Source organism: Streptomyces sp. NPDC058576, assembly GCF_042718715.1.
In the GTDB taxonomy this organism is placed as follows: Bacteria; Actinomycetota; Actinomycetes; order Streptomycetales; family Streptomycetaceae; genus Streptomyces.
In genome coordinates, this window is the sequence record NZ_JBHXPF010000053.1 from 1 (window position 1) to 51,111 (window position 51,111).

At 72.1% G+C, this 51,111-nt stretch carries 51 protein-coding genes and 1 riboswitch; of the genes, 14 read left to right on the top strand and 37 right to left on the bottom strand.

Going from position 1 to position 51,111, the window contains the following annotated elements:
- Positions 1-57 precede the first annotated feature (57 nt).
- From ACFWRV_RS28510 to ACFWRV_RS28550, 9 genes are all read right to left on the bottom strand, one after another.
- Positions 58-186 (bottom strand): LPFR motif small protein, encoded by a 129-nt coding sequence (locus tag ACFWRV_RS28510; protein WP_003964321.1) that lies wholly within the window; start codon positions 184-186, stop codon positions 58-60.
- A 180-nt stretch (positions 187-366) separates the two neighbouring features.
- Entirely contained in the window at positions 367-570 is a 204-nt protein-coding gene (locus tag ACFWRV_RS28515) for a cold-shock protein (protein ID WP_032791721.1), read from the bottom strand.
- Between the two features lie 233 nt (positions 571-803).
- Positions 804-1,181 (bottom strand): DoxX family protein, encoded by a 378-nt coding sequence (locus ACFWRV_RS28520; protein ID WP_384338595.1) that lies wholly within the window; start codon positions 1,179-1,181, stop codon positions 804-806.
- Between the two features lie 85 nt (positions 1,182-1,266).
- Positions 1,267-1,665 (bottom strand): DUF6221 family protein, encoded by a 399-nt coding sequence (locus ACFWRV_RS28525; RefSeq protein ID WP_384338596.1) that lies wholly within the window; start codon positions 1,663-1,665, stop codon positions 1,267-1,269.
- 94 nt (positions 1,666-1,759) lie between these two features.
- Positions 1,760-2,224, bottom strand: a complete 465-nt coding sequence (locus ACFWRV_RS28530) for a VOC family protein (RefSeq protein WP_384338597.1) — start codon at positions 2,222-2,224, stop codon at positions 1,760-1,762.
- Between the two features lie 3 nt (positions 2,225-2,227).
- Positions 2,228-3,886, bottom strand: a complete 1,659-nt coding sequence (locus ACFWRV_RS28535) for an MFS transporter (protein ID WP_384338598.1) — start codon at positions 3,884-3,886, stop codon at positions 2,228-2,230.
- Positions 3,887-4,042: 156 nt separating this feature from the next.
- Complete coding sequence (locus ACFWRV_RS28540) at positions 4,043-5,059, bottom strand: NAD(P)/FAD-dependent oxidoreductase (RefSeq protein WP_384338599.1); 1,017 nt, start codon at positions 5,057-5,059, stop codon at positions 4,043-4,045.
- Entirely contained in the window at positions 5,056-5,583 is a 528-nt protein-coding gene (locus ACFWRV_RS28545; RefSeq protein WP_384338600.1) for an isoprenylcysteine carboxyl methyltransferase family protein, read from the bottom strand. The genes ACFWRV_RS28540 and ACFWRV_RS28545 overlap by 4 nt, the downstream gene beginning before the upstream one ends.
- 13 nt (positions 5,584-5,596) lie before the next feature.
- Positions 5,597-6,649: a type III polyketide synthase gene (locus tag ACFWRV_RS28550; RefSeq protein WP_384338601.1), complete on the bottom strand. Its 1,053-nt coding sequence runs from the start codon at positions 6,647-6,649 to the stop codon at positions 5,597-5,599.
- 118 nt (positions 6,650-6,767) lie between these two features.
- Between ACFWRV_RS28550 and ACFWRV_RS28555 the strand changes: the two genes are divergently transcribed.
- The 4 genes from ACFWRV_RS28555 to ACFWRV_RS28570 all read left to right on the top strand — a co-directional run bounded on the left by ACFWRV_RS28555 (position 6,768) and on the right by ACFWRV_RS28570 (position 12,514).
- Entirely contained in the window at positions 6,768-7,721 is a 954-nt protein-coding gene (locus ACFWRV_RS28555) for a UbiA family prenyltransferase (protein ID WP_384338602.1), read from the top strand.
- Positions 7,722-7,885: 164 nt separating this feature from the next.
- Positions 7,886-10,837 (top strand): CARDB domain-containing protein, encoded by a 2,952-nt coding sequence (locus ACFWRV_RS28560; RefSeq protein WP_384338603.1) that lies wholly within the window; start codon positions 7,886-7,888, stop codon positions 10,835-10,837.
- A 121-nt stretch (positions 10,838-10,958) separates the two neighbouring features.
- Positions 10,959-12,038 carry a dihydrodipicolinate reductase gene (locus ACFWRV_RS28565; protein WP_384338604.1) on the top strand — a complete coding sequence of 360 codons (1,080 nt, stop codon included), beginning with the start codon at positions 10,959-10,961 and terminating at the stop codon, positions 12,036-12,038.
- Positions 12,035-12,514, top strand: coding sequence for a carboxymuconolactone decarboxylase family protein (locus ACFWRV_RS28570; RefSeq protein ID WP_384338605.1), 480 nt, complete (start codon positions 12,035-12,037; stop codon positions 12,512-12,514). The genes ACFWRV_RS28565 and ACFWRV_RS28570 overlap by 4 nt, the downstream gene beginning before the upstream one ends.
- Positions 12,515-12,577: 63 nt before the next feature.
- On the opposite strand, the gene ACFWRV_RS28575 is transcribed toward ACFWRV_RS28570, so the two are convergent.
- Both ACFWRV_RS28575 and ACFWRV_RS28580 read right to left on the bottom strand, forming a co-directional pair.
- Positions 12,578-14,221, bottom strand: a complete 1,644-nt coding sequence (locus ACFWRV_RS28575) for a GMC oxidoreductase (RefSeq protein WP_384338606.1) — start codon at positions 14,219-14,221, stop codon at positions 12,578-12,580.
- Positions 14,222-14,379: 158 nt separating this feature from the next.
- On the bottom strand, positions 14,380-15,216 hold the full coding sequence (locus ACFWRV_RS28580) for a transglycosylase SLT domain-containing protein (RefSeq protein ID WP_384338607.1): 837 nt from the start codon (positions 15,214-15,216) through the stop codon (positions 14,380-14,382).
- Between the two features lie 5 nt (positions 15,217-15,221).
- Positions 15,222-15,409: riboswitch (cyclic di-AMP (ydaO/yuaA leader) on the bottom strand.
- 452 nt (positions 15,410-15,861) lie between these two features.
- Between ACFWRV_RS28580 and ACFWRV_RS28585 the strand changes: the two genes are divergently transcribed.
- Positions 15,862-17,253 (top strand): FAD-dependent oxidoreductase, encoded by a 1,392-nt coding sequence (locus tag ACFWRV_RS28585; RefSeq protein ID WP_384338608.1) that lies wholly within the window; start codon positions 15,862-15,864, stop codon positions 17,251-17,253.
- Between the two features lie 29 nt (positions 17,254-17,282).
- Here the strand turns inward: ACFWRV_RS28585 and ACFWRV_RS28590 are convergent, their stop codons facing one another.
- The gene (locus tag ACFWRV_RS28590; RefSeq protein ID WP_384338609.1) at positions 17,283-19,805 is read right to left on the bottom strand and encodes a SpoIIE family protein phosphatase; all 2,523 of its coding nucleotides are present in this window, start codon (positions 19,803-19,805) and stop codon (positions 17,283-17,285) included.
- Positions 19,806-19,966: 161 nt separating this feature from the next.
- The gene (locus ACFWRV_RS28595; protein WP_384338610.1) at positions 19,967-20,584 is read right to left on the bottom strand and encodes a hypothetical protein; all 618 of its coding nucleotides are present in this window, start codon (positions 20,582-20,584) and stop codon (positions 19,967-19,969) included.
- A gap of 276 nt (positions 20,585-20,860) precedes the next feature.
- Between ACFWRV_RS28595 and ACFWRV_RS28600 the strand changes: the two genes are divergently transcribed.
- Both ACFWRV_RS28600 and ACFWRV_RS28605 read left to right on the top strand, forming a co-directional pair.
- Positions 20,861-22,339 carry a helix-turn-helix domain-containing protein gene (locus ACFWRV_RS28600; protein ID WP_384338611.1) on the top strand — a complete coding sequence of 493 codons (1,479 nt, stop codon included), beginning with the start codon at positions 20,861-20,863 and terminating at the stop codon, positions 22,337-22,339.
- Positions 22,340-22,451: 112 nt separating this feature from the next.
- Positions 22,452-23,459: a PHP domain-containing protein gene (locus ACFWRV_RS28605; protein WP_384338641.1), complete on the top strand. Its 1,008-nt coding sequence runs from the start codon at positions 22,452-22,454 to the stop codon at positions 23,457-23,459.
- A 137-nt stretch (positions 23,460-23,596) separates the two neighbouring features.
- Here the strand turns inward: ACFWRV_RS28605 and ACFWRV_RS28610 are convergent, their stop codons facing one another.
- Positions 23,597-23,788: a DUF6381 family protein gene (locus tag ACFWRV_RS28610; RefSeq protein ID WP_384338612.1), complete on the bottom strand. Its 192-nt coding sequence runs from the start codon at positions 23,786-23,788 to the stop codon at positions 23,597-23,599.
- Positions 23,789-23,899: 111 nt separating this feature from the next.
- On the bottom strand, positions 23,900-25,105 hold the full coding sequence (locus ACFWRV_RS28615; RefSeq protein ID WP_384338613.1) for an aromatic acid exporter family protein: 1,206 nt from the start codon (positions 25,103-25,105) through the stop codon (positions 23,900-23,902).
- Between the two features lie 127 nt (positions 25,106-25,232).
- Between ACFWRV_RS28615 and ACFWRV_RS28620 the strand changes: the two genes are divergently transcribed.
- Both ACFWRV_RS28620 and ACFWRV_RS28625 read left to right on the top strand, forming a co-directional pair.
- Positions 25,233-25,415, top strand: coding sequence for a DUF6480 family protein (locus ACFWRV_RS28620; protein WP_384338614.1), 183 nt, complete (start codon positions 25,233-25,235; stop codon positions 25,413-25,415).
- Positions 25,412-26,083: an endonuclease gene (locus tag ACFWRV_RS28625; RefSeq protein WP_384338615.1), complete on the top strand. Its 672-nt coding sequence runs from the start codon at positions 25,412-25,414 to the stop codon at positions 26,081-26,083. The genes ACFWRV_RS28620 and ACFWRV_RS28625 overlap by 4 nt, the downstream gene beginning before the upstream one ends.
- Before the next feature lie 103 nt (positions 26,084-26,186).
- Here the strand turns inward: ACFWRV_RS28625 and ACFWRV_RS28630 are convergent, their stop codons facing one another.
- Together ACFWRV_RS28630 and ACFWRV_RS28635 are read right to left on the bottom strand one after the other, a co-directional pair.
- Positions 26,187-26,366 (bottom strand): hypothetical protein, encoded by a 180-nt coding sequence (locus ACFWRV_RS28630; protein WP_384338616.1) that lies wholly within the window; start codon positions 26,364-26,366, stop codon positions 26,187-26,189.
- 90 nt (positions 26,367-26,456) lie between these two features.
- Positions 26,457-26,846: a hypothetical protein gene (locus ACFWRV_RS28635; protein ID WP_384338617.1), complete on the bottom strand. Its 390-nt coding sequence runs from the start codon at positions 26,844-26,846 to the stop codon at positions 26,457-26,459.
- A gap of 87 nt (positions 26,847-26,933) precedes the next feature.
- Between ACFWRV_RS28635 and ACFWRV_RS28640 the strand changes: the two genes are divergently transcribed.
- Positions 26,934-27,299, top strand: a complete 366-nt coding sequence (locus ACFWRV_RS28640) for a DUF779 domain-containing protein (protein ID WP_384338618.1) — start codon at positions 26,934-26,936, stop codon at positions 27,297-27,299.
- Positions 27,300-27,332: 33 nt separating this feature from the next.
- Here the strand turns inward: ACFWRV_RS28640 and ACFWRV_RS28645 are convergent, their stop codons facing one another.
- From ACFWRV_RS28645 to ACFWRV_RS28670, 6 genes are all read right to left on the bottom strand, one after another.
- Complete coding sequence (locus ACFWRV_RS28645) at positions 27,333-28,922, bottom strand: hypothetical protein (RefSeq protein ID WP_384338619.1); 1,590 nt, start codon at positions 28,920-28,922, stop codon at positions 27,333-27,335.
- A gap of 166 nt (positions 28,923-29,088) precedes the next feature.
- Positions 29,089-29,829 (bottom strand): hypothetical protein, encoded by a 741-nt coding sequence (locus tag ACFWRV_RS28650; RefSeq protein WP_384338620.1) that lies wholly within the window; start codon positions 29,827-29,829, stop codon positions 29,089-29,091.
- Positions 29,830-29,899: 70 nt separating this feature from the next.
- On the bottom strand, positions 29,900-30,094 hold the full coding sequence (locus ACFWRV_RS28655) for a hypothetical protein (RefSeq protein ID WP_384338621.1): 195 nt from the start codon (positions 30,092-30,094) through the stop codon (positions 29,900-29,902).
- Between the two features lie 117 nt (positions 30,095-30,211).
- Entirely contained in the window at positions 30,212-31,090 is an 879-nt protein-coding gene (locus ACFWRV_RS28660) for a phosphatidylinositol-specific phospholipase C/glycerophosphodiester phosphodiesterase family protein (RefSeq protein WP_384338622.1), read from the bottom strand.
- A gap of 206 nt (positions 31,091-31,296) precedes the next feature.
- Positions 31,297-32,199 carry a serine hydrolase gene (locus ACFWRV_RS28665; RefSeq protein WP_384338623.1) on the bottom strand — a complete coding sequence of 301 codons (903 nt, stop codon included), beginning with the start codon at positions 32,197-32,199 and terminating at the stop codon, positions 31,297-31,299.
- Positions 32,196-33,092: a LysR family transcriptional regulator gene (locus ACFWRV_RS28670; protein ID WP_384338624.1), complete on the bottom strand. Its 897-nt coding sequence runs from the start codon at positions 33,090-33,092 to the stop codon at positions 32,196-32,198. The genes ACFWRV_RS28665 and ACFWRV_RS28670 overlap by 4 nt, the downstream gene beginning before the upstream one ends.
- Positions 33,093-33,259: 167 nt before the next feature.
- Between ACFWRV_RS28670 and bla the strand changes: the two genes are divergently transcribed.
- Together bla and ACFWRV_RS28680 are read left to right on the top strand one after the other, a co-directional pair.
- Positions 33,260-34,198 carry a class A beta-lactamase gene (gene bla / locus ACFWRV_RS28675; RefSeq protein WP_384338625.1) on the top strand — a complete coding sequence of 313 codons (939 nt, stop codon included), beginning with the start codon at positions 33,260-33,262 and terminating at the stop codon, positions 34,196-34,198.
- Between the two features lie 81 nt (positions 34,199-34,279).
- Complete coding sequence (locus ACFWRV_RS28680; RefSeq protein WP_384338626.1) at positions 34,280-34,984, top strand: GPR1/FUN34/YaaH family transporter; 705 nt, start codon at positions 34,280-34,282, stop codon at positions 34,982-34,984.
- Between the two features lie 59 nt (positions 34,985-35,043).
- On the opposite strand, the gene ACFWRV_RS28685 is transcribed toward ACFWRV_RS28680, so the two are convergent.
- The 9 genes from ACFWRV_RS28685 to ACFWRV_RS28725 form a co-directional block, all read right to left on the bottom strand.
- Complete coding sequence (locus tag ACFWRV_RS28685) at positions 35,044-35,718, bottom strand: ABC transporter ATP-binding protein (protein ID WP_384338627.1); 675 nt, start codon at positions 35,716-35,718, stop codon at positions 35,044-35,046.
- Complete coding sequence (locus ACFWRV_RS28690; RefSeq protein ID WP_384338642.1) at positions 35,711-36,640, bottom strand: ABC transporter ATP-binding protein; 930 nt, start codon at positions 36,638-36,640, stop codon at positions 35,711-35,713. Before ACFWRV_RS28690 ends, ACFWRV_RS28685 begins: the two co-directional genes overlap by 8 nt.
- Before the next feature lie 77 nt (positions 36,641-36,717).
- On the bottom strand, positions 36,718-37,575 hold the full coding sequence (locus tag ACFWRV_RS28695; protein ID WP_384338628.1) for an ABC transporter permease: 858 nt from the start codon (positions 37,573-37,575) through the stop codon (positions 36,718-36,720).
- Positions 37,568-38,533 carry an ABC transporter permease gene (locus tag ACFWRV_RS28700; protein WP_384338643.1) on the bottom strand — a complete coding sequence of 322 codons (966 nt, stop codon included), beginning with the start codon at positions 38,531-38,533 and terminating at the stop codon, positions 37,568-37,570. Before ACFWRV_RS28700 ends, ACFWRV_RS28695 begins: the two co-directional genes overlap by 8 nt.
- Positions 38,534-38,556: 23 nt before the next feature.
- Entirely contained in the window at positions 38,557-40,173 is a 1,617-nt protein-coding gene (locus tag ACFWRV_RS28705; protein WP_384338629.1) for an ABC transporter substrate-binding protein, read from the bottom strand.
- A 117-nt stretch (positions 40,174-40,290) separates the two neighbouring features.
- The gene (locus tag ACFWRV_RS28710) at positions 40,291-41,127 is read right to left on the bottom strand and encodes a carbohydrate ABC transporter permease (RefSeq protein WP_384338630.1); all 837 of its coding nucleotides are present in this window, start codon (positions 41,125-41,127) and stop codon (positions 40,291-40,293) included.
- A complete protein-coding gene (locus tag ACFWRV_RS28715; RefSeq protein ID WP_384338631.1) occupies positions 41,124-42,104 on the bottom strand; it encodes a carbohydrate ABC transporter permease in 981 nt (326 codons plus the stop codon). Before ACFWRV_RS28715 ends, ACFWRV_RS28710 begins: the two co-directional genes overlap by 4 nt.
- Before the next feature lies 1 nt (position 42,105).
- On the bottom strand, positions 42,106-43,413 hold the full coding sequence (locus ACFWRV_RS28720; RefSeq protein WP_384338632.1) for an ABC transporter substrate-binding protein: 1,308 nt from the start codon (positions 43,411-43,413) through the stop codon (positions 42,106-42,108).
- A complete protein-coding gene (locus tag ACFWRV_RS28725) occupies positions 43,410-44,642 on the bottom strand; it encodes an aminotransferase class V-fold PLP-dependent enzyme (protein ID WP_384338633.1) in 1,233 nt (410 codons plus the stop codon). Before ACFWRV_RS28725 ends, ACFWRV_RS28720 begins: the two co-directional genes overlap by 4 nt.
- Positions 44,643-44,847: 205 nt before the next feature.
- On the opposite strand from ACFWRV_RS28725, the gene ACFWRV_RS28730 reads away from it, so the two are divergent.
- Complete coding sequence (locus ACFWRV_RS28730; protein WP_384338634.1) at positions 44,848-45,555, top strand: FadR/GntR family transcriptional regulator; 708 nt, start codon at positions 44,848-44,850, stop codon at positions 45,553-45,555.
- Between the two features lie 79 nt (positions 45,556-45,634).
- On the opposite strand, the gene ACFWRV_RS28735 is transcribed toward ACFWRV_RS28730, so the two are convergent.
- From ACFWRV_RS28735 to ACFWRV_RS28755, 5 genes are all read right to left on the bottom strand, one after another.
- Positions 45,635-46,753 carry an acyl-CoA dehydrogenase family protein gene (locus ACFWRV_RS28735; protein WP_384338635.1) on the bottom strand — a complete coding sequence of 373 codons (1,119 nt, stop codon included), beginning with the start codon at positions 46,751-46,753 and terminating at the stop codon, positions 45,635-45,637.
- Positions 46,750-47,943: an acyl-CoA dehydrogenase family protein gene (locus ACFWRV_RS28740; RefSeq protein ID WP_384338636.1), complete on the bottom strand. Its 1,194-nt coding sequence runs from the start codon at positions 47,941-47,943 to the stop codon at positions 46,750-46,752. The genes ACFWRV_RS28735 and ACFWRV_RS28740 overlap by 4 nt, the downstream gene beginning before the upstream one ends.
- Positions 47,940-48,905 carry an NADPH:quinone oxidoreductase family protein gene (locus ACFWRV_RS28745; RefSeq protein ID WP_384338637.1) on the bottom strand — a complete coding sequence of 322 codons (966 nt, stop codon included), beginning with the start codon at positions 48,903-48,905 and terminating at the stop codon, positions 47,940-47,942. The genes ACFWRV_RS28740 and ACFWRV_RS28745 overlap by 4 nt, the downstream gene beginning before the upstream one ends.
- Positions 48,906-49,035: 130 nt before the next feature.
- Complete coding sequence (locus tag ACFWRV_RS28750; RefSeq protein ID WP_384338638.1) at positions 49,036-49,635, bottom strand: helix-turn-helix domain-containing protein; 600 nt, start codon at positions 49,633-49,635, stop codon at positions 49,036-49,038.
- A gap of 57 nt (positions 49,636-49,692) precedes the next feature.
- Complete coding sequence (locus ACFWRV_RS28755) at positions 49,693-50,427, bottom strand: PIG-L deacetylase family protein (protein WP_384338639.1); 735 nt, start codon at positions 50,425-50,427, stop codon at positions 49,693-49,695.
- Positions 50,428-50,500: 73 nt separating this feature from the next.
- Here ACFWRV_RS28755 and ACFWRV_RS28760 point away from each other — a divergent pair, with 73 nt between their 5' ends.
- Complete coding sequence (locus tag ACFWRV_RS28760; protein WP_384338640.1) at positions 50,501-51,073, top strand: rhodanese-like domain-containing protein; 573 nt, start codon at positions 50,501-50,503, stop codon at positions 51,071-51,073.
- The last annotated feature ends 38 nt before the right edge of the window (positions 51,074-51,111 follow it).

Genomic DNA, 51,111 nt, shown 5'->3' on the forward strand with positions numbered 1-51,111 from the left:
CACGACATGCCGGTGCCCCGGCCCTTCGAAGGGCCGGGGCACCGGCATGTCGTGCGTTCAGTGGTGTCCGCGCGCGGAGCTCGACGCGCCCCCGAACAGCCGGGCCAGCGCCCGGAAGGGCAACGTGACCACGGTGGCGATGGCTCCGCCGATGGAGCGGAGTACGTCCGCGATGGCCTTCAGCATGAGTCCGACCTCCGTTCTCGCTCCCGGAGGCTCCAGGGGCGTTGGGTTCGAGAGCCACCGCGTACCCGCACCGCGGCACCCCAATCCCGTAACGCGGCCACCCGGTCGGATCACGGCCCGCACAGCCCTGGAGCCCCGGAGCGCGATGCGCTCCGGGGCTCCAGGGTCGGTCAACCCGGATCAGGCGGTGGTGATGTTCTCCGCCTGCGGGCCCTTCTGGCCCTGGGTGATGTCGAAGGTCACCGCCTGGCCTTCCTGGAGCTCACGGAAGCCGGAGGAGTTGATGTTGGAGTAGTGCGCGAAGACGTCGGGGCCGCCGCCGTCCTGCGCGATGAAGCCGAAGCCCTTTTCCGAGTTGAACCACTTGACGGTTCCGCTGGCCATGCCTGTACCTCTCAGCAGTAAACGGATCCGCACCGCGCGGACCCGGAGGTGATCGCCCTGGTTCTCAGGCACTGCACAGCAAAACGCCCGCGCCAGGCGCGGGCAGGTACTGCGAACCACGACATCTTCCGGCGACGCTACACGGCGGGATCACTCCTCACCAGAGAGCAACGCCATTTTGCTGTGGATCACCTTCACGGTCACCGGCTCGAACCACACCGATCACGGTCCGTTCAGGGCCCGTCGGCACCCCGGGCGACACCCCGTGCCCACAGGACCAGCGGCACCTGGAGGGGCAGCCGCGCCAGGGCCGCGAACCGCTGCGGCCGGGGCCGGTGACGCCAGTCGACGGCCATCTGCACATTGGCCGGAAACACACCGACGAAGAAACCCGCGGTCGCCCGGGCGGCGGCCGGGCGCGTCCGGGGGTGGGCGAGGCCCGCGGCCAGGGCGAGTTCGACCACTCCGCTGGCGTACGTCCAGGTGCGGGGCTTTCCGGGCAGGATCCGCGGCACGGTGGAGTCGAAGGCCCGGGGGACGGCGAAATGGAGCACTCCCGCTCCGCCCATCAGCCCGGCGAGCAGGACGGCGGAACGCGTCTGGCGGGACATGCTTCTCCTTCGACGACGGGACATGCCGGGGCCGGTACTTACTTGAGAGTAAGTTACGGGTTCCCGACGCGTACCGCACCCCCCGTCACTGGATGAATCTGGGCAGCCAGCGCGCCTGGTAGTCGGGGTGGCCCGCGTACTCGGCGGCGAGTTGCCGTACGGCGAAGCCCAGGCCCACCGCACGGCCGGAGCGGTAGTCCTCGGCCGGGCGGTCGGTGTCCAGGTCGGCCACCTCGACGTACTCGCCGAGCATCACGCGGCTCGTTTCGATGCGCTCCAGGGTCCGCGCGGGATTCTGGAGGGCGATGTGCTGGTCGAAGCCCCGGCCGCGCACCGTGAACGCCACCCCGCCCGTGCGGTCGTGGACCTCTCCCGGCACATCGGCCGGGCACCGCCATCGGTCCCCGCCGGCGGCCATGGCGACGTGTTCCTCGTCGGCGAGCCGCGCCCGGACGAAGGCCACCATCTCTGCGTTGCCGCCCATGTGGATGCCGCTCCCTTGCGCTGATGGATCTCTGCACTCGATACGGGAGCATTCTGGTGGACCGGACGCGGCGCGATCCACCTCCGCATCCGGTTCACCCCACCGTGTCCCCCGTGTCCCCCGCCTTCCCCGCTGCGCGGTCGGCGAGCAGCCGGTGCAGGGGTTCGGTCTCCCGGCGGCGGTACTCCTGGACCGCCCAGCCGTTGCCGTCCGGGTCGGTGAGGTACATGAAGGTCGCGCCGTCCTCGTCCCCGTACCTCTGCGGCGCGGAGACCTCGACGCCCCGGCCGACGAGTTCGGCGTGCGCGGCGGCGATGTCGGTGACACAGAGCTGAAGGCCGTGGTACGTGCCCGGCTGCGGGGTTCCGGTCGGGTTGGGCAGACCGTCGGTGAGGGCGATCGAACAGCCGGATCCCGGCGGCGTCAGCTGGACGACACGGGCGCCCGGCATCACCTCGGCGTCGATGTCGACGGCGAAGCCGAGCTTGTCCCGGTAGAAGTCCCGGGCCCGGTCGACGTCGGTCACGGGCAGCACGATCACTTCGAGGGTCCAGTCCATGGGTCAGCGCCCTTTCGTGGGTGGGTCGGTGCCCGGGTCGGGCCGTGGTTCGTCCGGGCCGGGCTGGGGTGTCCCGGGGGCGGGCGGTGGCTCGGCCGCCTCGTCCTCGCCCGTCCCCTCCCCGGCGAGCGGCGTAGCGCCGCCCTGGAGGCGGGCCAGGTCGGCCGGCCGGACCTGGATGATGAACAGGGCGACCAGGGCGGCCACCACGGCGAAGCAGGCCGCGACGACGAAGGCGCTGGAGACGCCCGAGGTGAGGATCTCGTCGCCCCAGGGCGGTGGCAGCTCGCCGGTCCTCTGCGCCTCCAGCTGCTGGGCGCGCGTGGCCTCCTGGCGGAAGCTCGACATCTGCTCGGTCGCCTCGTTGCGACTGGCCGTGCCGAACGTCGTGACCAGGATCGACAGCCCCAGCGAGCCGCCGACCTGCTGGGTGGCGTTGAGGATGCCGGAGGCGGCGCCCGCCTCCTTCGGGGCGACGCCCGACACCGCCATCAGGGTCAGCGAGACGAACTGCATGCCCATGCCGAGGCCGAAGACGAGCATCGGTCCCAGGATGGAGCCGAGGTAGGTGGAATGGATATCGGTCAGCGTGAGCCAGCCGAGCCCGAGCGCGGCCAGGACCGCGCCCACCACCATGAAGGGTTTGGGACCGTACCGGGGGAGCAACTGGGAGGCCAGGCCCGCGCCGACGGCGATGATGGCGCTCACCGGCAGGAAGGCGAGACCGGCCCGCAACGGGCTGAAGTCGAGCACGTCCTGCACGAACAGGGTCAGGAAGAAGAACATCCCGAACAGCGCCGCCGAGAGGCTGAGCATCATGGCGTAGCTTCCGGCGCGATTGCGGTCGCGGAACATCCACAGCGGGGTGATGGGCTGCCGGGAGCGGCGTTCGATGGCGATGAACACCGCCAGGAGGACGACGGCGGCGGCGAACGAGCCGAGCGTGAGGGAGTCGGTCCAGCCGTCCTCGGACGCGCGGATGAAGCCGTACACCAGCAGCACCATGCCCACCGTGGAACTCAGGGCGCCCGCGATGTCGAAGTGGCCGGGATGGCGCTCGGACTCGGCGATGTAGCGGGGGGTGGCGAACGCGATGAGCAGGCCGATGGGGACGTTGACGAACAGCACCCAGCGCCAGTCGAGCCACTCCACGAGCATGCCGCCCGCCAGCAGACCGATCGCGCTGCCGCCCGCCGAGACGCCGGCGAACACCCCGAACGCGCGGTTGCGTTCGGGTCCCTCGCGGAAGGTGGTGGTGATCAGGGAAAGGGCGGTGGGCGAGGCGATGGCGCCGCCGACGCCTTGCAGCGAACGGGCGGCCAGCAACTGCCAGGACTCCTGGGAGAGTCCGCCGAGCAGCGAGGCGAAGACGAAGAGCAGGACACCGAAGATGAAGACGCGGCGGCGGCCGAGGATGTCACCGAGCCGCCCGCCGAGCAGCAGCAGTCCGCCGAACGTCAGCGTGTAGGCGTTGACGACCCAGGACAGGTTCTCGGTGGAGAAGCCCAGGGACTTCTGGATGTCCGGAAGCGCGATGTTGACGATGGTGATGTCGAGGACCACCATCAGCTGGCAGGAAGCGATGACCAGCAGTGCCAGTCCGCCCCGGTGCCGGTCAGAGGTCTTTGCCGTGTCTGCGGGGTTCGCGTGGGAGCCCGTCATAGTGCGGTCGTCTCTCGTGCCGAGGGCAGTGAGCCCCGTGGGAGCAGCCGGTCTCCGCGTCGGTCGGGTGAACGCGGACGATCACCCGACCGACGTTATGCCGGAACCGGGGGCCTCGCCAATCGAGCCGTCAGAGGCCGGCCCGGGCCTCCCGGCTCAACTCAGCGCGTGGACGGCTGTGCGGAAGACGGCGGGCGCCCGGTGGGCCGCGGCGACGATCAGCCGCCCCGAGGACGGGTGGCCGGCGGCGCCCAGCAGGGCCGCGGTGAGCAGGCGGTAGCGTCGGGTGGCCCGTGCCCAGCGGCGGGGGTAGTCCTCGGGCCGCCCGGCGGTCAGGCAGTCGACCGCGGCCGTCGCGGTGGCGACGGCGAGGGCGATGCCCTCCCCGGTGAGGGCGTCCACGTAGCCCGCGGCGTCGCCGACCAGCAGGACCCGCCCGGCCCGTCGGCCCAGCGCCCGCTGCCGCAGCGGACCGGCCCCGCGTACGGGGGTGGCCCCGGGGCCGTCCGCGAGCCGGGCGGCGAGGGCGGGGAAGGCGGCCAGATGGCGGTCGTAGGGGCGGCGGTCGCGGCTCAGGACGGCCACCCCCACCAGGCGCTCGCCGACCGGGGTCACGTACGCCTCGCCGTGCCGGGACCAGTGCACCTCGACATGGTCCGTCCAGGGGGCCATCGGGTAGTGGCGGCGCAGCCCGTAGCGTCCGGGGCCGGGGACCGGGTGGTCGAGGCCCAGGGCGCGGCGCAGCGGCGAGTGGAGCCCGTCGGCGGCGATGAGCCAGCGCCCGGTGAGTCCGGCGGCGGTGACGGTGCGCTCGTCCTGCCGGATCTCCCCCACCTTGGCGGCGACGACGCGTACGCCGAGGGCGGCGGCCCGCTCGTGCAGGGCGGTGTGGAGTTCGGTGCGCCGGACGCCCGCGCCGGGGCCGCCCCGGAAGGCTGCCTCCGCGCTGCGCCGCCCGTCGGTGTAGCGGATGCCCCGCAGCTCGTGGCCGCTCACCCGGACGCCGAGGTCGCGCAGGGCGGCGACGCCCCCGGGCATGATGCCCTCGCCGCACGCCTTGTCGACGGGGGCGGTGCGCGGCTCGACCACCACCGCTTCCAGGCCCGCCGACGCGGCGCGGATCGCGGCGGCCAGTCCGGCCGGTCCGCCGCCCGCGACCAGGACGTCGATCACGCCCGTGCGTCCGCGGCCGGGAGACGGGCCAGCGCCCCGTCCTCGCACCGGATCCGTACGACCATGAGCGCGGCGTTGAGGACGGTGAAGACCAGCGCGGTCACCCACGCCCCGTGGACCAGGGGCAGCGCGAGGCCTTCGGCGGCGACGGCGACGTAGTTGGGGTGCCCCGTCCACCGGTAGGGGCCGCCGGTGACCCGGGGCAGGCCGGGGACGACGATGACGCGGGTGTTCCAGCGGGGGCCGAGGGCGCGGATGCACCACCAGCGCAGCGCTTGCGCGGCCACGACGACGGCGACCATCGCCCAGCCGAGGACCGGCTGGAAGGGACGGTCGGTGAATCCGGCCTCCGCCAGGCAGCCGGCCAGGAGGGCGGTGTGCAGGGCGACCATCGCCGGATAGTGTCCGCGGCCCGATTCGACGCCGCCCCGGGCGAGGCTCCAGCGGGTGTTGCGGCGGGCTACGACGAGTTCGGCGAGGCGTTCGGCCGCGACGGCGAGCACGAGGACGGTGTACCAGGTCATGAGCCGTTCCTTCCTACCAGCGCAGCAGCACCAGTTCGCAGCAGAATCCCGGTCCCATGGCCAGCAGCAGCCCGGGGGTGCCCGGCTCCGGCCGGCGCTGTTCGATGGTGTCGCGCAGGACGTGCAGGACAGAGGACGAGGAGAGGTTGCCGACGTCGGCCAGCGAGCGCCAGGTGACGTCGAGGGCGCCCTCGCGCAGGTCCAGGACCTCGGACACGGTCTCCAGGACCTTGGGGCCGCCCGGGTGGCAGACCCAGTGGGCGATGTCCTTCGGTTTGAGGCCGTGTTCGTCGAGGAACTCCCGTACGTCGTCGGCGAGGTACTGGCGTACGACGTCGGGCACGGCCGGATCGAGGACGACGCGGAACCCGGTGGAGCCGATGTCCCAGCCCATGACGTGCTCGGTGTCCGGGTACATCCGGCTGCGGGTGGCCACGATCTCGGGCCCGGCGACGGCCCGGCGGCCGCCGAGGGCGACCACGGCGGCCGCTCCGTCGCCGAACAGCGCGGTCGCCACCAGGTTGGCGGGCGAGGCGTCGTGGCGCTGGAAGGTGAGGGAGCAGAGCTCGATCGACAGGAGCACGGCCACGTCGTCGGGGCGGCCGAGGAGGTAGTCGTGCAGCCGGGCCGTCCCGGCAGCTCCGGCGACGCAGCCGAGGCCGAAGACGGGCAGCCGCTTCACGTCCGACCGCATCCCCAGCCGGGTCACGAGCCGGGCGTCGATCGAGGGGGCGGCGACCCCGGTGACGGAGGTGAACATCAGCAGGTCCACATCGGAGGGCCGCAGCCCTGCCGCCCGCAGAGCACCGCGTACGGCCTGGGCGCCGAGGTCGACGGCGGACCGGATGAACACGTCGTTGGAGGCGCCGAAGCCGTCGAGGTCGCGGTAGCCGTCCAGGGGCAGCACGGTGTGCCTGCTGCGGACTCGGGCGTTCTCGTGGAGCCGTTCCAGGACCCGGCGGTCGGCGCCGGGCGGCAGGCAGGTGCGGGCCACCATGTCGGTGACTTCACGCTGGGTGTGGCGGTGGGGCGGCAGTGCCCCGTGAACCGCGGCGATGCGGGTCATCCTGCCTCCTGCTTCGGTGGCGTCATGCCCCCATCCTGCCCACACGGCGTGGTGGAACGCCGCAAAAGACCCGCCCGGTCGCCGCATTGACGGGGCGACAGGCCTCTACGATCGCCCGATGGACGCCACGGACAGGGTGAGCCCGGAGGATGCGCGTCGGGCCGACGCGGATCCGGACGCACCGGAAACGGGCGGTCCGGTTCCGGCCTGCGCGGATCCCGTCGGCGCCGATCCCGTCGGCGCCGGGCGACGGGGCCGGGTCGTGGGGCTCGCGCTCGCGTGCCACCCGGGGCCGGCGCTCGCGGTGACCGCGCTCGCCTGCGCCCTCGCCCTCGGCTCCGGACTCGGCGGCCCCCGCTCCGCGCTGGTCACGGCGGCGGTGCTGGCCGGGCAGCTCTCGGTGGGCTGGTGCAACGACGCGTACGACGCGCGGCGTGACGCGCGGGCCGGCCGCCGGGGGAAGCCCGCGGCCGACGGCACGGTCGGGGCGGGTGCGGTGTGGGCGGCGGCCGGGATCGCGCTCGCCGTGTGCGTACCGCTCTCGCTGGCCTGCGGTGTCCTCGCGGGTACGGTGCACCTCGCCGCGGTCGCGGCCGCCTGGCTCTACAACCTGCGGCTCAAGGCGACCGTCCTGTCCTGGCTGCCGTACGTGGCCGGATTCGGCGCCCTGCCCGCCGCCGTCACCCTCTCCCTGCCCGGCGGGCCGGCGCCCCGGTGGTGGACGGTGGCGGCCGGGGCCCTGCTCGGATTGGCGGCGCATCTGGCCGACACGCTCCCGGACATCGCGGTGGACCGGGCGGCCGGAATCCGGGGCCTCCCGCACCGGCTGGGCGACACGGGGACCCGGCTGCTGCTGCCGCTGCCGCTCCTCGGCGCGACGGCGGTGCTGGCCCTCGGGCCGCCCGGACCGGTGGACGGCGGGGGTGCGGCGGCGCTCGTCCTGGCCGGTACGGCGTCGCTCGCGGGCCCGGCGCTCGGCCGCCGGTGGCGCAAGGCCGCACTGGCCGGAGCGGTGGCCGTGGCAGCGGTGGATCTGGCGCTGCTGCTGGCCCTGGGCACCTCCGCCTCCTGAACGGCACCTTCTCGCACCGTATCTGACGCAACGTCAAACAATGCACCCGCATGACATGACCATGCGAGGACCGTTGACAAATCCGAAACAGAGCAGAAATCTATGAACCTCTCACTGCAAAAGATTGACTTGAAGCCTCAAATATCGTGGAAGCAGAGGACACCATGAGATGGAAGCGACGTACCGGGCGGTCGATCTCCGGGCTCCTGATAGCCGGGATGGTCTCGGTCGGACTCCTGCCCGTCGCCGCGAACGCGGCTGAGCCCACCGATCTGGCCCGGGGCAAGACCGTCACCGCCAGCGGGTCGCACGGCGGTTACCCGGCCGCCAACGCCAACGACGGCAAAGTCGACAGCTACTGGGAGTCCAACGGTCACCCCGCCGACCTGACGGTGAAGCTCGGGGCGGACGCGGACATCCAGTCCGTCGTCCTCAAGCTCAACCCGGACCCGGTCTGGGCGACGCGGACGCAGGACATCCAGGTGCTCGGCCGGAAGCAGGACGCCACCGTGTTCTCCTCGCTGCGGGCCCGCGCCGGATACGTGTTCAACCCCGGCTCCAACCGGAACACCGTGACCATCCCCGTCACCGGCCGGGTCGCCGACCTCCAGCTGAAGTTCTTCTCCAACACCGAGGCGCCCGGCGCCCAGGTCGCCGAGATCCAGGTGCTCGGCACGGCCGCGCCCAACCCGGACCTGACCGTGAGCGCCCTGTCCTGGAGCCCGGCGTCACCGTCCGAGACGGACGACATCACCGTCGGGGGGACCGTCCGCAACGCCGGCTCGGCCGCCTCCCCCGCGACCACCGTCAACGTCAGCCTGGGCGGCGTGGTCGTGGGCAGCGCGCCGGTCGGCCCGCTGGCCGCGGGGGCCTCGGCCCCCATCTCGGTCAAGGCCGGCAAGCGGGCGCAGGGGTCGTACCCGGTCTCGGCGCTGGTGGACCCGACCGACACGGTCGTCGAGTCGGACAACACCAACAACAGCCGCACCACCGACTCCCCGCTGGTGGTCGGTCAGAGCCCCGGCCCGGACCTGCAGGTCCGCTCCATCTCCTCCACCCCGGCCAACCCGGCGGTCGGCGCGGCGGTCACCTTCACCGTGGCGGTGCACAACCGTGGCACCAGCGCGGTGAGCGCGGGCACGGTCACCCGGCTGACCGTCGGTTCCACCACGCTCAACGGCACCACCCCGGCCATCGCGGCGGGCGCGACCGCGAACGTCACGGTCGGCGGGAGCTGGACGGCGGCGAGCGGGGGCGCGACCCTGACCGCCACGGCCGATGCCACGAACCTGGTCGCGGAGACCAGCGAGACCAACAACACCTTCGCCCGGTCCATCGTGGTCGGACGCGGCGCCGCCGTACCGTACACCGAGCTGGAGGCGGAGAAGGCGAACTACCAGGGCACGTTGCTGCAGTCCGACGCCGAACGCACCTTCGGGCACACCAACTTCGCCACCGAGTCCTCCGGCCGCGAGTCGGTGCGGCTCAACTCCACAGGCCAGTACGTCGAGTTCACCTCGACCGCCCCGGCGAACTCGATCGTCGTGCGCAACTCCATCCCGGACGCGCCGGGTGGCGGCGGCCGTGAGGCGACCATCAGCCTGTACGCCGACGGCCAGTTCGTCCGCAAGCTCGACCTCTCCTCGAAGCACAGCTGGCTGTACGGGAACACCGACAGCCCCGAAGGGCTCACCAACACGCCCGGCGGCGACGCGCGGCGCCTGTTCGACGAGTCCCACGCCCTGCTCACCCAGACCTACCCGGTGGGAACCAAGTTCCGTCTCCAGCGGGATGCGAGCGACAACGCCTCCTTCTACGTCATCGACCTGATCGACCTGGAACAGGTGGCCGCACCCTCGTCACAGCCGTCGGGCTGCGTGTCCATCACGACGTACGGCGCGGTGGCGAACGACGGGCTCGACGACACGGCCGCGATCCAGCGCGCGGTGACGGCGAACCAGAACGGCGAGATCGACTGTGTGTGGATTCCGGCGGGCCAGTGGCGCCAGGAACAGAAGATCCTCACCGACGACCCGCTCGACCGGGGCCAGTGGAACCAGGTCGGCATCCGGGACGTGACGATCCGTGGCGCGGGCATGTGGCACTCCCAGCTCTACACGCTGACCCCGCCGCACGAGGCGGGCGGGATCAACCACCCGCACGAGGGCAACTTCGGTTTCGATATCGACGAGAACACGCAAATCTCCGACATCGCCATCTTCGGCTCCGGCACCATCCGCGGCGGCGACGGCAACCACGAGGGCGGCGTCGCGCTGAACGGCCGGTTCGGCAAGGACACGAAGATCAGCAACGTCTGGATCGAGCACGCCAACGTGGGCGTCTGGGCGGGCCGCGACTTCGACAACATCCAGGCGCTGTGGAACCCGGGTGACGGCGTCGAGTTCACCGGCATGCGGATCCGCAACACGTACGCGGACGGCATCAACTTCGCCAACGGCACCCGCAACTCCACGGTCTACAACTCCTCGTTCCGCAACACCGGCGACGACGCGCTCGCCGTCTGGTCCAGCAAGTACGTCAAGGACCAGTCCGTCGACATCGGCCACGACAACAGCTTCCGCAACAACACCATCCAGCTCCCCTGGCGCGCCAACGGCATCGCGATCTACGGCGGTTACGGCAACAAGATCGAGAACAACCTGATCTCCGACACCATGAACTACCCGGCCATCATGCTGGCGACCGACCACGACCCGCTGCCCTTCTCCGGGCAGACGCTGATCGCCAACAACGGCCTGTACCGCACCGGCGGAGCCTTCTGGAACGAGGACCAGGAGTTCGGTGCGATCACCCTCTTCCCGCAGAACCTGCCGATCCCCGGGGTCACGATCCGCGACACGGACATCGTGGACTCCACCTACGACGGCATCCAGTTCAAGACGGGCGGCGGCCTGATGCCGGACGTCAAGATCCAGAACGTGCGGATCGACAAGTCCAACAACGGATCGGGCATCCTCGCGATGGGCGGCGCCCGCGGCAACGCGACGCTCACCGACGTGACGATCACCGACTCGCGCGACGGCCATGTGCTGATCGAGCCCGGCTCGCAGTTCACCGTCTCCGGCACCCCGAACGGAGCACGCGCGAAGCGCTGAACCCCCTGCACGGTTCCCGGGCCGACCGATGACCGTCGGCCCGGGAACACCCCTTTGTACCGGCGGATCTGGTGGTGTCACGGCTCTGGGAAGTGCAAGGCGCCGGGGCTACCCTCCGCGCATGATTCCTACGGTTGTCTGGGGTACCGGCAACGTCGGCCGCGCGGCGATCCGCGCCGTCGCGGCCCATCCGGCACTGACACTCGCCGCCGTCCTCGTGCACGATCCCGCCAAGGTCGGCCGCGACGCCGGCGAACTCGGCGGTCTCGGGCGCACGCTCGGGGTCGCGGCCACCGACGACATCGCCGCCGTCCTCTCCGCCCGCCCCCGGGCGGTGTTCTACGCGGCGTCCGGCGACATCCGTCCCGATGACGCGCTGGCCGACATCGGCCGGGCGATCCGGGCCGGCGCGGTGGTCGTCACGCCCTCCCTCTATCCGCTCTACGACCAGCGCAACGCCCCGCCCGAGCTGCGGGACCCGATCGTGGCCGCCGTCGCCGAGGGCGGCGGCTCCCTCTTCGTCTCCGGCGTCGACCCCGGCTGGGGAAACGACGTCCTGCCGCTGCTCGTCAGTGGTCTCGGCACCGAGGTGGACGTCATCCGCTGCCAGGAGATCTTCGACTACTCCACGTACGAGCAGGAGGATTCGGTGCGCCATCTGATCGGGATGGGGCACCCGATGGACTACCAGCCGCTGATGCTGGCGGAGAGTGTCCCGACGATGGTGTGGGGCGGTCAGATACGTCTCATGGCGCGGGCGCTGGGCGTCGAGCTCGACGAGATCCGCGAGACGCTGGACCGCCGGGCGCTGGAGCGCGAGGTCCGCACCCGCACGATGGGCACGTTCGCCGAGGGCACCCAGGGCGCCGTGCGCTTCGAGGTGCAGGGCATCGTGGACGGCGAGCCCCGGATCGTCATCGAGCACATCACCCGGATCCACGCCTCGTGCGCCCCGGACTGGCCGTCCCCGCCCGACGGGGTGGGCGCGCACCGGGTCGTCATCGAGGGCCGGCCCCGTATCGAGGTGACGGTCGAGGCCCTGGACGAGGGCGAGAACCGGTCGGCGGGCGGGAACGCCACCGCGGTCGGGCGGCTCGTCTCGGCGATCGACTGGCTGGTGGACGCGAAGCCGGGCCTGTACGACGCACTCGACGTTCCGCTGCGGCCTGCGGTCGGCAGGCTGGGAAGGAGACCGGCATGATCATCGACATTCCGGAGGGCCAGGAGCCCATCGGTTACGTGTGGGGGGAGATGGTCCCCGGCATCGGCGTGGCCGCCGCCACGTTCTCGATGTCCGTCTACGAGCACACGACGCTGGGGCTGCGGGAGTTCGAGGCGGCCCGGCTGCGCGTCGCGCAGATCAACGGGTGTCTGTTCTGCCTGGACTGGCGGACCGAGCGGGACGGGGCGAAGGTCGAGGAGGAGTTCGCCGGGGCGGTGACCGAGTGGCGTACGACCGACGCCTTCGACGAGCGGACCAGGCTCGCGGCGGAGTACGCCGAGCGGTACACGCTCGACCATCACGGTCTGGACGACGCCTTCTGGCAGCGGATGACCGCGCACTACAGCCAGGCGGAGATCGTGGAGCTGACGATGAGCATCGGCTCGTGGCTGGCGTTCGGACGGCTCAACCATGTGCTGGGTATCGACGCGGTGTGCGTTCTGCCCGGTCACTGACGGAGTCCGGGGCCGCCGGGTTGGCACTCCCGGCCCCGGGCTCTCCGTATGCCGAAGAGCCGCCTACAGATCGGTCGCGATGATCCGTTCGATGTTGCGCTCGGCGAGCGCGGTGATGGTGACGAACGGGTTCACGCTGGTGTTCCCGGGGATCAGCGCCCCGTCGATGACGTACAGGCCCGGGTAGCCGTGCAGCCGGCCGTAGTTGTCGGTGGCCTTGTCCAGGACCGCACCGCCCAGCGGGTGGTAGGTGAGGTGGTCGCCCCAGATCTTGTGGACGCCGAAGAGGTCCGTGCGGTAGATCGTCCCCTCCTTCCGGTTGATCTTGTCGAAGATGGTCTTCGCGGCGTCGATGGACGGCTGCTTCCACGCCGTCTGCCAGTTCAGCTCCGCCTTCCCCGCCGCCGCGTTCCAGGTGAACCGGGCGCGGTGGGGGTTCTTGGTGATGGAGAGGTAGAACGAGGCCCACGTCTCGATCCCGGTGGGCAGCGGTGCGACTTCGGCGAACGCTCCCCCGGCGTCCCAGTTGTCGATGCCGCCGGTGGGGATGGAGGACTGCACCTTTCCCGTCGGGTCCCAGAGGTGGTTGGCCCGGCCGCACATGACGTTGCCGTTGTCGCCCCAGCCCTGGCCGATCTCGTCGTTGAGGAGGGGCAGCGCGCCGGTGGCCTTGAGGCCGACGAGGAGCTTGCTGGTGCCCACGCTGCCCGCGGCGAAGAACACCTTGTCCGCGGTGACGGTCTTGGTGGCGGTGGTCCGGCCGCCGGTGTCCAGCTGGTCGATGAGCACGGTGTAGCCGCCGCCGGGAGCCGGGGTGACCGTGGTGACCTTGTGCAGCGGGGAGATGGTGACCCGGCCGGTGGCTCTGATCCGGTCGATGTAGGTCTTCTGGAGCGACTTCTTGCCGTGGTTGTTGCCGTAGAGGATCTCGGCGTCCAGGGCTGACCTGGGGACGGTTCCGGCCGCCTCCTGCTTCATGTAGTCCCAGTCGTAGACGGCGGGCACGAAGAGGAAGGGGAAGCCGGAGCGCTGGGCGTGTTTCCGGCCGACCCTGGCGTACTGGTAGCAGTCGACGCTGTCGAACCAGGCGGGGTCGATGGTGGTGACGCCCAGTCCGCTGTTGGCGCGCGGGTAGTAGGTGGCGTACATCTCCGCGGCGTTGACCGTCGGGAGGATGGCGCCGAAGTTCTCCCGGCGCGGGGTGACGGCCATGCCGCCGTTGACCAGGGAGCCACCGCCGACGCCCCGGCCCTGGTAGACCGTGATGCCGCCGAACTCCTCGGCGTCGAGGATGCCGGTGTAGCGGTTGACGTTCTTGTCGATGGGGAAGCCGAGGAAGTTGCTCAGCGGCTGCTTGGTCCGGGTGCGCAGCCAGAAGGAGCGGTCGTCCGGCCTGGTGGTGTTGGCGAAGATCTTGCCGTCCGCGCCGGGGGTGTCCCAGGCCATGCCCATCTCGATCATGTGGACGTCCGTTCCGGCCTGGGCGAGCCGGAGAGCGGCCACGGAGCCGCCGTATCCGGTGCCGACGACCAGGACAGGCACCCGGGCCCCGGATCCGATCGGCGCTGCCGCCGCACGGACACGCGCCCACGCCGGCGTGGTGTGCCCGGCCATCGCCGCGGCGCCCAGAAGAGAACCTGTTCCAGTGATGAATCTTCGACGCGAGACACCCTTGGTCTCGCTGTCCTGCATGGCATTTTCGCGCATGTGACGTTCCTCACTCTCGACAGAGTGCAACAGGTTCTACTGCCGAATGCGTGGCAAGTCACGAGAAACTTGGGGGTAACTTCCCGGCGACACCCCGGGACGACACGGGAGCCCCGGACCGTGCGGTCCGGGGCTCCTGGTGTTCGGTCGCGCGAGGATCAGTAGGCGCCGAAGACGTTGTCGATCGAGCCGTACCGGTCCGCGGCGTAGTTGCAGGCGGCCGTGATGTTGGCGACCGGGTCGTAGCTGTCGGTCGAGGTGCCGGGCACGTGGTAGGCCTGGAAGGTCGGGTCGATGACCTGGAGCAGGCCCTTGGACGGGGTGCCCTTGACGGCGTTGGAGTCCCAGTTGTTGATGGCGGCCGGGTTGCCCGAGGACTCGCGCATGATGTTGCGGTGGATGCCCTCGTAGGTGCCGGGGATGCCCTGCTCGGCCATGACCGCCAGGGACTCCTTGATCCAGCCGTCGAGGTCGTTCGTGTAGGTCACGGCCTCCTTCTCGGCGGCCGGCGCGGCCTTGGCCACCGGGGCGGCCTCGATGCGCTCCGAACGGTCGGCCCGGTCCGCCGACGCGCCACGTGCGGCGGACGGGGAGGCCTTGGCGGCCTTGTCGTCCGACGGGGCGGCGGCCTTGGCTCCGAGAACCAGCTTGATACCGGGGTGAATAAGGTCGGGATTCCCTCCGACGATCTTCCGGTTGCCTTCGTACAGCTTCTCCCAGCCGCCGCTGACGGAATGCTCGCGGGCGATCTTGGAAAGAGTTTCGCCGGCCACCACGGAATGCTGGGCGGGGGCGGCCTTCGCGGCGGAATTCGCCTGCGGCGACACCGAGGCGGGAGCCACGGCCTGCGGCGCGGCGGCGGGCGCGGGGGCCGCGAAGGCGCTGGTGGCGCCGATCACCGGGAGGGCGAGTACGGCCCCACCGGTGGTCACGGCGGCGAGGCCGCGGCTCAGCGAGGTGGACTTGGGACGGCGGTGCTTACCCTGTGCGGGCATGGGGGATTTCCTCTCCGGCGCCTGCGAGGTGAGCTGTCGGGTTCAGACGGGAGATGTCTGGCCGCACGGTCGTGCGACTTCACCCCAAGCCGTTCCGGTTACGGATCGGCGGCTTACCTGGGTCCCCCGCTCCTGCCGTACGTGAGTGGGTTTCGGATTCCCGGACGGCGGCAGGATTCGGCGTTCCATCCGGATTGACGGTGACCGTAGGCGAGAAACATCGGACGGAACAAGCCCCGCATTCCGGATTCCCTTTTCCGCACATGATCGAATAACGGAATTCCCGGATCGGGCGACGCCGTCACGGCGTCAACTTTCTTCGCACAGAAGGGAACCGATGCCTCCGCTTCCGCGTCCGCCCTCGCGGACGTGACGCTCACCACTCCCTCGGCGCGATGGTGAAAACGGGCCCAGGCAAATGCCTCAACAACACCATCGGGACTGTTTATGGATGAGAAGCGCAAAAGAAACAAATCGACCATATAGGCATAATAAAGCGGACTAATCGGTCACCCTGCGCAGGGGCGGTCGAGGGTCCCGCGCGGCGATCGCTTACGGTGTGGGGTGGAGACTAGTAAGCCAACCCTTACCTCCGACGTACGCTGTACCTGCCCGCGTTCGCCCGCCCCGAAGGATCACCACGCCATGACACGCCCCGTCCGCGTCGCCATTGTCGGAGCCGGCCCCGCCGGTATCTACGCTGCGGACGCGCTGCTCAAATCCGAGGTCTGCCAGGACCCGGGGGTCTCCATCGACCTCTTCGAGCGCATGCCCGCGCCCTTCGGCCTGATCCGTTACGGCGTGGCCCCCGACCACCCGCGGATCAAGGGCATCGTCAAGGCCCTGCACCAGGTGCTGGACAAGCCCCAGATCCGGCTCTTCGGCAACGTGAGCTACCCGCACGACATCGGCCTGGACGACCTGCGGTCGTTCTACGACGCGGTGATCTTCTCCACCGGCGCCGAGGCCGACCGCGCGCTCGACACCCCCGGCATCGAGCTGGACGGCTCCTACGGCGCGGCCGAGTTCGTCTCCTGGTACGACGGGCACCCCGAGGTGCCCCGCACCTGGCCGCTCACCGCGGAGAAGGTCGCCGTGCTCGGCGTCGGGAACGTGGCCCTGGACGTGGCCCGCATCCTGGCCAAGACGGCCGACGAGCTGCTGCCCACCGAGATCCCGGACAACGTGTACCAGGGCCTCCAGCAGAACAAGGCGCTGGAGGTGCATGTGTTCGGGCGGCGTGGCCCGGCGCAGGCCAAGTTCAGCCCCATGGAGCTGCGGGAGCTGGACCACTCCCCCAACATCGAGGTCATCGTCAACCCCGAGGACATCGAGTACGACGAGGGCTCCATCGCGACCCGCCGGGAGAACAAGCAGGCCAACATGGTCGCGCAGACCCTGGAGAACTGGGCGATCCGCGATGTCGGCGACCGCCCGCACAAGCTGTTCCTGCACTTCTTCGAGTCCCCGGTCGAGATCCTCGGCGAGGACGGCAAGGTCGTGGCGCTGCGCACCGAGCGCACCGAGCTGGACGGCACCGGCAACGTCCGGGGCACCGGTCAGTTCACCGACTGGGACATCCAGAGCGTCTACCGTGCCGTCGGCTACTACTCGGAGGAGCTGCCCAAGCTCCCCTTCGACGTGACCTCCGGCACCGTCCCGCACGAGGCGGGACGTGTCATCGCCGGTGAGGAGCACATGAGCTCCGTCTACGTCACGGGCTGGATCAAGCGCGGTCCGATCGGTCTGATCGGGCACACCAAGGGCGACGCCAACGAGACGGTCGCCTGCCTCCTGGAGGACCGTGCCGCCGGCCGTCTGCCCGAGCCGGCCACGCCCGCCCCGGAGGCCGTCGAGGCCTTCCTGGAAGGCCGGGGCGTCCGCTACACGACCTGGGAGGGCTGGCACCAGCTGGACGCCCACGAGCAGGCGCTCGGTGCGGCCCAGGGCCGCGAGCGGATCAAGGTCGTGGACCGCGAGGGCATGCTGGGGGCCTCCGGCGCCTTCGTGCCGGCCGAGCTGCCCGCCGACGCCTGACCGACAGAACGCCTTCCAGGAGGCCGGACCTAGGTATCCGCCGCAGGACGCCCCGGGTCCGGCCTCCTGAACGTGCGCCACAGGTCGGGCCCGGGCTCCCGCACCGTCCGGGGCCGACGGACCTCCGGGGCGTCGGCCCAGCGGGCGGCCAGCAGGATCGCGATGTCGTCGGGGCGGTCGGTGGCCGCTCTCGCCTCGCCGATGACCTGGTCGGCGGTGTCGGCCAGGGGGACCGCGCCGATGCGCTCGACGGTCGCCCGCAGCCGCTCGATCCCCTCGTCGATGTCCGTCCCGGGGCGCTCGATCAGCCCGTCCGTGAACAGCGCGAGCATCGCGCCCGGTTCGAGCCGCATCTCGGTGACCGGGTAGGCCGCGTCCCCGTCGATCCCGAGCACGATGCCGCCGGGCAGGTCCAGCACTTCCGTCCGGCCGTCGGGCCGCCGCAGCACGGGCTGCGGATGCCCTGCCCGTACGGCACGGGCCACGCCGGTGGCCGGGTCGAGGGCGATGTAGCAGCAGCTCGCGAACTGTCCCGGGTCCAGGTCGATGAGCAGTCGGTTCGTCCCGCTCATCACCTCCTGCGGATCATGGTTGCTCAGCGCGAACGCTCGTACCGCACTGCGCAGTTGGCCCATGGTCGCGGCGGCGGACACCCCGTGTCCCTGAACGTCGCCGATGATCAGGGCGAGTTCGTGACCGGTCTCGATGACGTCGTACCAGTCGCCGCCCACGTCCATGCCCTGGGTGCCGGAGAGGTAGCGCCCCAGGGTGTCCACCCCGTCCACTTCGGGCAGCCGGTGCGGGAGCAGGGCGTCCTGGAGTCCGCGGGCGAGGGCCGACTCGCTGTCGTAGCGCTGGGCGCGTTGCAGGGCCTGGGCGATGAGCCCGGCCAGTGCCGTCAGGACCGTGCGCTCCTCCGGGCTGAAGCCGCGGGGCCGGTCGAAGCCGAGGATGCAGGAGCCGACGGGCCGGCCCGAGGCGATCAGCGGCAGGAACGCCCGCGCCCCGACGTCCGCGTCGATCGGGATGCCCGGGTAGGCCTCGGCCAGGCGCTGCATGGACTCGAAGAAGATCGGGCGGCCCGTGGTCAGGGTCTCCACCCCGGGGATGCTGACGTCGAGCCCGACCCCGTCGAAGCGGTCGAGGAAGCCCTTGGGGAATCCCGTCTCCCAGGCCAGATGGAGATGGCGCTCGTTCAGCAGGTAGATGGCGAGCTGGCGGCCGCCGAACGCGGGCAGCAGCTCCTCGGTGACCACCGCGGAGACCTGACGGGCCGTGACCGCCTCGGTCAGCGCGATGGCGAGGGCCACCGGCCGGTACAGCGCGGAGGAACGGTCGGCGGTCGAGCCGATGCCGAGCCCCGGCGAGGTGACGGAGCCGGGGGCGTAGGCCGGCTGGTCGGTCGCCTGGAGGACGACGCTCACCCCGTCGTGGCCCGGGTACAGCGACACCGACAGCCAGCGCGAGGGCGGGCGGCGGGCGAGGAAGTGGACGGGCTCGTCGGCCATCAGGGCGGCCCGGTAGTGGTCCTCGTAGGCCTCGTGCCCGAACCACGGCAGGGCCTGCCACACCCCGTGGCCGATCAGCTCCGGCCGGGAGTGGCCGAGCAGTTCCTCGGCGAGGCCGTTCGCGTACGTGATCCGCCCGAGCCGGTCCAGGGAGAGGATGCCCCGGGGCAGCCGGTCGGCGGCCTCCGGCACGACGGGTCCCGCGCCGAGGTCGACCAGGAAGCCGCTCAGATGACTGGCGGACACAGCGCCGTCCGGGTGCGTCCAGCGGCCGGAGAGCTCCAGCAGGTGGGACCTGCCGTCGGGACCGCGCAGCCGCATCCGGCGGACCACCGGTTCGGCGGACTCCACGGTCCGCCGGGCCAGCGCCCACAGCCCGTACACGTCCTCGGGGACCAGCCGTTCGGCGAGCGCGTCGACGGTGCCCGGGAAGACGGCGGGCTCGAAGCCGAGGATCGCGCAGAGTTCGTCGTCGGCGGCGACCTGCCCGGAGTGCAGGTCCCAGTCGAACCGGCCGACCCGCACCGGGGGCGTGGTGGCGGCGGGCAGTTGCACGGGGACCGGCTCGGTCTCCCATACGCAGTCGACGCCCCGCCGCTCCAGGTCGGTGAGCGCGGCGCCGAGCCGTTGGCCGAGGCTGTGCAGCCGTTCCCCGTCGGCGGGGGCGACCGGCTGCCCCGGCGTGGAGGCCCGCAGGACCGCCAGCACGCCGACGCTGCCCCGGGGTCCGATGATCGGCACCCACAGCGAACCGAACGGGAACGGCAGCCCGGCCATCAGCTGCGGGAACCGGCGCATCGCCTCCTCCGCGTCGTGGAGCAGCACGGGCCGCCCCGAGCGGTAGGCCTCGGACACCGGGAAGGGCCGGTTCACATGCATTCGCCACCAGGGCCGGAACAGCGGTCCCGGCAGCCCGGCGAGGACCGCGAGCCGCAGCAGCCCGGGCGTTCTGCTCCGCAGGTAGACCCCGCCCGCGTAGCCGTCGGTCGACTCGACGGCGCTGACGAGTGCCTGGGCGAGTACGAGGGACAGTTCGTCGGGCACGCGGCCACCGTCGGGTCCCCCGGCCGCGGCCCCGTTTCCGGCGGGCGGGGGATACCGGGTCGTCTCGTGCCGGGTCACACAGCCAGCATGCTCCCGATCCGGGGTACCGCGCACCTCCGCGACCGGCCGCTCCCCTGCGGCGGCCGGTCGCGGAAGCGGGATCAGCGCAGCTTGGTGACTGCGGTGCGGGTCGTCTTCTTGAAGCCCTCCAGCGGTGCTCCGTCGAGCTCGCCGAGCTGGCCCCACTCGACCACGGTCACCGTCCTGCCGTCGCGGCCCACCGAGTGGAGCCCGATGTCGGTGGAGCCGATCTCCGGGTAGGACGTGTCGATGCTGTAGACGTGCGCGCCCTCCTCCACGTTGATCCGGCCCTGGTAGAACGCCTCCCCTTCCAGGCCGGGGTCCTGCTCCTTGAGCCGGTCGAGGCAGGTCTCCAGGGCGCTGCGCAGCTCGGCGGCGAGCGCCTTGGCCCGGGCGGTGGTGGTGGCGACCGTGATGGTCTGGCGGGCGTTGGTGTCCAGTTCGGTGCGGAAGTCCCGGTGGCGGGTGCCGGCCGCCGGGGCGATTCCGGTGGTGCACACGGACCCCTCGTCGGGCACCCCCTGGCGTACCGGGCCGGCCGTCCAGGGGGTGAGGGAGGCGGGCAGCTGGCCCGCGCTCAGGAACTTCGGCGGGGCGGGAGCGGGGGCAGGGGCCGCGGCGGCGGGCACCTGGGCCAGGGCGGTGACGGCCAGGCCTGCGGCCATGACGGTCAGGAGGGCGGTGCGGAGAGTGCGCATGATGAGGTTTCCCCGTTTCGGATGGTGCGGTCGGTGACGTGGTCGGGTGCCGTCGGTGGTGCGCTCAGATGGTCGTACGGCATCGCACCGAGGCGTACGGGGCCCGCTGAGGGGCAGTACGCCGGCGGTACGGGATCGGCACCAGCCTGGGCCGCCGCCCCGGACCCGGACAAGCGCGACACGGCTTCCCGCCGGGCTGGAACCGTCCCACCCCCGGTGACGTGGGTGTTCTCGGAGGGCTGGAACGCCCTGGAACAGCGGCGGGGGAGGTCGAGCGTGTCGGGTGACGCCGAGGGGGCGGCACGGGCGGTGCTGGCGGAGCGGCTGAGCGCGCTGCGGGAGGGATCGGGCCGGACGTACGCGTCGCTGGCCCGCCGCATCGGGGTCAGCGGCTCGACGCTGCACCGGTACTGCACGGGGCGGACGGTGCCCGCGGAGTTCGCCCCGGTGGAGCGACTGGCCCGCTTGTGCGGCGCACCGGCCGAGGAGCGGGAGGCACTGCACCGCCTGTGGCTCCTGGCGGACGGCGAACGCCTCGACCGGCAGGGGGCGGCGTGTGCGGGGGTGGCGGAGGACGGGTCCGGTCCGTCGGTGGAGGCGGAGGCGGAAGCCGGGCCGCGCGCGGACGGGGCCGTGTCCGGGCAGGCCGGCGAGGAGGCATCTCACCCGGTGCCGTCCACTGACGCTGTGCCCGTGCCCATGCCCGACCCCGGCTCCGGCTCCGGCTCCGGCTCCGGCTCCGGCTCCGGGCAGTCGGCCGCACGGCGGAGCGGGTCCTTGTGGGGGCCGGTGCTCCGGTCGCGCCGGGCGCGCCGGTACGGGCAGGGGCTCGGCGTTCTCGCCGCGGCGCTGCTCGTCCTGGCCTTGGTCGCGGCGCTCGGAGGGGCGGGTCCCTCGGGTGCGGACCGGCTTCCGTCGGTGGCCCAACAGCCGGGCGGGCATCCGGCCGACGCCCCGGAGCCCTCTCCCTCCGGCTCCCTCAGTCCCGGGAAGCCGCTGGTCACGCCCAGCGGAACCCGGCGGGGAACGCCCTCCGGCAGCCCGCGGCCGAGCGGGCCGCCCGGCGTCGGGCCGCGCGAGGAGACACTCCCCCGGCCCTCCGGGCCCACGTCGGTCCCGGACACCGGACGGGTGCCGTTCACCTGGACCGGTGACGACCACGTCTGGAAGAACGGCTGCGACCACGCCTACCTCGTCGACCGGGCGCCCGCCGCCGTCCCGCCGCCCCCGGCGGAGGCCGACGCGGCTCCCTGGGCCGGAGCGCTCGGCGCCGTGCACGCCGGCGAGACCGGTGTCCGGATCACGTTGCAGGGCCGGGACGAGCGGGCGGTGGTGCTGGAATCCCTGCGGATCCGGGTGGTCGAGCGCCGGACGTCGGCGCGGGGCCGGGTCTACCGGATGAGTTCGGGCTGCGGCGGGTCCCTCACCCCGAGGATGTTCGACGTGGATCTCGATGTCCCCCGTCCCGTCGCCCGCTCGGTCGCGGGCAACGACTCGGGCGAGCCGATCGAGGCGGTGTCCTTCCCGTATCGCGTCTCGGTCACCGATCCCGAGGTCTTCCTGATCACCGGTCGCGCGGTCGGCTGCGACTGCGACTGGTTCGCGGAGCTGAGCTGGAGCAGCGGCGGCCGGTCCGGCACGGTGCGCGTCGACGACGGCGGGCGGCCGTTCCGGACGAGCGGGGTGGCCGGGCGGCCCGTGTTCGACTACGACACGGCCGACCGCCGGTGGGTGTCCGCGGAGGCAGCGTCCTAGAACGGTGGCCGGGGCGCGCAGGCGGGCGGGGCCGGGTGCGCTCATGCTGGTGGGGCGGGCGGCGAGCCCGGCGGACCGGTACCGGCCGCAGACGCTCCAGGTGGAGGTGGAGATGGATCCCGTCACCGCCCTGCGGCGGATCGCGTTCCTGCTGGAACGCTCGCAGGCCGCCACGTACCGGGTGAAGGCCTTCCGTACGGCCGCCGCGGCGGTGGACGCCATGGCCCCCGGGGAGGCGGCCGAGCGGGTGGCCGCTCAATCCTTGGAGCGCGTCCCCGGCATCGGTCCGCGTACAGCCGAGGTGATCCGTGAGGCTCTGGCCGGAAAGACGCCCGGGTATCTGGACCGGCTGGAGGGGGAAGCCGCTGCGGAGCCGGCCCCCGAGGGGGGCCAGGACCTCTTCGCGCGGCTGATGGGCGATTGCCATCTCCACTCGGACTGGTCGGACGGGGGCAGCCCGATCGAGGAGATGGGCCGGACCGCCGCGGAGCTGGGGCACGCGTGGGCCGTCCTGACCGACCACTCGCCCCGGCTGACAGTGGCGCGCGGGCTGTCGCCGGAACGGCTGCGGGAGCAGCTCGCGGTGGTGGAACGGCTCAACGAGGAGTGGGCCCCGTTCCGACTGCTGACGGGGATCGAGTGCGACATCCTCCCGGACGGCTCGCTCGACCAGGAGGACGAGCTGCTGGAGCAGCTCGACCTGGTGGTCGTCTCCGTCCACTCCCAGCTGCGGATGGACCCGGCCCCGATGACACGTCGGCTGGAAGCGGCGGTGCGCCATCCACGGGCCGATGTGCTCGGCCACTGCACGGGACGCCTGCTGGCCGGGCGCGGCCGGCCGGAGTCGCGGTTCGACGCGGACCGGGTCTTCGCGGCCTGTGCCGAGGCCGGGACGGCGGTGGAGATCAACTGCCGTCCGGAGCGGCAGGATCCGCCCCGGCGGCTGCTGCGCGCGGCCGTCGCGGCGGGGGCGCTGTTCGCGATCGACACGGACGCGCACGCCCCGGGCCAGCTGGACTGGCAGCGGTCGGGGTGCGCCCGCGCCGAGGAGTGCGAGGTGCCGGCGGACCGGGTGGTGACGACCTGGAGCGCGGAACGACTCCTGGAGTGGGCCGGCTGACCCCGGCCTCCCCGGCCCAGTCCTGCCCTCCGGCGCCCTCCCCTCTGACACGGCACCACGCGCGCCCGCCCGCCCCCGGAGGTTCCGCATGTCCTCCGGGAACGGGCGGGCGCACGGGTAGGCGGGCGTCGGCGGGACTACTTCTGGGGATAGATGTCGCCGGCTTCCATGGCGCTCTGCTGCTCGCTCCGGTCCCGGATCGTCCGGGACTTCTTCTCCAGCCGCTCGCGCTCGTGCGGGTCGCTCGCGCGCTCCGCGGCCTCGGCGAGCTGCTGGGCCTTCTCACGCATCTGCCGAGCCAGGTCGGCGGGTTCGTCCGAACCGCTCATCACCACTCCTTGGACGCAGGGACCTCCAGAAAACCAGCGACCGGCCTCTTCCGCATCCCGCGCGGTCGGGGTCGGAACGCGTGAATCGGGGTGCCGCTCGGGTGGGGGCGCTCACGCGGCCTGTCGGCCCAGCCGCCGCAGGAGCGCGCGCAGCCGGGGGTGACGCGCGTGCGCCTCGGCCGCGCGGCGGTTCAGCTCCTCGCCGAGCCGGTTGGTGCGTTCCTCGATGTCGAGTTCGGCCAGCACCCGGTCGATCTCGGCGAGCAGAGCGCCGTGCAGCTGCCACTGCCGCGGGTGCTCCTGGACGTCCTCCAGCAGCAGGTCGGCCACCCGGTCGCGGGTGGTGCGGCTGCGGGCGAGCGCCTCGGCGAGGCTGTCCTCCGCCGCCTCCGCGTCGGCGGCGAGCTGGGTCGTGACCAGGACGGCGAAGCTCTCGATCGCCTCGGCGAGGTGGCCGAGGAGTTCCTGGAGCAGTTCCGCCACATCGGCCGGGAACAGGGATTCCTCGGTCCGGGCCTTCGCCAGGTCGGTGAGGGTGCGGGACAGGACGCGCAGGACGACGGCGCAGATCTCCAGCGTGTCGAGCCCGGTGCGCAGGACGACCCGGTGGAGCAGCCCCTGTCTCACCCTGGGGTTGAGGGTGAGACTTTCCTCCGCCTGTCGCAGGGAGGCGTCGACCTCGACGATGTCGTGGTCGAGCTTGCGGGCCTCGTGGAGACGGGCGGCGGCCCGGGACACCGGGTTGTTCCCCGTGACCTCCTCGCCCATGCTGCGCAGCATCGTGCCCATCCGGGCGGCCAGCGACTCGATGGAGGAGCCGGCTGAGGCGACCCAGACGGGCGGGGCGAGGAGCAGGTTGAACAGGAGCCCGACGACCGCGCCGATCAGTGTCTCCCACACCCGGTCCCAGGCGGTGTCGGCGACCTGGGAGACGCCGAGGACCAGCATCGCGCTGATCGCCACCTCGGGTACGAACTCGTTGACCCGCACCAGCCGCCCGATTATCAGCGAGGTGAAGATGGTGAGGCCGAGGCTCCACCAGCTGAGTCCCACCAGGGAGCTGAAGCCGATGGCGATGAGGACGCCGACGACGACCGAGTTCACCCTGCGGATGCCGGTGGTGAGGGTCGCGTAGAGGGTCACCTGGACGACCAGGAGAGCGGTGAGGGGTGCGGTCAGCGGGGCCGGTTCGGGCAGGAACCAGACGGCCACGGAGTAGGCGATGACGGCGGCCGCCGTCGAACGCAGCGTCTGCACCCCGGCAGGTTCGGTGGTGCGCTGCACGAGCTTGACGACGGGGGCGGAGACTCGGCGCATTCCTTGACGGTGCCCCGATTTCACCCGCCGCAGCGCTCCCCCGGGCCGGGCTCCGCCGTACGGCCCTGCGCCCGGGGCCGAACCGGGACAGCGTGCGCGCGGGCGCGGTCGGGGGGACCCTGGAGACATGGCTGTTCCAAGGAATCCCCCAGAAGAGACACCGCCGGCCGAGGGGTCCATCGGCGAGGCCCATGAGGAACGCGCGGACGGAGGGCTCTGGGAACACCCTGGCCTCTGGACCGCCCTGATCGTGCTGGGAGCGCTTTTGGTCGCCGGATTCTTCCTCGCCCGGATCTTCGGCTACGGATGAGCGGCGGGGTGTCCGCGTCGGCGCGCCGGATCACCGACGCGCTGCTGGAGGGGTACGGGCGCACGTATGCGGCGGAGGCGGGCATCCGGCTGCGCGACACTCCACAGCCGCTCTACCAGCTGCTGGTGCTGAGCCATCTGCTGAGCGCCCGGATCCGCGCCTCGATAGCGGTGGCCGCCGCCCGGGCGTTGTCCGCGCACGGCCTGCGTACTCCGCGCCGGATGGCGGACGCGACCTGGCAGCAGCGCGTGGACGCGTTGGGCGAGGGCGGCTACCGCCGCTACGACGAGCGGACCGCCACCCAGCTCGGGGAGGGAGCCGGCCTCGTCCTCGACGTCTGGAAGGGGGACCTGCGCAGACTGCGCGCGGAGGCGGACGGCGACAGAGAGGCGTTGCGGGCGGGGCTCCGGCGGGTCCGGGGAATCGGACCCGCCGGGGCCGACATCTTCGTACGCGAGGTGCAGGATCTCTGGCCGGAGACCGGGTTCTGGGTCGGTGCGAAGGGCCTCCAGGGCGCCGAGCGCCTCGGCCTGCCCACCTCCCCCGGCGGGCTGTCCGAGGTGGCGCGCGGCCGGGACCGGGCCGCGTTGGCCGCGGCACTGGTCAGAGCGGCCCTCGACCGGGAGATCGTCGAGACGGTCCGCAGGGCGGCCCGGGCGCGACAGTGAACCCCGCGAGACGCCGTGCGCGGGCCCCGAGACGGCTGGCGACGAGGTGCGGCCTCGCGAAGGCGCCCGCGCCGTGTGCGACGGCACGGGCGCCTCGCTTCTCTCAGTGGTGGGAGGCACCCCGCGCTGCGCGGGCCAGGGCCTCCTCGCGGCGGGCCTCGGCCTGTTCCTTCCTGCCCTCGGCCTTCAGCCGCTCGTCCTCGAGGGCGATGCCGTCCGATTCCTTGATCATGCCTTTGAGCCTCCGCGCCTTGGCGCGGGCTATGTCGGTGCTCTTTCCCACAGCTGCCTCCATGCCGCGAGGGAGATACGCGCTTGTCCCCTCCACTATGCATACCCGCGCGGCAGAACGCAGGGGCCGCCGGGCAGAAGGTTACGACAGTGGATCCTCGTCCTCGTCCGTTCCGCCGCCCTCGACCCGCAGCGCGAGGTCCTGGAGGACGTCGGCCGACGACACGTCGGTCTGCCCGGAGTCATGGACCTGGGCCAGCATCGTGAACGCGAGGGTGAAGGCGCTCACGAGCTGTTCGACCGCACCGCCGACCTCGCGCCCGACGACGGTGACCACCTCCTCGACGGAGAAGTCGTCGGGGATGGCGATGTGGGGCATCGTCTCGTTCAGCAGGGCGGTGACGGCGCCCGCTCCCGCGTCCAGGTCTTCCCGTTCGAGGTCCGCCTCCAGCAGGCGCTGCATTTCGCGCGCCTCCGTGAGGATCCCGATCACGCGCTTCACGACTTCCCGTTGCTCCATGGGCGCGAGCATAGGGCGTGCAACCCGGTCGCAACGTCCGGTCGAGTTGACTTGCGCCCGGTTGTCGCAGCGTTGCCGCGGCCGGAAAGGGGCAGGTCCATGGAGTGTGACCCGAAATCGCCCACCGTCGGGCTGACGCCCGCCGCGGCCGGTCTGCTGCGGCGGCTGCGGGCGGACCACGGCCCGTTGATGTTCCATCAGTCGGGCGGCTGCTGCGACGGCAGCGCGCCGATGTGCTATCCGGCCGGTGAGTTCCGTACCGGGGACGCCGATGTGCTGCTGGCGGACCTCGTCGTCGAAGGAATGTCCGAAAGCGTGCCGTTCTGGATGTCGCGGAGCCAGTACGCGGTGTGGGCCCACACCCGGCTGATCGTGGACGTGGTGGAGGGCCGGGGCAGCGGATTCTCGCTGGAGGCTCCGGAAGGGGTGCGCTTCCTCATCCGTTCGCGTCTGGTGGACGGATGAGGAAGCGCACGGGCCTTCGGGCGGTATCGCCCGTCAGGCGGTGTCGCGCACCGCGACGATGCCGTTGAAGACGCCGGCGTACACGGTGCCGTCGGGGCCGATGGTGATGGGCGCCCAGTTGTTGTCGTAGGCGGGTCCGGTGCCGGTGAGGGTGCGCCAGCGGCGTTCGCCGGTACGGAAGTCGACGGCGGTCAGATACCAGGCGTCGATGCCCAGGGCGTTGGGCTCCTTCTCGTAGAAGTAGAGGAGTCCGTTGGCCGTGGACAGCTTGGGCACGGTGGAGGGTGAGCGGACGGCGCTCTCCCAGACGGTGTCGCAGCCGCTGCCGTCGGGGCGCACGTCGATGCGGGTGGCACCGCCGACGACGCTGCGGCCGAGCAGCAGGGACGTGGGGTTCTCGTAGCCGTAGTTGTTCTCGACGACGAGGCTGTCGCCCCAGCTGATCAGGGAGTTGTCGGTGGTGGAGCGGCCGTGGCCGAAGACCGGGACCGAGCAGACCAGGCGGCGGTCGGCGGGGACGTCCGCGCCGCGACGGAAGACGAGGACGTTCATCCGGTCGTCCGCGTTGTCGGTGATCGCGACGTACTCCTGGTCGGTGCCGAACAGGTCGGGGGTGGTGCCGGAGCCCTGGTTGACCGAGCCGGGTTTGGTGCCGGTGCCCCGGTCGTACGTCTGCCGCCACTGGACGAGCGGGGTGCCGTCCGCCTCGGCCGTGAAGCTGTAGAGGGCGTGGTCGGAGACGATGGAGACCGCGTCCCGGTCCACGGAGAACGAGTTCTGGATCTCCTCGCCGCCGAGCCGGACGGACCGGATGGCCGAGGTGTCCGGGTCGACCGTGCCGACCCGGCCGAGCCGGGTGACCCACCAGATCCGGCCCTGCCAGTCCGGCATCACCGAGGTCACCGGGTCGCAGGTGCCGCTGGGGAAGAGGTTGGTCCAGGACACGCAGTCGTGCGGGACATGACCGGTGAGGTCCCAGTCGTCCTCGACGACGAACTCCCAGCGGCCGTCCGCGTCCTGCCGGTGGGCGATGCGCAGGACGTGCTGGCGGGAGTCGGCGAGGACGACCCGGTCCTGGTCGTCCAGGTAGAAGTAGGCGCCGCCCGAGGTGTCCTTGAAGATCTTGGAGAAGTCGAGGCGGGTGATCGCCTCGACGGTGGAGGACCGCTGCGGCAGCTTGTACTCGGCGAGCGTGTCGAGGGTGCGCGGGTCGAGCAGTTTGAGCAGGAAGCCGGTGAACGTCCCGCAGACCGTGATCAGCCGGCCGGCCGCGTCGAAGGTCGCCGTGGCGCACTCGCCGCCGACCGGCGCGATCTTCTCGCTGGTCACCTCGGGGCTCCGGCCGAGCGGCCCGGAGTAGGGGTGGGTGCCGCTGCCCGCGGCGTCCGCGTGCATGCCGCTGCGCCCGTTGGGGGCGAGGTAGGGGTGTTGCGGGGGCGCCTGCCCGGGGACCGGGGACGCGGTGGCGGGAGCGCCTTCGTACCCCTTGACCAGGCGGTGGCCGGGAGCCTTGGGGATGTCGTCGGCCTGGGCGGGGGACGTGGGCCCGGCGAGGGTGAGGGTGGCGACGGCGAGCGTCAGGGCCAGGGCACGGGCGAGCGCTCTGCGGTACGGCGGGGGCATCGGGCTCCTCGGTTGCGGACGGGGGTCGCGCCGCCGCCCGACGTTAGGAGGAGCGCCGTGAAGTGTCCATGGAAACGAGGAGGGTTTCGCGGGCCCGACATACTGCCGCAACACCGCGCCGCGCACCGCCATGTGCCGCAACACGCCGCGGCCGGACGGGTTCCGCTCAGCGCGGCGGATGCTTCGGGCGGGAGCGGTTCTCCTGCATCGCCCGGCGGATGCCGGCCGCCGTGGAGCGTGCGTGCTCCGTGGTCGCCGTGTGGTCGGCGACCGAGGTGACGAAGCGGTGCAGCGGCTGCCGGCAGTGGGCGCAGGGGGCGTCGGTGGTGAGGAGGTAGCCGTCCTCGCACTGCGCGTCGGTGCAGGAGCCCGGCCGCAGGAGCTGCTCGGCGATGTCCTGGGCGCTCCACCGGCGACGGCCGTCCTCGTCCAGCTCGCCCAGCGCGTGGGCCCAGCGCAGGTTCCAGCGCCGTTCGATGCGCTCGCGGAGCTGGGCCGCGCTGCGGACGGCGATCTCCTGGTGGATGAGGTCGTGGACGGTGCTGGGCACCCGGCCGCCGAGGGCCTGGAGGAGCTGGGGCGGCAGGGCCTGGAGGACATAGCCGCGGGGGTTGCTCCGGGCGTTCTCCCGCCAGCGGTCGCAGGCGCAGGATCCGTCGGGGCGCTTCGGGGCGTGGCAGCGGCCGCACAGTCCGCGGCACTCGGCGCACAGCCCGCCGTCGAGCCCGTCCAGATGGGGCGCCGGCGCCCGGCCGCACTCGTGGCAGCAGGCGGCGCACGGCCCGCAGAGCCGCTCGTTGCCCGCCTTCGTGGTCCAGGTCCGCATCTGGCACCGGCAGCACAGGCCGGTGTTGCAGTACTCGTGGTGGGCGGCGCCCGAGTGCCGGCCGGAGGGCGGAAAAGACATCTGCCCATTGTGCGGGATGCCCGGTGCGGGTGCGGACGGTCCCCTCGTACGGGGCCGGCGGCGGGAGCCGTCAGGGGTGCAGGCTGCTGACCAGGTCGGCGGTGGCCCCGACGCCGTCGTGGATGGTCGGCGCCATGCTCGTACCGGCCAGGAAGAAGCCCAGCAGGGCGCAGACCAGCGCGTGCGAGATCTTCAGGCCGCCGTTGCGCAGAAAGATCACCGCGAGGATCACCAGGAGCAGCACCAGTGAGATCGAAATGGCCATGACCAACCTCCTCCGCCGCGCCTGATTTGCGGCTTTCGGCCGCCAGTGTGGCGCAGCGGAGGGGCCGTTCGGCGCACTGGCGTGTCCGCCGAACGGGTACTTCCGACAGGTCGCGCGTTACGGGGTCGAAGCGGTGTCCCGCCGGGCGCGGAGGAAGTTCTCGAGCCCCGCCAGATCGTCGGTGTTGAGGTGGTCGACCCCGGCGGCGAGCAGTTCGGACCAGACGGCCTCGCGTTCGGGGCCCGGCCGGTCCGGTGTGGCCCAGAAGCGGATGCGGCGGCCTTCGCGGTGGGCGGCGGCGACCAGGGCGCGGAGCCGGTCGCGCTCGGACGGGAGGAAGGGACCCGCGCCGAGCCAGCCGAAGGTCTGGGTCCAGTTGGCGCTGACGAGCGGGGCGAAGGAGGCCGGGGCCCCGGCGCCCAGGTCGTCGAGGCGGCCGTCGTAGAAGGCGAGGCGGGTGCGCTGGGCCTCCATGGGGGCCCGGGCGGCGCGGTCGCCCGAGATGACGGCGGTGACGGCTTTGGGGACGACGCGGCCGTGCTGGTAGCGGGTGAGCATGCGGTGGTGCCGGCGCAGTTGCCGGTCCAGTTCGCCGTAGGCGGCGACGCCGTCGGCCTTGATGTCGATGAGGAGCTGCAGTGGGGCCCGGTGGTGGGGGTGGACGCTGCCGTGGCCCGCGCGGACGAGGGCGGCGAGCGGGTCGAGGTAGAGCGAGGCGAGGGTGCGGGTGGGGTCGAGGGTGGCGGGCTCGTGGGCGACGAGCAGTTCGCCCTCGACGAGGAAGATGTCCGCCTCGACGCTGGTGAACCCGCGGGCGAGCGCGTCGTGCAGGGGGCGCGGGTGGAGGTAGTCGTTGTGCGCGTGGGCATGGCGTAACGGACGCGGGCCGCGCGGCCGGGCGGGTGCGGCGACCGCCGTCGCGGTGGGGACGGCGACGCCCGCGGCGGCGGTGGCGAGGGCGACGGTGAGCACGCGGCGGCGGGTGGGGTGGGCCATGGGGACTCCCTGAGCGGCGGACGGGGTCGCGACGAGTATGGGGGCGCGGCGGCCGTTTCCGTCAGGTACCTGACAGTTGTTCGGCGATGTTTCACGCCTCGGCCACCTCGGGGGCGGGTGGCCGGTCGGACCCGACGGGGAGCGGACTCCGAGGGCCTTTCGTTTGGATCGACCCCGCGAGCCCGGCCTGATCCGAACGAAAGGCCCTAGAACTGCCGAAGGTGATCGCGCAGGCTCCGGGCGGCCTCGGCCATCAGGGCGTCGACGCCCGGCTGGGTGCCCGCCGGGACCAGCGACTCGGTCAGGACGGCGATGGCGAAGGTCTGTCCGTCGGCATGCTCCACGACGCCGACCTCATGCCGCAGATTGAGCAGGGTGCCCGTCTTGGAGGACCATCGGCTCGCGTCGGAGCTGAAGTCCGGGGCCAGCCGATGGCGCAGCACGTTGTGCGCCAGGAGGTCGCGCAGCCGCTCGGCCACCTCCGGGTGGATCTTCGACGGGGTCCACACGGCGTGGAGGAGGTCGACGAAGGAGCGTGCGCTGCCGGTGTTGGCGCGGGTCGTGTCGAGCTGCGGCACCCGGTGGCCGCGGCCGCTGGTGCCCGCGTCGATGGCCAGCGCGTGGGCGAGGTGCACCTGGTCGGCGTCGAACCGCTCGACGGGCGTGTCGAACAGCTCCTCCGTGCGGTGCCGGACCGTGATGCCGCGCAGGTCGGCCTCCCGGAGGAGGTCGGCGACCAGGCCGGGCGGGGTGAGGGAGAACAGCGCGTCGGCGGCCGTCCCGTCGCTCAGGCAGGTGCTGAGGTAGAGCAGGTCGTCGACGGCGATCCGGGCGGGGTGCCGGAAGCGGCTGAGGCCGGTCGGGCCCGGCGTGGAGACGCGACCGGGCGCCACGTCCAGCGGGGTCGCGCCGTCCAGCTCACCGCGGCGGATGCGTTCGAGCGTGGCGAGCGCGAGCGGAACCTTGACCAGGGAGGCCGACGGCAGCTCGGTGTCCGGCTCGATGCCGAGCTCCTCCCCCGTGCCCAGGTCCCGCACCAGCAGGCACGCGCGCAGGCCGCCGTCGTGCAGCCGGGCGCGCACGTCCCGCAGCAACGTCTCGGTGTTCATGCCGCCCTCCCTCCGTCGGTACCGGCCGGGTCGCCCAGGCAGCGGGCTATGGCCTCGCCCAGGCGCGCTTCCATGGGCAGGGGGTTGCCGTCCGCCACGACCGTGAGAGCGTAGCCCCGGCGCAGCTCCATCTCACCGATGGGGTGCCAGGCCAGGGCGAGTTCCGCCGCCTGGGCCCGGGAGCACAGCAACAGGTCTTCGGAGCAGAGGACTTCGGCGGCGGCGGCCGTCAGATCGGGCGCGGCGAGCACCTGCGCGGGCCGCAGGCCCGCCGCGTCCCGCAGCCGGGTCAGCGGGTCGCGGATGTGCGGCACGTCGTCCTCCGGCTGGATCCAGACGCGGCGGGCCGGGCCGGACGAGGCCCGGCCGAGCCGCAGGGTCTCGACGTAGATCCGTCGCACCCCGCTGTCCCGCGCCCCGGCCAGCCCCAGCGGCACGGACCAGGGCGCCTCCCCCGCAGGCACGGCGAGCAGGGCGGCGCGCACCTGGTGTGCGTGGAGGAGTTCCCTGCGCCGCGCCGGCCCGGCGGTCCGGAGGTCGAGCCGGACGCCGTGCCCCCGTGCCTCGGCGACCAGGCGCGCCAAGGCGGAGCCGGAGCAGGTGTCGGGGACGGCCAGCCGCCAGGGCTTGTGCTTGACGGCTTCGGCCTCGTCCAGCAGGACGTCGGCGGCCTGGACGAGCTGCCTGGCGGAGGACAGCATGTCGCGCCCAAAGGGGGTGAGCACCGCCCGCCGGGAGGTGCGCTCGAACAGCTGCTCGCCGAAGCGCTCCTCCAGTGCCGCGACCCGGCGGCTCGCCACCGACTGGGACATCCCCGCGGCGGCCGCCCCGTCGGTGAAGCCGCCGTACTCGCTGACGCTGACGAACGCCCGACATGCTCCGACCAGATCCACGCGCCGGAGCCTATGCGATTTCGGCATGGAAACGCGCGTGAACGTATTGGACCGCATGGCCGACAGGGGACGAAGGTGACTTCGGCACGCACGACCAGGTACCGGGACGGATCCGTGGGGCCCCGTCCCCGATGCGCTCCGGACCGGAGCGCCAGGAGGTTTCGCCCATGCATCACCCCCGCGTCAGGACCGCCGTCGCCGGTGTGGTCGCCGCACTGTCCCTCGTACCTCTGGTGGCCTGCGGGCAGAGCGACTCCGGCACGCCGCCCACGTCCGCCAAGCCCGTCGCCACGACGTCGGCCTCCGCTGCCGCCGCGAAGCCGTACACCGGCGACTTCAAGAAGCTGGAGCGGAAATTCGACGCCCGGCTGGGCGTGTACGCGATCGACACCGGCACCGGACGCGAGGTGACCCACAACGACCGGGCCCGGTTCGCCTACAACTCGACCTTCAAGGCGCTCCAGGCCGGGGTCGTCCTGAGCACCTACTCCATGGACGGCCTCGACAAGCGGGTGACCTACACCCGCGAGGACCTGGTCGCCAACTCTCCGGTGACGGAGAAGCACGTGGACACCGGCATGACGCTCAAGGAGCTGTGCGACGCCTCCGTGCGCTACAGCGACAACACCGCGGCGAACCTCCTCTTCGACCACGTCGGCGGGCCCGGGGGCCTGGACGCCGCGCTGGAGAAGCTGGGCGACGACGTCACGCGGATGGACCGAGAGGAGCCGGAACTGAGCCGCTGGGTGCCCGGGGAGAAGAGGGACACGTCCACGCCTCGGGCGCTGGCCCAGGACCTGCGGGCGTTCGTCCTGGGCAAGGCCCTGCCCGCGCCCGAGCGGGCGCAGCTGACGAAGTGGCTGCGGACCAACACCACCGGGGACGCGGTGATCAAGGCGGGTGTCCCCAAGAACTGGGTCGTGGGCGACAAGACCGGAACCGGGAGCTACTACGGGGCCCGCAACGACATCGCCGTGGTGTGGCCGCCGGACTCCGCCCCCATCGTGATCGCCGTCCTGTCGCACCGCGCCACGAAGGACGCCGAGCCGGACGACAGGCTGATCGCCGAAGCGGCCTCCGTGGTCGTCGACTCGCTGTCCCCCTGACGGTCCGGGTACCGGACGGCCGGACGCGCCCCCGCCCCCGGCGGTGGCCACCGGCCGGTCCGGAACTCGTACGCTTGCGCGGTGACTCAGGAATCCAGCCCTACCAGCCCTGCAGAACCGCTGACGACCGACGCCGTGACGCGGATCGTGCTGCGCCCCATCGCCAGCCCGCTGCCGCTGGGCTTCTTCGCCCTCGGCATGGGCAGCACGGTGCTGTCCTCCCTCCAACTCGGCTGGGTACCGGCCGCGCAGAGCAGCATCCTCCTGCTCCTCGTCCTCATCTTCGTCGTTCCGCTCCAACTCGTGGGGGGCGTCTTCGCCTTCCTGGCCCGTGACGCCGGGGCCGGCACGGCGCTGCTGCTGCTCGGCGCCGCCTGGGCCGGAACGAGCGTGACCTCCCTGGACTCCCCGCCCGGCGAGCCGGTGGTGGCCCAGGCCGTCTTCCTCCTGGCACTCGTCCCGTTCGTGCTCGCTCTGGCCGGGGCGGCCGTGCAGTCCAAGCCCCTGTTCGCCGTCCTCCTCACCCTCACCGCGGTGCGGTTCGCCCTCACCGGCCTCTACGAGGCGGGCCTGGGGAACGTCTTCCAGACCGCGGCGGGCTGGGCAGGTCTCGGCATCGGCGTCTTCGCTCTCTACGGCGGGCTCGCCCTGCTCGTCGAGGACGGCAAACAGCGCACCGTGCTCCCCCTCTTCCGCCGCGGGAAGGCCCGTGAGTCCATCGAGGGCGACCTGCGCAAGCAGCTCACCGAGGCCCAGCAGGAGGCCGGAGTCCGCCACCAGCTCTGAGGGCCCGGTCTGTCCGCAGGACGGCAATCCGGGTCGCGCTGGGCGCCGGCCGGGAACCGTTACCCGGCCGGTGCCTTCCCGGCGTGGCACTCGCCCCAGCGGACCGTACGGTCGCACCAGCGCTCCAGCAGCACCCGGTCGTGGCCGACGGCCAGCAGGGCCGCCGAGGAGTCGGCGCGGTAGCGCTCGACGACGGCGACCAGGGCGGCCGTGGTGGACGCGTCGAGCATCGCGGTCATCTCGTCGCAGATCAGCAGCCGGGGCCGCAGCACCAGGGCCCGGGCCAGGCAGGCCCGCTGGAGCTGGCCGTCGCTCACCGCGTGCGGGCGGCGCTCCAGCAGCTCGCCGGAGAGACCGACCAGCGCGGCGAGTTCCGCCACCCGCTCGGCGACGTCCCGGCGGCGGCCGGTGGACCGCAGCGGCTGCGCGATCAGCTCGCGCAGGCTGAGGCGGGGGTCGGCGGAGAGCCGGGGCTGCTGGAAGACGACGCCGATCGCCGTGCGCTGCTCCTGCGGGGCGCGGTGCCGCCAGCCGCGTATCACCGTGCCGTCCAGGGTCATGGTTCCGGCGTCCGGGCGGTGCAGGAGGGCGGCGACCTTGGCCAGGGTGGACTTGCCGCAGCCGCTGGGGCCCAGCAGCCCGACCGCCTCGCCGGCCGCCACGTCGAGGGACACCTCGCGGACGACGGGGTCGCGGCGGTCGTAGCCGGCGGTGATCCGGGTCAGCTCAAGCATCGGCGGCCTCCTTGGCGGGGTGCGCCCGGCCGGTCGGCGCGTGGTGGCAGGCCAGGCCCGCCGTGAAGGCCGGGCGTTCGCCGGTGCAGCGGGCGTCGGCGTACCCGCAGCGGTCGGCGAAGGCGCAGCCCCCGGGCAGTGCCCCCAGCTCCGGCGGCATCCCGGGTATCGGGGTGAAGTCCCGCTCGGGCAGGGCCGCCAGGAGGCCCTTGGCGTACGGGTGTCGGGGGCCGGGTTCGCCGAAGAAGAGGGCCGCCTCCGCGATCTCGACGATCCGTCCCGCGTACATCACGGCGACCCGGTCCGCGATCCGTTCGGCGGCGGCCAGATCGTGGGTGATGATCAGCAGCGCCCGGCCCTCGTCGGTGTGGCGGCGCAGTTCGTCCACCGTCCGCTCGACGAGGTCCCGGTCGAGCCCGGTGGTCGGTTCGTCGGCGAGCAGCAGCGGGGCGTCGCCGATCAGGGCGAGGGCGGTCGCGGCGCGCTGGGCGAGGCCGCCGGAGAGCTCGTGCGGGTAGCGGTCGAGGTGGTCGGCGGGGAACGAGGCGCGGGCGGCCGCGGCCAGGGCCGCCCCGGGCAGGGCGCTCCCCCGCACCCCGGTCAGCTCGCGCAGGCTCTCCTCCAGTTGGGCGCGCACCGTGCGCACGGGGGTGAGGTGGGCGGCGGGGCTCTGCGGTACGAGGCCGATGCGCCGTCCCCGAACGGTGCGGGCGAGGGTGCGTTCGCCGGCGGTGAGCAGGTCCGTGTCCCCGCCGAGGACGGCGCTGCCGGTGGTGGCGGCGTTGGCGGGGAGCAGCCCGAGCAGGGCGGAGGCCAGCACGGACTTGCCGCAGCCGCTCTCGCCGACCAGGGCCAGGCACTCCCCGGGCGCGACGGAGAAGCGGGCGTCGGTGACGGCGGCGATGTCCCGGCCGCCGCGCATCCGGAAGCGGACGGAGAGGTCCCGGACGTCGAGGACGGGGACGTCACGGCCCGACGAGGCGGTCGCTCGGTCGGCGGTCACAGCATCAGCTCCGATTTCCGGCGCGGGTTGATCCGGTCGCGCCAGGCTCCGGCGAGACCGGCCAGCGCGAGGGTCGGGATGATCAGGAAGAGGCCGGGGAAGAGGGTCGGCCACCAGTCCCCCGCGAGCAGCGAACCGCGCGCGGACTGGACGAGGTTGCCGAGGCTCGCCTGATGGGCCGGGAGCCCGAGCCCGAGGAACGACAGCGCCGACTCGTGCCACATCGCGTGCGGCACCATCAGCACGGCCGCCAGACCGGCCTGCGGGAGCACGCCGGGCAGCAGGTGGCGTGCGATGACCCGGGTGCGGGAGGCGCCGCCGGAGATGGCCGCGTCGATGAAGGGGCGCGAGCGCAGGGAGAGGACCTCGGAGCGGACGATCCGGGCGGTGGAGATCCAGTGGGTCAGGGCGACCGAGATGATCACCGGCCAGACGCCGGGCCGGAACATCGCGACGATGAAGATGCCCAGCAGCAGATGCGGGATCGAGGACAGGGCGTCGACGACGCGCATCACGACCCGGTCGGTCCAGCCGCCGAACGCCCCGGCGAGCGCCCCGATCGCGGTGCCGATGACGGTGGCGGTGAGGGCCGCGACCAGGCCGACGAGCAGGGAGACGCGCAGGCCGTAGACGCAGCGCAGCAGGAGGTCGCGGCCGACGTCGTCGGTGCCGAAGGGGTGGGACCAGGACGGCGGGTGGAGCTTGTTGGCCAGGTCGACGGCCTGCTGGTCGAGCTGGGTCAGCGGCGGGACGACGAGGACGGCCAGGGCGACGGCGACGACGATCACGGCCGAGGTGACGACCCGGACACGGCGCGTGGTGCGGCCGGGCTGGTCGAGTGCGGTCTCAGCCATCGAAGGCCACCCGGGGGTCGGCGAGTCCGTAGAGGAGGTCGGAGAGCAGGTTGCCGAGCAGGACGGCGGCGGTGGCGAGCACCGTGAGCGCGGCGAGCAGGGAGAAGTCGACGGAGGTGGCGGCCTCGACGGTGGCGGCGGCGATGCCGGGCCAGCTGAAGACCGTCTCCACGAGCAGGGCGCCGGTGATGAGTTCGGGGACGCGGGAGCCGATCAGGGTGAGCATCGGCAGCATCCCGGAGCGCAGGGCGTGGCCGAGGAGCACGGTGCGTTCGCTCAGTCCCCGGGCACGGGCGCCGCGGACCGGGTCCTCGGCGAGGGCGTCGGCGACCCCTTGGCGTACGTACAGGAAGAACCACGGCAGCTGGGAGATCCCGAGGACCGCGGCGGGCAGCACGAGGTGCGAGGCGACCTGGCCGAAGGTGATGACGTCGCTGGCGGCGTCGGTGAGCCCGCCGGCCGGGAGGACGTCGAGCTTCAGGGCGAAGAACCAGATGGCGAGGAGGCCGAGCCAGAACGCGGGGGCGGCCTCCAGGGTGTACGCGGCGGAGCTGACGCACCGGTCGAGCCAGCCGCCGGGCCGGCGGGCGGCGAGGACGCCGAGGCCGGTGCCGAGGAGGATCGCGATGAGGAAGGCGGTGGCGGCGAGCAGGACGGACCAGCCCATGCGCTCCGCGATGACGTCGGCGACCGGCTGGCGCATCACGCTGGAATCGCCGAAGTCGCCCTGGAGGGCGGAGGTCAGCCAGTCCCACCAGCGGGCGACGAGCGGCTGGTCGACGCCGAGGTTGGCCCGCAGCTGGTCGAGGTTCTCCTGCGACGCGGTGAGGCCGGCGGTTCCCGCGTACGCCTTGACGGGGTCGAAGGGGGACGCGGCGGCGACGGCGAACACGCCGAAGGTGACGACGCCGAGGACGGGGACGGCGAACAGGGCCCGCCGTCCCGCCATCCGCGCCATCGGCCCCCAGGGGAGGCGTCGGCTCACTTCTTCGTGTCCCCGGCGCCCTCGGTGGACCACTTCTCGACGTTCCACCAGGGGCCGGAGGCCAGCCCGTGGTCGTGCGGCTCGACCTGGGTGGTGAGGGGGCCGAAGCGGTCGTCGACGACGTAGAGGTGGTCGATGTGGGTGAGGAAGGTGTAGCCCGGGTTCTTCACCAGCTCGCGCTGGACGGTGTCGTACGCCTTCTTCCGCTCGGCCTTCTTCCCGCTCCTGCGGCCCGCCTCGATCGCGGCGTCGACGGCCTTGTTGTCGTACCAGGCCATGTTGTTGAAGCCGTCGCCGGCGAGGGAGGACTTCAGCAGGGTGTACTGGTCGAAGTCCGGGTCGGCCGGGGAGCCGCCGCCCGCGAGCACGGCGTCCTGCTTCATCCGGGGCTCGATGACCTCCCAGGTGCCGGCCTCGGCGGTGATCGCGATGCCGGCCTTCTTGGCGTCGGAGGCGTAGGCGAGGGCGTGCTCCTGGCGGAGCTTGTCGCCGGTCAGATACCAGAGCGGGAAGGCGGCGCGGACGCCGTCCTTGACCCGGACGCCGTCCTTGCCGGGCTTCCAGCCGGCCTCGTCCAGGATCTTCTTGGCGGCGGCGAGGTCGTGCTGACGCTCGGTGCCCTGGGTGAACCACTCGCTGTCGGTGGGGACGGGGCCGTAGGCGGGCTTGCCGTCTCCGTTGAGGATGGCCTTCACCATGGTCTCACGGTCGACGGCGACGTCGAGGGCGCGGCGCACGGCGGTGTCCCCGGCGACCTTGTTGTGCGTCGGGAGGGTCACCGTGCGGTAGTCGTAGCTGTTCGCGGCGTACGTCTTCTTGCGTTCGTCGTCCGCGAAGCCCTTGGCGAGGTTGGGCGGCAGGATCGCGCCGTCGAGGTCGCCGGAGCGCAGCCGGGTGGCGCGTACGTCGTCGTCCTTGATGATCGCCATGGTGAACTTCTTCACCTCCGGCTCGCCGCCCCAGTAGTCGGGGTTGGCGGTGAAGCTGAGCTTCTCGCCCTTGGACCACTTGCTGAGGACGTAGGGCCCGGTGCCGATGGGGCGGGTGGTGAAGGCCCCGGTATTGACGTCCTGCTTGCCCGCGATGTGCTCGGGGGCGATGGGCAGGACGGTGCGCTGGGCGAACGGCGCGTAGGGGTACTTGAGGGTGAAGACGACCGTGTCCTCGCCCTTCGCCGTGACGTCCTCGACGGCGTCCAGCTCGGTGCGGGAGGGGTTGTTGGTCTTCTCGTCGAGGATGGTGCGGTAGGTGAAGACGACGTCCTTGGCGCCGAACGCCTTGCCGTCGCTGAACTTCACGCCCTGGCGCAGCTTGTACGTGTACGTCAGTCCGTCGGCGCTGACCTCGGGAAGTTCGGCGGCGAGGGCGGGACGGAGCTTCATGTCCGCGTCCAGGGCGAGCAGCCCGTCGAAGATCTTGGAGTTGCCGTCCTTGCCGTAGCCGAGCAGCGGGCTGAGGCTGTCGGGCTCGTAGGCGATGCCGACCACGGCCGAGGTGGAGCCCGAACCGGATCCGCTTTTGTCGCTGTCCGGGTTCGAGCAGGCTGCCGCGGTCAGGGAGAGGGCGGTCACCAGTGTGGCGGTGACCGCCACCCGTATCGATCGGGCCGTCATACTCTGCACTCCCTGTTCAAGATCGACTGTAGTTGCGAGCAATACGCAATTAAACAGCACGCTCTGTCGTCGCCCGTCTTCGACCGGTGATCGCGGCGGCGGCGCCCCCGGTCGGTGTCACCCCTTGACCGCCCCCGCGGTGAGGCCCTGCACGATGTGCCGGCTGGCGAAGGCGAACAGCACCATGGTCGGGAGGATCGTCAGGACGGCCGCCGCGGACATCGAACCCCAGTCGATGTTGAAGCTGGAGATGAAGCCGTTGAGAGCGGTCGGCACGGTCTTGTTGTCGTCGCTGTTCATCAGCGTGACGGACAGGAACAGCTCGTTCCAGCAGTTGACGAAGTTGAAGATGAAGGCCGCCACGATGCCCGGCTTCATCACGGGCAGGAGCACCCGGAACAGTGCGCCGAACCGTGAGCAGCCGTCGATCATGGCCGCCTCCTCCAGGGTGTCCGGGATGTTGGCGAAGAATCCGCGGAGCATGACCGTGCAGAACGGGATGCAGACCGCGATGTAGACGAGGACGAGCCCGAGTCGGTTGTCGACGAGCCGCAGGTCGGTCATCAGCAGGTACAGCGGCCCCAGCGCGATGAAGCTGGGGATCATCTGGGTGACCAGGGCCGCCATCAGCAGCGCGGTCTTGGTCCGGAACTCGAACCGGGCGAGTACGTAGGCCGAGAGCATCGAGATCACGGTCGCCACGGTCCCGGCCACCGCCGACACGATCAGGCTGTTCATGAGGTAGGTGCCGAACTGGGAGGCACCGAACAGACCGGAGTAGTTCTCCAGGGAGAAGTCTTCGGGCCAGTACGCGAGGGGGAAGGTGAAGATGGCGCCTGCGGGCTTGAAGGACGTGATGGTGATCCAGTACAGCGGGAAGACGGTGAAGATCAGCCAGAGCGTCAGGAAGCCGATCCTCGCGGCCCTGCCGGCCCGGGACTCGCGGGTGTTCACTGCCGCACCCCCTTCTCTTTGGTGGCCGTGAGGTAGAAGACGGAGAACAGCAGGAGCCCGGCGACGATCAGCAGGCCGAGGGCGGACGCCCTGCCGTAGTCGCCCTGCTGCATGATCGTGATCATCCAGGTGGTGACGATGTGGGTCTCGTTGTTCGGACCGCCGCCCGTGGTGCCGAAGATGATGTCCGGGAAGTTGAAGATCCAGATGACCCGCAGCAGCACCGTGAGGGCCAGCGTGGCCCGGATGTAGGGGATCGTGATCCGGAAGAGGGTGCGCACCTTCCCGGCGCCGTCGAGCGCGGCGGCTTCGTAGATCTCGTCGGGAATCGACTGGAGCGCCGCGAGGATCATGATCGCGAAGAAGGTCACGCCGTACCAGATGTTGGCGACGATGATCGCGACCATGGCTGTCTTGGGGTCGGCCAGCCAGGCCACCGGCTCGTCGATCAGGGACGCCTTCATCAGCAGGTCGTTGACGACGCCGAACTCACTGTTGAACATCCAGCGGAACAGGATGCCGATCAGGAAGCCGGATATCGCCCAGGGGAAGAAGATCAGTGCCTGGTAGAGGCCGCGGAAGCGGAACCGGCGTCGCAGCCACAGCGCCAGCGCGAAGCCGATGACCAGCTGGGGCACGATCGAGGCGACCACCCAGAGGGCGGTGTTGCTCAGTACGGTGCCCCACAGCGGGTCGCCGAAGATGTCCTTGAAGTTCCCGAACCCGACGAAGGATGTGTCCGTCAGGTCCGCGAGGTTCCAGTTCCGGAAGGCCATCTGGCTTCCGGCGACCATCGGGTAGTAGGTGAAGAACGCGACGAAGACGACCGCGGGCGCCATGAACGCCGCGATGGTCAGACCTCTGCGCGTGGTGAATTCCCGCTTGCGCCGCCCGCCGTCCGCCGGCCGCGCCGGGTGCGGGCCCCCGGAGCGTCGCCGGGTCTTCTCCGGGGCGGGTGGAGCCGTACCTGCGCGCATGTCAGCTCTTCTCGCTCGTGCGCTTGGCGGTCCAGTACGCGTCCCAGTCGGCGAGGAGTTGTTTCTGCGTCATCTTGCCGAGGAGTACGCGCTGGACGTCCGCGTCGGCCTTCTGCGTCCACTCGGTGAACCACGGCACGTCCCGGGGCTGGGTGGCGGTGAGATACCGCTCCGGGTTCTCGTTCATCGTGACGTAGCTGGCCCAGGGCCCTGTCTTGTAGAAGGTGTCCTCGGCCGCCCGCTTCAGGATCGGGACGAGGCTGTTCTCCTGGGCGAACGTGGTGGACGCCTCGCCCTGCGACAGGAACTCGACCAGCTTCACGGCCTCCGCCTTGTGCTTGCTCCCCTTGGCCACGCCCCACCCGGCGGTCGCCAGCGGCTGCACGGCCTTCCCGCCCGGGCCCGCGAGCAGCGGGGCGGTGGTCCACTGCTCCTCCGTGATCGCCTTGGACTTCCGCAAGGTGGCGATCACCTCGGGGTCCTGGAGCAGGAACGCCGTGGATCCGTTGGAGAAGCCCTCGACCATTTCGGGATAGCCCCAGGCCACCGAGGACGGTGGCGAGGCCTTCTTGAAGAGGTCGATGTACGTCGCGAGCGCCTCGGCCGCCTCCGGCGCGGAGAAGATCGTGCTGCCGTCGGTCAGCCGGTAGCCGTCGGCGGGGTCGATCCTGTCGGCGACGTATGCCTCGATGACCGCCGTGACGTTGCTGACGGCATTGGGCCCGCCGCGGAAGGCGTAGCCGTAGCGCCGCTTGCCCTGGTCCTGGACGGCGCTCGCCTGCTGGAGGAGTTCGTCCCAGGTCGCGGGCGGCTTGTCGTACCCGGCTTCGGCTATGAGGTCCTTCCGGTAGAAGAGGCTGAGCCCGTAGAAGCCGTACGGCACGAAGTACGTTCGGCCTTCTTCGTCCTTGGCGGCGTCGACGGCGTTCTCGGTGAGCTGTTGCCAGCCGGACCAGCCCTTCAGGTCCGGACCCATGTCGTGGAGCCACTTGTTGTTCGACCAGGGGCCGACCGTGATGTCCCTGACCTCGACGGTGTCGACTCCACTGCCGGACTGCAGCATCTGCTGGATCTTCTGGTCCGCCTGCGCGGTCGGCGGGGACACCAGATTCACCTTGATCTTGGGGTTCTGGTTCTCGAAGTCCCCGATGAGCTGCTGCAGCACTTCCGTGCGCGCGGGGTTGGTGAGGCTCTCGACCATGTTCAGGGTGACGGTTCCGTCGCCGGATCCGCCGCCCATGGCGGAGCAGCCGGTCGCCGTCATTCCGAGGGCCAGGCCCAGAGCGACGACCATGTTCCTGTGTTTCATCGATGTCCTCCGTGGGAGTCGTTGCGGGACCAGGCGCCGAGTGTGGGGACGCAGCGTTCGGCGAAGTACTCGAAGTCGGCGGCCGTGTTGTACACATGCGTCGACAGGCGCAGGTAACCGACACCGCCGAAGCTGGTGAACGCCGCCGCCACGCCCAGCTCCCGCGCCACCCGGTCGCGCAGCGCATCGGCCTCGGCGTGGGTGGCGGCGAGCGGGGCGGGAAGGCGTACGAGCCGCAGGGCGCCGACCGGCATGCCGACGTCCACGCGGCAGTCCTCGCCGGTGAGTTCGGAGAACGCCTCGGCCACGATCCGCTCCGCGTAGTCCGCCAGCTCGTCCATGTAGGTGCGGGCGGTCTCCCATCCCCAGGTCCCGCCCACGAAGTCGAGCGCGGTGGAGGCCGCGAGATAGCTGGTGGCGTCCACGGTGCCCTGGGTGTCGAACCGGTCGGGGAAGGGGTCGCGGGCGCCCCAGGAGTCGATGAGGGGGAAGAGGCTGTCGCGCAGGGCGGTACGCGCGACCAGCGCTGCCGTCCCCCGCGGGGCGCAGCCGAACTTGTGCAGGTTGCCGACCCAGATGTCGCAGTCGACTCCGGCGAGGGGGTCGGCCGCGAGCCCGGGCACATGGGCCCCGTCCACGAGGACCGGGATGCCCCGGCGGCGCGCCTCGGCGGCGATGCGCCCGACGGGCATCCAGCGGGCCGTCGCCGAGGTGATGTGGTCGATCACGACGAGGCCGGTCGCCTCGCCGATCGCGGCGCTCACGCACGCGTGAGCGGTGTCCTCGTCGGCGTCCAGCGGAACGTGGGCGGTACGCACGGTGCCGCCCCACCGCCGGGCGAGGCGTTCGGCCCCCATGGTGACCGCGCCGTAGCCGTGGTCGGTGACCAGCACCTCCCCACCCGGGCGTGCCGGGAGGCTGTGGTAGGCCACGCTGGCGCCGGCGCTGGCATTGGGGACGAGGGCGAGGTCGTCGGCCGCCACCCCGAGGAAGCCGGCCAGCGCGCTCCGCGCGGCCGCGATCTTCCCCGGCAGCGCGGGAAACCACTGCACGGGTGACGCCTCCATCAGCCGGCGCTGACGGTTCTGTTCCCGCTGGGCGACGAGCGGCACGGCGCCGAAGGATCCGTGGTTCAGGTGCTTGACCGACGGGTCGAGTGACCAGGCGGCGACGGCCGGACGGCCGTCGGGGAGGGCCAGCGGCCGGGGGGCGAGGTCGATGGTGCGCACATGGCTCCCAGAGGCGGTGGGACATCAGACATGGAACGGAAGAGGTGTGATGACTTGGCCGGAATACTGCCCTCCCCCTGGCGGATGGGCAAGGCTTTGGCGCAAGTTATCCAATGACTTGTTGTTGCATTGCGATGACATACGACGACTCGCCTAAACTGACGGCCTGCTCGGCATGACACCGGGCCGACACAGAGAGAGAGCGATGTCCGCAGTCGACAGGGCGTTCCACGGCCTGCGCCGCATGATCTCCAGTGGCCGCCTCGGAGCCGGCCAGCGGTTTCCACCGGAAGCGGACCTCTGCGAGGAGCTCGGAGTCTCCCGGGGATCGCTGAGGGAGGCGGTGCGGATGCTGGCGGCGCTGGGCGCGGCCGAGGCGCGGCACGGCTCGGGGACGTACGTCTCCGCGCTGCGGCCCGAGGATCTGCTCGGGAGGCTGTCCCTGACCGTCGAACTGCTGCCCCTGGACGGCCTGCTGGAGCTCTTCGAGATCAGGCGGGTACTGGAGTCGCACGTGATGGCCCAGGCCGCCGCCCGGATCACACCCGAGGAGCTGGACACCCTCCACGGTTGGCTGGAGACGATCGAGGCCAGTGAGGACCCGGCGGAGTTCGCCGACTACGACCACCGGTTCCACGCGGAGATCGCCCGCATCGGCGGCAGCCCCTCGATGGAGGCGCTGCTGACGGTCTTCCGGTCCCGGTCCCGGCACTACCGCGTGTTCGCGCTGCCGGAGGGCCCGGAGTTCAAGCGCGCGGGGGACGAGGACCACCGGGCGATCGTCGCCGCCCTGGCGAACCGCGATCCGGCCGCCGCGGCGAGCGCGGCGGCGGCGCACATCGCCCGCAGTGAGCGCTGGCTCGGCGCCACCCGCCCTCCGGTGACCGAGGACGCGACGGAGGAGCCCGCCTGAAGGCACGCGGACGGCCCCGGAAACCCGCCGCGACAGACGCGAGAGGGTTTCCGGGGCCGGATGTGGTCCGGGCGGAGGCCTACGGTGCCGGCAGCTCCGCAAGTTCCGCCACGGCCCGGCGGTGGCCGCCCGCCGTGCCGTACGCGATCGAGTCGGCCTTGGCGCGCTTGAGGTACAGGTGGGCGGGGTGTTCCCAGGTCATGCCGATCCCGCCGTGCAACTGGACGCACTCCTCGGCGGCGTGGACCGCGACGCCCGAGCAGTAGGCCTGGGCCACCGCGACCGCGAGCGGGGCGTCGGGGCTGTCGGTGGCCAGCGCGTCGGCGGCGTTGCGGGCGGCGGCGCGGGCGGAGACGACCTCCAGCCAGAGCTGCGCCATCCGGTGCTTGAGCGATTGGAAGGAGCCCACGGGCCGGTTGAACTGGTGGCGTTCGCGGGTGTGGCGGACGGTCTCGGTCAGGCACCACTCGGCGATCCCGAGCTGTTCGGAGGCGAGCAGTCCGGCTCCGGCCAGCAGTCCGCGCCGTACGGCGGCGGCGCTCGCGCCCGCGTCGGCCAGCAGGGTCCCGGTCGCGCTCGCCAGGGTGACGGCGGCGAGCGGGCGGGTCAGGTCGAGCGGGACGAGGGGCTGGACGGCGACCCCGGGGTCCGATGCCTCGACCGCGTACAGCCCCTCCGCGGTCGGCACCAGCAGCACGTCGGCGGCCGCCGCGTCGGCGACGCCGCGTACCGTCCCGGCCGGCGCGGCGATGGCCGCGTCCGCCCCGGCGGGCGGGGTCGCGAAGGGCACGGCGAGCACGGCCGTACGGGCGCCCGAGGCCAGTTCGCCCAGGAGCATGGCGGCCGGGCCGGCCTCCGCGCCCAGCGCGAGCAGGGTCTCGGTCGCCACGACGGAGCTGGTCAGGTACGGGGCGGGGGCGACGCTGCGGCCCAGCTCCTCCAGGACCACGGCGGCCTCGCGGTGGGACGCGCCCTGGCCGCCGAGCTTCTCGGGGACGAGGAGTCCGGCCGCGCCGATGCCGGTGGCGAGCGAGGACCACAGCCGCGGGTCGTACGGCGTGTCGGACTCGGTCGCCGCGATCACCGTCGGCGCGTCGGCCCGGTCGGCGAGGAGGGCGCGCACGGCGGAACGCAGGTCCTCCTCGTCCTGGGTGTAGAGCAGGTCGGGGGTGGCGGGGGGCTGGGCGGGCGGGGTCATCGGCTCAGGTCCTTCCAGGCGACGTCCTTGTCGTTGCGGGGTTCGGCGGGCAGGCCGAGGACGCGCTCGGCCACGATGTTCAGCAGGACCTCGCTGGTGCCGCCCTCGATGGAGTTGCCCTTGGAGCGCAGATAGCGGTAACCGGCGTCCCGTCCGGTGAAGTCGACCAGTTCCGGGCGGCTCATGGTCCAGTCGCCGTACAACAGCCCCTCGTCGCCGAGCAGTTCGACCTCCAGGCCGCTGATCTCCTGGTTGAGCCGGGCGAAGGCGAGCTTCATGCCCGAGCCCTCGGGGCCCGGCTGTCCGGCGACGAGTTGCTGGCGCAGCCGCTCGCCGGTGAGCCGGGCGACCTCGGCCTCCACCCAGAGGGTCAGCAGGCGCTGGTGGGTGTCGGGGGTGCGCAGGTCGGGGCGGTCGCGCCAGGTCTGCGAGACCGGGCCGATCATGCCGCCCTCGCGGGGGATGCGGGAGCCGCCGATGGAGACACGCTCGTTCATCAGGGTCGTCTGGGCGACCTTCCACCCCTCGCCGACGGGTCCGAGCCGGTGGCTGTCCGGGATGCGTACGCCGGTGAGGAAGACCTCGTTGAACTCGGCCTCGCCGGTGATCTGGCGCAGCGGCCGGACCTCGACGCCGGGGTCGGTCATGTCACAGATGAAGTAGCTGATGCCGCGGTGCTTGGGGAGGTCCGGGTCGGTGCGGGCGATGAGGATCGCCCAGCGGGCCAGGTGGGCGCTGGACGTCCAGACCTTCTGCCCGTCGACGATCCAGTCACCGTTCTCGTCCCTCACGGCCCGGGTGGCCAGCGCCGCGAGGTCGGACCCGGCGCCGGGTTCGCTGAAGAGCTGGCACCAGACCTCCTCACCGACCCACAGGGGGCGCAGGAAGCGGTGCTTCTGCTCGTCGGTGCCGAAGCCGAGGATGGTGGGGGCGGCCATGCCGAGGCCGATGCCGATACGGCGCGGGTCGTTGTCGGGCGCGTCGGCGGCGGCGAGTTCGGCGTCGGCGACCTGCTGGAGGGAGCGGGGCGCGTCGAGTCCGCCGAGGCCGGCCGGGTAGTGGACCCAGGCGAGGCCGGCGTCGAAACGGGCCTTCAGGAAGTCGGTGCGGTCGGTGGTGGCGGGCGGGTGCGCGGCGAGCAGCTCGCGGGTGCGGCGGCGGACCTCGGCGGCGTCGACTGCGGGGCTCATCGGGCGCCTCCGGGCAGGACGACGATGCGGCCGGTGCTGGTGCCGTCGGCGACGCGCTGGACGGCGTCGGCCGCTCCGGCCATCGCGACACGCTCACTGACCAGGGGTTTGACGATGCCCTGGTCGGCGAGCTTGGTCAGCTCGTCGTGGCAGGCGCGGACGGCGGCCGGGTCCTTGGCGTTGTAGAGGCCCCAGTGCAGTCCGACGACGGAGTAGTTCTTCACCAGGGCGTGGTTGAGGCCCGGGGTGGGGATGACGCCGCTGGCGAAGCCGACGACGAGGATGCGGCCCTCGAAGGCGACGCACTTGGTGGACTTGGCGTACGCATCGCCGCCGACCGGGTCGTAGACGACGTCCGCGCCGCGCCCGCCGGTGGCTTCCTTCACGGCGGCGACGATGTCCTCGGTGCGCCGGTCGATGACCAGGTCGCAGCCGAGCTCGCGGGCGACGGCCGCCTTCTCCGGGCCGCCGACGACGCCGATGACCTTGGCGCCCGCGGCCTTGCCGAGCTGGACGGCCGCGCTGCCGACGCCGCCGGCCGCCGCGTGGACGAGGAGGGTCTCGCCGGGCTGGAGGTTCGCGCGGCGGTGCAGGCCGAACCAGCCGGTCTGGTAGCCGATGTGCAGAGCGGCCGCTTCGGCGTCGTCCAAGGCGTCGGGGGCGGGCAGCAGGGCCGCCTCGTCCGCGACCACGTGGTCGGCGAAGCCGCCGTGGGGCAGGGCCGGGGTGGCGAGGACCCGCCGCCCGTCCTCGGTCACGCCGCACACCTCGACGCCCGGGGTGAACGGCAGCGGCGGCCGCACCTGGTACTGGCCCCGGCACAGCAGGGCGTCGGGGAAGTTGACGTTCGCCGCGCGGACCTCGACGAGCACCTGCCCGTCGCCGGGCGTGGGCCGGTCCGTCTCCTCCAGCCGCATCACCTCGCCCGGCTCGCCGTTCCGGTGTACTCGCCATGCCTGCATGAGGGGCCTCCACAACACTGTCGGCGTCAACCGCCGGAGCGGTCGGCATTACCACTGCTGCGCCGCATACTAAGCGGTCGCTTGCCGATCTGGGAACACCCCTGACCCGCCCCCGGGGCGCCGCGGAGCCTCAGGCGCGCTTGGGCTTCGCCCGTACGTGCATGCGCTCGCCCTGCGGGCCGAAGAGGCTCAGGAACTCCACCGTCTCGTCCTCGGCCGGGCCGAACCAGTGCGGCAGCCGGGTGTCGAACTCGGCGGCCTCCCCCGGCTCCAGCACCAGATCGTGTTCGGCCAGCAGCAGCCGCAGCCTCCCGGAGAGCACGAACAGCCACTCGTACCCCTCGTGCGTGCGCTGCTCCGGCGGGCCGCCGCCGCCCGGCTCCTGGATCAGCTTGTAGGCCTGGAGGCCGCCCGGCCGGGCGGTCAGCGGCAGCATGGTCCGGCCGTGCTGCACGATCGGCTTGGCCCGCACCCGGGGGTCGCCGACGGGTGCGGCGCCCACCAGGTCGTCGAGCGGCACCTCGTGGGCGCGGGCGATCGGCAGCATCAGTTCGAGGCTGGGGCGACGGCCGCCGGACTCCAGCCGGGAGAGCGTGGAGACGGAGATGCCGGTGGCGGCCGAGAGGGCGGCGAGGGTGACCCCGCGGTCCTTGCGCAGCCGGCGCAAGCGGGGACCGACGCCGGAGAGGACGGACTCCAGTTCCGGGTCGTCCCGGTCGTGTTCCTTCATCCGGCCATTGCAGAATCGGCAAGCCGGTTTGTCAATAATGCGGCCGGAACCCCTGGCTCAGTGCGCGAGGACCTCGAAGGTGACCGCCGGCCGGCCGTCGAACTGCTCGGCGGCGGCCTCCACCATGCCCGTCAGGAAAGTCCGGCAGTACCGCTCCGGGTCCTGTTGGGTCAGCGCCTCGATGTACGTGCGGTGCTCCAGCAGCGACTGGACCGAGCGTTCGAGACCGGCCGTCGCGTCGACCGCGTGGGTGGGCCGGTCGCTGCCCGCCACGGCGGTCCAGCGCACCCCGTCCCACGGCTGGAGTCCCCGCTCGGTGAGTTCGGGGAAGATCCAGCGGTTGCCCGCGTCGGCGACCGCGTCCAGCGTGGCGCGCCCGACCGCCCGGTGGTCGGGGGTGTTCCAGGCGGCCCCGCCCCAGGTGTCCCGGTGGTTGAGGGTGACCACCAGTTCGGGGCGGTGCCGGCGGATGGCCGCGGCGATGTCCCGGCGCAGCCCGGTGCCGTATTCGATGACGCCGTCGCGGTGGTCCAGGAACTCCACGGTCCGCACGCCGACGACGGCGGCGCTCGCCCGCTGCTCCCGCTCGCGCACCGGTGCGCACTCCTCGGGCGGCAGGGTGTCGATCCCGGCCTCGCCGCGGCTGGCGAGGAGGTAGACGACCTCGCGGCCGCCGTCGGTCCACTCGGCCACGGCGGCGGCCGCCCCGTACTCCAGGTCGTCGGGGTGGGCGACGACGGCCAGGGCGCGCTGCCAGTCGACGGGCATCGGTTCGAGTCGCTGCGGCGTCATACGGGCAGGCTACCCCCGGCTCCGGCGGCCGGCGTGCGAGGCTGGAGTCCGGCGAACGAAAGGACATCCGCTCGTGACCAGCCCCGCATCCCTCTCCCCCGCTCAGGCCGCAGCCCGTCTGGAGGAGTTCACCGTCATCGACGTACGGGCTCCGGGAGAGTACGCCGCCGGGCATGTCCCCGGCGCCCTGAACATCCCGCTCGACAAGCTCCCCGACGCGCTGCCCGCGCTCAAGTCCGCCTCCGCGCGCGGTTCCCTGCTGGTGGTGTGCGCTTCCGGGGTCCGGTCCACGCGGGCCTGCGAGATCCTGGCGGGCGCGGACATCGAGGCCGTGACGCTGACCGGCGGTACGTCGGCCTGGGAGGGCGACGGCCGCGGCCTGGACCGCCCCGAGGGTGCGCGCACCACGTGGCCCATGGAGCGTCAGGTGCGGCTCGCGGCGGGTTCGCTGGTGGTGGCGGGACTGGTGGCCGGTATCCGTTTCCCGGCGGCGCGCTGGCTGTCGGCGGGCGTCGGCACGGGCCTGGTGTATTCGGCGCTCAGCAACACCTGCGGCATGGCGGCGGTCCTCTCGAAGCTGCCGTACAACCGCGCCCCGCGTTCCGCCGGCGACCTGGATTCCACGCTGGAGGAGCTCCAGCGCTGATCCGGCGGGCCGGGCCGGGTCCGCGACCACCCCGGGGC

Excerpts from the sequence above, each read along its gene's own strand:
- ACFWRV_RS28510 (WP_003964321.1), bottom strand. The coding sequence starts at position 186 with ATGCTGAAGGCCATCGCGGACGTACTCCGCTCCATCGGCGGAGCCATC.
- ACFWRV_RS28515 (WP_032791721.1), bottom strand. The coding sequence starts at position 570 with ATGGCCAGCGGAACCGTCAAGTGGTTCAACTCGGAAAAGGGCTTCGGC.
- ACFWRV_RS28520 (WP_384338595.1), bottom strand. The coding sequence starts at position 1,181 with ATGTCCCGCCAGACGCGTTCCGCCGTCCTGCTCGCCGGGCTGATGGGC.
- ACFWRV_RS28525 (WP_384338596.1), bottom strand. The coding sequence starts at position 1,665 with ATGGGCGGCAACGCAGAGATGGTGGCCTTCGTCCGGGCGCGGCTCGCC.
- ACFWRV_RS28530 (WP_384338597.1), bottom strand. The coding sequence starts at position 2,224 with ATGGACTGGACCCTCGAAGTGATCGTGCTGCCCGTGACCGACGTCGAC.
- ACFWRV_RS28535 (WP_384338598.1), bottom strand. The coding sequence starts at position 3,886 with ATGACGGGCTCCCACGCGAACCCCGCAGACACGGCAAAGACCTCTGAC.
- ACFWRV_RS28545 (WP_384338600.1), bottom strand. The coding sequence starts at position 5,583 with ATGACCTGGTACACCGTCCTCGTGCTCGCCGTCGCGGCCGAACGCCTC.
- ACFWRV_RS28550 (WP_384338601.1), bottom strand. The coding sequence starts at position 6,649 with ATGACCCGCATCGCCGCGGTTCACGGGGCACTGCCGCCCCACCGCCAC.
- ACFWRV_RS28555 (WP_384338602.1), top strand. The coding sequence starts at position 6,768 with ATGGACGCCACGGACAGGGTGAGCCCGGAGGATGCGCGTCGGGCCGAC.
- ACFWRV_RS28560 (WP_384338603.1), top strand. The coding sequence starts at position 7,886 with ATGAGATGGAAGCGACGTACCGGGCGGTCGATCTCCGGGCTCCTGATA.
- ACFWRV_RS28565 (WP_384338604.1), top strand. The coding sequence starts at position 10,959 with ATGATTCCTACGGTTGTCTGGGGTACCGGCAACGTCGGCCGCGCGGCG.
- ACFWRV_RS28570 (WP_384338605.1), top strand. The coding sequence starts at position 12,035 with ATGATCATCGACATTCCGGAGGGCCAGGAGCCCATCGGTTACGTGTGG.
- ACFWRV_RS28575 (WP_384338606.1), bottom strand. The coding sequence starts at position 14,221 with ATGCGCGAAAATGCCATGCAGGACAGCGAGACCAAGGGTGTCTCGCGT.
- ACFWRV_RS28580 (WP_384338607.1), bottom strand. The coding sequence starts at position 15,216 with ATGCCCGCACAGGGTAAGCACCGCCGTCCCAAGTCCACCTCGCTGAGC.
- ACFWRV_RS28585 (WP_384338608.1), top strand. The coding sequence starts at position 15,862 with ATGACACGCCCCGTCCGCGTCGCCATTGTCGGAGCCGGCCCCGCCGGT.
- ACFWRV_RS28595 (WP_384338610.1), bottom strand. The coding sequence starts at position 20,584 with ATGCGCACTCTCCGCACCGCCCTCCTGACCGTCATGGCCGCAGGCCTG.
- ACFWRV_RS28605 (WP_384338641.1), top strand. The coding sequence starts at position 22,452 with ATGGATCCCGTCACCGCCCTGCGGCGGATCGCGTTCCTGCTGGAACGC.
- ACFWRV_RS28610 (WP_384338612.1), bottom strand. The coding sequence starts at position 23,788 with ATGAGCGGTTCGGACGAACCCGCCGACCTGGCTCGGCAGATGCGTGAG.
- ACFWRV_RS28615 (WP_384338613.1), bottom strand. The coding sequence starts at position 25,105 with ATGCGCCGAGTCTCCGCCCCCGTCGTCAAGCTCGTGCAGCGCACCACC.
- ACFWRV_RS28620 (WP_384338614.1), top strand. The coding sequence starts at position 25,233 with ATGGCTGTTCCAAGGAATCCCCCAGAAGAGACACCGCCGGCCGAGGGG.
- ACFWRV_RS28625 (WP_384338615.1), top strand. The coding sequence starts at position 25,412 with ATGAGCGGCGGGGTGTCCGCGTCGGCGCGCCGGATCACCGACGCGCTG.
- ACFWRV_RS28635 (WP_384338617.1), bottom strand. The coding sequence starts at position 26,846 with ATGCTCGCGCCCATGGAGCAACGGGAAGTCGTGAAGCGCGTGATCGGG.
- ACFWRV_RS28640 (WP_384338618.1), top strand. The coding sequence starts at position 26,934 with ATGGAGTGTGACCCGAAATCGCCCACCGTCGGGCTGACGCCCGCCGCG.
- ACFWRV_RS28645 (WP_384338619.1), bottom strand. The coding sequence starts at position 28,922 with ATGCCCCCGCCGTACCGCAGAGCGCTCGCCCGTGCCCTGGCCCTGACG.
- ACFWRV_RS28650 (WP_384338620.1), bottom strand. The coding sequence starts at position 29,829 with ATGTCTTTTCCGCCCTCCGGCCGGCACTCGGGCGCCGCCCACCACGAG.
- ACFWRV_RS28655 (WP_384338621.1), bottom strand. The coding sequence starts at position 30,094 with ATGGCCATTTCGATCTCACTGGTGCTGCTCCTGGTGATCCTCGCGGTG.
- ACFWRV_RS28660 (WP_384338622.1), bottom strand. The coding sequence starts at position 31,090 with ATGGCCCACCCCACCCGCCGCCGCGTGCTCACCGTCGCCCTCGCCACC.
- ACFWRV_RS28665 (WP_384338623.1), bottom strand. The coding sequence starts at position 32,199 with ATGAACACCGAGACGTTGCTGCGGGACGTGCGCGCCCGGCTGCACGAC.
- bla (WP_384338625.1), top strand. The coding sequence starts at position 33,260 with ATGCATCACCCCCGCGTCAGGACCGCCGTCGCCGGTGTGGTCGCCGCA.
- ACFWRV_RS28685 (WP_384338627.1), bottom strand. The coding sequence starts at position 35,718 with ATGCTTGAGCTGACCCGGATCACCGCCGGCTACGACCGCCGCGACCCC.
- ACFWRV_RS28690 (WP_384338642.1), bottom strand. The coding sequence starts at position 36,640 with ATGCGCGGCGGCCGGGACATCGCCGCCGTCACCGACGCCCGCTTCTCC.
- ACFWRV_RS28695 (WP_384338628.1), bottom strand. The coding sequence starts at position 37,575 with ATGGCTGAGACCGCACTCGACCAGCCCGGCCGCACCACGCGCCGTGTC.
- ACFWRV_RS28700 (WP_384338643.1), bottom strand. The coding sequence starts at position 38,533 with ATGGCGCGGATGGCGGGACGGCGGGCCCTGTTCGCCGTCCCCGTCCTC.
- ACFWRV_RS28705 (WP_384338629.1), bottom strand. The coding sequence starts at position 40,173 with ATGACGGCCCGATCGATACGGGTGGCGGTCACCGCCACACTGGTGACC.
- ACFWRV_RS28715 (WP_384338631.1), bottom strand. The coding sequence starts at position 42,104 with ATGCGCGCAGGTACGGCTCCACCCGCCCCGGAGAAGACCCGGCGACGC.
- ACFWRV_RS28720 (WP_384338632.1), bottom strand. The coding sequence starts at position 43,413 with ATGAAACACAGGAACATGGTCGTCGCTCTGGGCCTGGCCCTCGGAATG.
- ACFWRV_RS28730 (WP_384338634.1), top strand. The coding sequence starts at position 44,848 with ATGTCCGCAGTCGACAGGGCGTTCCACGGCCTGCGCCGCATGATCTCC.
- ACFWRV_RS28735 (WP_384338635.1), bottom strand. The coding sequence starts at position 46,753 with ATGACCCCGCCCGCCCAGCCCCCCGCCACCCCCGACCTGCTCTACACC.
- ACFWRV_RS28740 (WP_384338636.1), bottom strand. The coding sequence starts at position 47,943 with ATGAGCCCCGCAGTCGACGCCGCCGAGGTCCGCCGCCGCACCCGCGAG.
- ACFWRV_RS28745 (WP_384338637.1), bottom strand. The coding sequence starts at position 48,905 with ATGCAGGCATGGCGAGTACACCGGAACGGCGAGCCGGGCGAGGTGATG.
- ACFWRV_RS28750 (WP_384338638.1), bottom strand. The coding sequence starts at position 49,635 with ATGAAGGAACACGACCGGGACGACCCGGAACTGGAGTCCGTCCTCTCC.
- ACFWRV_RS28755 (WP_384338639.1), bottom strand. The coding sequence starts at position 50,427 with ATGACGCCGCAGCGACTCGAACCGATGCCCGTCGACTGGCAGCGCGCC.